Raw genomic sequence first — 44,777 nt, forward strand, 5'->3', positions numbered from 1 at the left:
GCCTTGGTGGAGGCAACGCCGATTTCCGGCCCCGCCTGCGTATGGAAGACGAAATCGCTTTCCCGGCCCATGGAGCTTTCTTCCACATTGACGATGGAGGCAATATGCTGCCCGTTCGCTTTTGCATATTTAAGCGCCGCGAGCGTATCCGCCGTCTCCCCCGATTGGGAGATAAAAAGCGCGAGCCCGCCTTTTTTAAGCGGCATCTGGCGATAGCGGAATTCGGAAGCGATATCCACCTCGACGTTGAGATCGGCAATCCCCTCGAACCAGTATTTCGCGATCATCCCCGCATAGAAGGAGGTGCCGCAGGCAACAATCGTCACTTTCGGCAGGTCGTTCCAGTCAAACGGCAGATCGGGCAGCGTGATCGTGCGGCTTTTGGGGTTGAAGAAGCTGTTCAGCGTCTCTCCCATCACCGCCGGCTGCTCAGCAATTTCCTTCATCATGAAATGGCGGTGATTGCCCTTGCCGATCATCGCGCCGGAGAGTTGGGTTTGTTTAATCGGTCGTTCGACCTCTTTGCCATCCTTGTCGTAAAAGGTCGCGCCATCGCGGGTCAGTACGGCCCAGTCGTCTTCCTCCAGATAGGAAATCCGCACGGTGAGCGGCGCGAGCGCCAGCGCGTCGGAGCCCAGAAACATCTCCCCATCGCCCCAACCGACGGCGAGCGGGGCGCCGCGCCGGGCACCAATCATCAGGTTGTCGTGGGTTTTAAAGATCACCGCGAGCGAGAATGCGCCATGCAGTTTTTTGAGCACGCTGGCCATCGCCTCTTCCGGGCTTTTGCCCGCGTCGATATAGCTGGTGATCAGCTGCGCCGCGATCTCCGTATCGGTCTCGGACTCAAAAGTGTATCCCTTTGCTGTCAGTTCATCGGCCAGCTCCCGGTAATTCTCAATAATGCCGTTATGGACGAGTGCGATCTGCTGGGTCATATGCGGATGGGCATTGACCTCGTTCGGCACGCCATGGGTCGCCCAGCGGGTATGGCCGATCCCGGCGAGGCCTTGAAGGTTATCGCCTTCCAGCACTCTTTCGAGATTTTCAAGCTTGCCTTCGGCGCGGCGGCGGTCGATCCCGCCCTCGGTCAGGGTCGCGATCCCGGCGCTGTCATAACCGCGATATTCCAGGCGCTTCAGCCCGCCAATCAGCGACGGCACTACATCCTTCTTGCCGAGAACCCCGATAATTCCACACATATTCCGCTTACCTTATAATAAAATCAATATACTGGCGCTATTTCTTGACTTTCTTCTTCAAGTCCCGAAACCGCTTGGCCCAGCCGGGCTTCTGTTTCTCATCGGCCCGCTCAATGCCGAGGGCATCGGCCGCCACATCCTTCGATATGGTGCTACCCGCCCCGATAATCGCGCCATCGCCGACCTTGACCGGAGCGACGAGTGCAGTGTTGGAGCCGATAAAAGCCCCGGCCCCGATATCGGTCTTGAACTTGTCATAGCCATCATAATTACAGGTGATGGTGCCCGCCCCGATATTGGCCTCCGCGCCGATGCGCGCATCGCCGATATAGGAAAGATGGCTGACTTTCGCGCCGGTCTCGATTTGCGATTTCTTCACTTCGACGAAATTTCCGATCTTCACGTCACGCGCGATGTCCGCCCCGGGGCGCAGCCTTGCAAAGGGGCCAATCTGAGCGGCCTCCCCAATGATGGTCCCTTCCAGATGGCTATAGGCCTTGATGCGGACATTGTCACCCACTGTCACGCCCGGCCCAAAAAAGACACCGGGCTCGACCACCACGTCCCGCCCGAGTTTTGTATCATGACTGAACCAGACGGTGTCGGGATCGATCAGCGTCGCGCCTTCCGTCATCGCTGCCGCGCGCCAGCGGTTTTGCGCGATTGCCTCGGCCTCGGCAAGCTGTGCCCTGTTATTAACCCCGAGCAGCTCCTGCTCCGCGCCCTTGACATAGGCGCAAGTGAGGCCGCGGCTGATGGCGATCTCGACGATATCGGTGAGATAATATTCGCCCTTGGCATTCTTGTTATCGACCGCCTTGATGAGATCCGCGAGATGTCCGCCATTGATCGCCATGACCCCGGAATTACAGAGGCCGACGGCGCGCTCTTCTGCATTGGCGTCGGCAAATTCGACAATGGCGGTGAGATTGCCCTTGGCGTCCGTGACCAGCCGACCATATTCCAGCGGGTCATCCGGTTCAAACCCCAGCACGACAACGGCGCAGGTCTTGCTCGCACGGCGTTTCTCGATCATCTTGCGAAGGGTGCCCGCCTCGATCAGCGGGGTATCGCCATAAAGGATCAGCACATCGCCCTCAAACCCGTGAAGCGCATCGAGCGCCGCCACCACCGCATGCCCGGTGCCAAGAGCCTCTTTCTGGATGGCAATCTCGGCGGGGGCGACCTCTTTCTGCACCGTCTCCATGGTCGGTGACGTCACCACCACGATTTTCTCGGGCTCAAGCGTCCCCACCGTGCCCAGCAGATGGGAAATCATGGGGCGACCGCCCACCTCATGCATGACTTTCGGCTTGGCCGATTTCATGCGGGTTCCGGCTCCGGCAGCGAGGACAACGGCGGCTATGGATGACATTTCATTACTCGTTCTCAGCAAACTTCATCAAACTTGACTAGACTTGGGCATAAATAACACCTAACCCTACAGGATAAACAAATAAAAAAATGTTACCGGATTTTACATAAATGCAAGATATCGCCGTAATTTTTGATCTCGACGGGACACTGGTGGATACCGCGCCGGACCTTCATGATGCGTTAAATCACACGCTTGCCCGCGCCGGGCGCGACACTATGGACATAGAGCATGTCCAGGGTCTCATCGGTCACGGCGCGCGCGCGCTCCTCCAGAAAGGGCTCACAGCGACGGGCGGCATGCCGGAAAATGAACGGTTTGAAGAGCTTGTGGCCATTTTCTTCGCCTATTACAAGGAACATCTCAGCGATAACAGCAAGCCCTTTGACGGCGTGGTTGACGCGCTTGAGGCACTCAGGGCCGAGGGGGCGAAGCTGGGCGTCTGTACCAACAAGTCGATCGGATTTGCCGAACCGCTGCTCAACGAGCTCGATTTGACCCGACATTTCACGGTCATAACCGGCGGTGACAGTTTTTCAGTCAAAAAGCCCGATGCCGGTCATATTACCGGCACTCTCGACCTGATGGGCCATAACGGCGGGCGGGCCTTTATGATCGGGGACAGCATCAACGATATCATGGCCGCGCGCAATGCCGGTATCCCCTCCGTCGCGGTGACCTTTGGCTATACGGAAACCCCCGTACAGGAACTCGGCCCCGATCATATCATCGATCATTTCAATGAACTGGTCCCGCTGATTAAATCCCTTTGACGGGCTGAAATCAGCCACCCTCATATCGCATTTCCTGAATCTCGCTCAAAGCCTGTTTTTCGGGAACAAGCACAGTGTAGTAGGTCAGAAGGTAGAAACCTTCCTGGAATACCTTAAGATAGTAGGTTTCTCCTTCAACGACTTCCAGGAGAAACTCCTGATCAACATACATTCCATCCGTATGAAATTTATGTATTCCGGGCTCCATCTGATGAGTGAGATATCCACCGGTATGGAGTTCTCCGACCAACTGACCGCCTGCCACGAATGGCGTCGTTCCCCCGCTCCCCTTCATCTGGGTGCTTATTCTGTATACATAAACGAGAGCTTTGCCCGGTTCCGGCTTCAGCCCCGCATTAAGTTCGGAAAATTTAGGTCCGGTTGCCGTGCAGCCGACGAGAATGAGGAAAGCAAAGGCAGAGATAAGAAAACGCATGAAGGCCCCATGGATGGATAAGTAAAGCCTTATCCACCTAGCGCGAAAACTAGAATATCACAACAAAAAATTGTTCCAATTATAGGATCTATTCGTCCTTAAAGAGCGGGAGGGAGGCGATTTTCTTGCCCGACGGGATTTCCCGCTTCTTGATCCATTCGGCGATATCGCGCCAGACGACGGGGCCTTGCAGATCGCGCATCAGCATATGCCAGCCGTTCTCATAGAGGACAATATCGCTGCCCGGTGCGAGCTCGGCGGCAATCTTCTCGATCGGTTCCTTCGGGACGAGCTGGTCATTCTCCCCGTAGAGCAGCAGGGTCGGCAGCTTGATATCCTTCACGGCGTCATAGGCGGCGTCCATGATATTGACGAGACCATAGACGCTGTCGATCCGGGTTTCCTTTATAAAGAGCGGATCGGCGGAGAGATTGCGCAGCATGGAGATATTGTCGGACGCCCGAATGCCAAGGCCCTGCCCGGTCATCTTGACCTCGGGCACGGTATGCGCCGCCGTCCAGAGAACCGCCTGATAGAAGGGGTTGAGCGCCTGCCAGCCCCAGACAGCCGGGGCAGAGAGGATAATGCCATCCACCTCCGGGAAGTCATCCGAGGTGACTGCCGTGATCAGGACCGCGCCGCCCATGCTCTCGCCTAACAGATAGATCGGCTTGCCGGGATATGTCGCCCGAGTCTCCTCCACCATGGTGGCAAGATCCTGTATCATCAATTCCTGCCCCGGCCAGATGCCGAAATTCGGCGCTTCCCCGAAGCCGCGCTGATCATAGGCGATGGTGGTCAGCTCCTCCCCGATCCACCAGCTGCCGGGAAAAGCATAGGTGTTGTTATAATCATTAAAACCGTGCACGGCGATAATAATGGCGGCGGGCTCCTCTGCAGCCCAGATTTTCACGGGGAGTTTTTCCCCGTCCCGTGTTTGCAGATAGCGATCCGTCAGTTCGGCGGGCGTTGTTTCGGGACCGGCCTGCTGCACCACCGGAGAGCAGGCGGCGAGGAAGAACAGTGCCATTGCCCAGGGTGTGAATTGCCGAAATAGCCTATCGAAATAATTCATCCGATCAGTTCCTGAACTCTTTTCCTCAAATACGGCACGACATCCGCCTCAAACCAGTCATTTTTCTTCATCCAGCCCTGCACCCGCCAGCTGGGATGCGGCAGCGGCAGGATATCCGGGCCATAGTCCCGAAATCGGGCTACCGTTTCTGTCAGGGTTTTCTTACGCGTCGATGACAGATAATATTTATGCGCATATTGCCCGACTGCCAGGGTCAGCCGGATATTTTTTAACTCCGGGATCAGCTTCGGATGCCAGCTTTTGGCGCATTCGGGGCGCGGCGGCGCGTCCCCGCCGCTCTTTTGCTTTCCGGGATAACAGAACCCTTGCGGCACGATGGCGAAATTCTTCGGATTATAGAAAGTATCCTTATCGACGCCGAGCCAGTCGCGCAAGCGATCCCCGGACGGGTCGTCCCAGGGAATGCCACTCGCATGGACCTTTGTGCCCGGTGCCTGCCCCGCGATCAGGACCGGCGCGGCTGTATCGGCGACCAGCACCGGCCGGGGGCCGAGCGGTAGATGCGCCTCGCAGATACGGCAGGCGCGAATTTCAGTGAGGAGAGTTGCCAGCGGATCAGATGTTTCCGTCATCAGGCCCCTTTCCGCCCGCGGTCAGTTTCCGGGCTGCATCAGGGCGTTGAGTTCAGTCATGTGGCGCGAACCGGGTCGGTGCAGGATAATACCGTTCGGCACCGATCTGTTCCAATCCTGATCTATTTTTTTGGTTATTTTATTGCCTGTTACGACACAAATATCATGATTTACTTTAAAAATACTTCCGCCCTCATCCTGATCATATCGTGCGGGGCTTGCGAGGCCGATTTTATGGCCCCGCATCGCCAGCCAGCTGGCCGCCCGCCGTCCTTCAAGGATGAGGAAAGGGTCATTCACCTTTGAAATTTCCCGGTCGTTTTTCAAAAAAGGCGGTAATCGCCTCGTCATGGTCCTTCGCGTGATGGGACAATGCCTGGAAGGCCGCCGACATCTCCAGCAGGCTGTCGAGGCGCATATGCTCGCCCTCCCGCAGGAGTTTCTTCGCCATACGCAGCGCATGGGGCGGATTTGCCGCGATGCGCTTGGCGAGATCCGTCGCCGCCGTCATCAGATCCGCATCCTCGACCACGCTGGAGACAAGGCCCCAGTCAAGGGCCGTCGGGGCATCGATCATATCACCGGTAAAGGTGAGTTCCGCCGCGCGACTCTTGCCGATCAGGCGCGGCAGGAACCAGGCCCCGCCATCCCCCGGAATGATGCCGAGCTTGACGAAACTTTCCGCGAAACGCGCGGATTTCCCGGCAATGCGGATATCGCACATGCAGGCAAGGTCGCAGCCCGCGCCGACCGCCGGGCCATTGACGGCGGCGATGGTTGGTACTTCCAGATCGTAGAAAGAGAGCGGGATCTTCTGAATGCCATGACGGTATCCCTGCCGCAGCTCCGCCGGGGAGCCCGCGAACAGCCCTTCCTTGTCGCGCATATGCTTGACATTGCCGCCGGCGGAGAAGGCCTTGCCCGCCCCCGTCAGGATCACGCAGCGTACGCTGTTGTCTTTGTTGATACGGTCCGCCGCATTCAGGAATGCGTCGAAGATGATATCATCGGAGAGGGCATTGCGCTCCTCCGGCCGATTGATCGTGAGGGTTACAATTCCCCCATCTTGTTCATATAAAAGAGCTTCAGTCATAGCGCCAAGCTACTCAATTGCCTGCGAAATAGAAAGCGGGAATCGCGCAGTTTATCGATTATTCCGGTGATGCTCAGGCGGTCCGCCCGTAAAATGTCATCTGCGCTTCCCTTGAAAGCGCAATCCCGGGCTCGGTATTATAGGCCAGGACGGCCAGCATCCGGGTTCGCGATCCCTCGTTCGGGGTCACCCGGTGCAGGGAGTTTCGTCCCCGAAAGAGCACGAGGGCGCCGGCATCCATGGAGAGGCCTTTCGCCGCCGTTCGCCCCTCCAGGACATCGGCGACACCCTCAAAATTCATGTCCCCCGCATCGGCATCGCGCAGCGCGCTGACATACTCGAATTCCCCGCCGCTAGTCGTGGGCTGCACCATCAATGTGATGGCGAAAGAGGAATTATCGAAATGCCAGCCCAGCTCCTGCCCCGTTTCCGCATAATGCAAATTGACCGAGGAGAGCGGATCGGCATAGTTATAAAGCCTCTCCTCTCCCAGTATATCGCAGAGAAATTCCCTGAATTCCGGCGCGTCATACAGGGTGCGGAGCGGCGAGCCTTCGGGCAACACATCATCGGTGATACAGCCCTTCGACGAGACAACCATGCGGTTGCGCGTATGATCGGCGGGAAAGGACGGATCGACCGCGCTGAGATAGACCGTATGTTCCTTCCGGCTGGCATAAACCTTGTCGCGATGGGCCTCCCCCTCCGCCTGTATCGCGTCAATTGCCGCTTTTGTTGCAAATTTCGGCATCACCAGAACGCCCTGCTCGTCCAGCGCCTCCCGGCAGGCGGCGCGAAAGGCGGGGTCATTGATCGGGTGACGGGTCAAATCCACAATTTCGTTCAGTTTCATTTTTACCTCCCTCACAATATCTTTGAAACTCAATCAGCGACGGTCGCTTAGCCGGGTTTTATCCAGTTCCTGACCCTATCAGCATCCATATGCTTGTCACTGGAAAACTTGACAATAAGCCGGATAGGGAGGATCGTTTAGGCAAGAGGGGTTCAACCTCAAAAAAATAAAAACGATCAAGGAACCCAATGTCAGCGCCTTCAACGCCCGCAGATTCCAGCTTTTCCTACAAGGGAATATTCCTGTTCTGTACCGCTATTTTCTTTTTTGCGGTCATGGACACGACTGTCAAATATGCGAACGAGAGCTATCCGCCGGTTCAGGTTGTCTGGGCGCGTTATTTTTTTCATACGGTATTGATGGCGGCCATTTTGCTGCCAAAACACGGCTTGCAGATCATCCGGACGAACCGCCTCAAGATGCAGCTCATCCGCTCTATTTTCCTGCTGCTCGCGACCGTCTGCTTCTTCACGGCGGTGAAATATGTCCCGCTCGCCGATGCGGCGGCCCTTGGGGCCACGGCGCCGCTCTTCGTGATTATCTTTTCGGTCGTGCTTCTTAAAGAGAAGGTCAACGCCCGAAGATGGGCGGCGGTGATCATCGGCTTTGGCGGGGCGATGATCGTCCTCCGGCCCGGCATGCTCGAAGTGCATCCCGCGCTTTTTCTGGTGATTGGAACGTCGATCTTCTACGCGCTCTATCAAATTGCCACGCGCTTTCTCTCCGGGATTGACAGTCCGGCGACCACCATTACCTATTCGGCGCTGATCGGCACCGTCGGCATGAGTTTTGTTGTTCCTTTCTTCTGGGTCATGCCGGATCTGAAGGGCTGGCTAATCTTGGGCGTCATCGGGTTTATTGGCGGATTCAGCCATTTCATCATTATCAAGGCGTTTGACTATACGGAGGCCTCCACCGTTGCGCCGTTCCAGTATACGCAGCTCATCTGGCTGGCCATTTTCGGCTATATTGTCTTCGGGAATTTCCCGGATAATTTCACGATACTCGGCGCGGCCATCATCGTCGCCAGCGGGCTTTACATCCTCTATCGGGAACGGCAGGTGAAAACCGGGGCCTAGGTATCGTCCGGTTTCTTGGATGGGAAAACTGAGACGAGCAGCCCCGCCGCTGTGATCAGGAGCATTCCGCACATGGTCAATATGTCCGGCGTCTCGGCAAAGAAGACGAAGCCCCATATGGCAGCGGAAACGAGATAGGCATAGTCGAATGTTGCAATAGTTGACGGCGGCGCAATCTGATAGGCGCGGGCGACGCCGACAAAGAAGGCCGCGGAGAGAACACCGAGGAGAAGCATCAAGCCCCATTCTTCCGCACCCATGGGCATCCAGTCACCGAACAGGAACGGAAACTGAGCGCGTGTATCTGCGCCGAGATTGAGCAGAAAAAGTACTCCGGTCGCAAGCAATCCCGTGATCAGAAATGATCCATGCAGGGCAATTGCCAGAGTAACCGGCGTTTCATCGCGGCATTTGCTCCGGGTCAGGATCATTGCCAGGGAATAAAAGACGGCGGCCAGCAAGGGAAGCAGGGTGAACCAGGAAAAGGCGTCGGTACCGGGCCGCAAAATGGCGATCACGCCCAGAAACCCGAGCATCACGCCACCCCATTGCCGTTTTGATACCGGCTCCCCTATCAGGATCGCAGAAAGCAAGGTGGTTATGATTGGATTGGTATAGACAGCGACCGCCGCCACGGAGAGGCTCAGCACGGGAAGCGATGCGTAAAAGGCAAGCCATGTCAGAACCAGGAACAAACTGCGGATCAGGGTCCATTTCGGGGTTTGAAAGGCAAGGCGCGCACGGGTTGCGCGGATGAAAAGCAGTAAAACAGGAATGGCAAAAAGTGAGCGGGCAAAGAACAGTTGCCATATTGTCAGGTCCGCGCTGACGCGCTTCACCAACGCATCCGCGAAAGCCATCAGCAGGACGGACAACAGGATGAGGATAATGCCCTGGCCTGTTTGGTCCGGCTTCACCGCGTCCTGCATATTTTTCTCACGGTGCGATCAGCGGAACTTTCAGCAGCATGCCGAATTCCACCGCGAAATTGACCGAGACACGGGCGTGGACCTTGCCCTGCCGGTCATAAAAACGCCCCTCGTTACCGATGGGGAAAACACCCTCATGCCAGATGTTCGGATGGATATAGAGGCCCTTCGTGCCATCGCAGTAAAAGGAGACGAAATCCTCCGGCTGCACATCATCGCCCGGCAGCGCGAGCGGCACCATGAACGGCGTGCCGTCGAGGGAATAGAAAAGCTGCCCGCCGTCGGGGTGATAATTCGCATGCCAAAGCAGCACCTGGTCCTGCTCCCGTGTGGCAACTTTGCTGTTCGCCTCTTCCGGATCGCGGGACCAGCCGAGGATGTAGGTATCCTCGACCGCGTTGTTTCGGCCCCAGAGCACATCGCCTTCCCACCAGAACTCAAAAATGCCCTCCGCCGTGCCGCCCTGATTACCCGTTCCCTCATCGACCTTTCGGGTGCCGGAGGTGGGCCAGGTGACAATCTCGATCGGGAAATTCTCATAATCCTCGACAAGACAGCCATATCCCTTCAGCGTCTCGTCCGAGGCGACAATGACCGGCATATCGAGCAGCGGGAGTTCGGCAGGAATATCCGGGTTGAGAAAATCCGGGGCCTCGGCGGTGGCGGATGTCAGCATCGACGCGTTCCTTATATGGTTTTTTGGTGACTTTAATCGCTTCCGCCGGTTCTGACAACCGCGCCTTCGGGGAAGGGCGGGACCGCCTCCCGAATTACACGACCCCCGCCCGCTCCACTATCGCCTGCAGCAGGACATTGCACCCCGCGGCGAGATCCTCCGGTGTGGCTTCCTCCGCCTCGTTATGGCTGATGCCGTTCTCGCAGGGCACGAAGATCATGCCCGTCGGCGCCACGCGGGAGATATAGCAGGCGTCATGCCCGGCGCCGGAGATAATATCCATATGGGAGAAACCGGCCCTCTTCGCTCCGGCGCGCACGGCCTCTACGCAATTTGCATCGAACTCGATCGGCGGGGAATACCAGATTTCCTCGAACTGCATCTCAAAGCCGCCCTCGCCCGCGATTTTTGTCGCAAAGGCGCGCAGTTCCGCGTCCATTTTGCTCAAAATCTCGTCTTTCGGATGGCGGAAATCGACCGTAAAGAACACCTCTCCCGGGATGGTGTTACGCGAGTTCGGGCGCGACTCAATCATGCCGACCGTCGCGCAGGCAAAGGGCTGGTTTTCAAGGCCGATACGGTTGACTTCCGCAATGATTTTCGATGCCGCCACAAGAGCGTCTTTCCGCCGCGCCATCGGGGTCGGGCCGGCATGGGCCTCCTGCCCGGTGATAGTCACCTCATACCAGCGTTGGCCTTGTGCGCCCATCACGACGCCGATTGTTTTTTCCTCATGCTCCAGGATCGGGCCCTGCTCGATATGGGCCTCGAAAAAGGCCTTGATCTCGCGGCCCCCGACCTCCTCGGTTCCCGCATAGCCGATGCGTTTAAGTTCTTCCCCCATCGTCTTGCCGTCAACATCGGTGCGGCTGAGGCCGTAGTCGAGATCGAACGCGCCCGCAAACACACCGGAGGCAACCATGGCCGGGGCAAAGCGCGATCCTTCCTCATTCGTCCAGACGGCGACCTCTACCGGATGCTCTGTTTGCACGTCGAAATCATTGAGGGTGCGCAGCACCTCCAGACCGGCCAGCACGCCATAAACCCCGTCATATTTCCCGCCCGTCGGCTGGGTATCGAGATGCGATCCCATCATCACCGGCGGCAGGTCAGCGCGCGCGCCCTCGCGGCGGGCGAAGATGTTGCCCATCTTGTCCACCTTTATGGTGCAACCAACCTCGTTGCACCATAATGAGAACAGGTCCCGGCCTTGCCTGTCGAGATCGGTCAGCGCAAGGCGGCAGCAGCCCCCCTTCTCCGTCGCCCCGATCTTCGCCATCTCCATCAGGCTGTCCCACAGGCGGTCGCTTTTGACAGTCATATTCTGCATGATTCATTCCCTTTGCCCGGCCCGGTTTTGGCAAGGATGATTACAGGTGGGATAAATCTTGTCTAGTGTTTCTTCAAGCTAACTCCCTGCGATTTCCTCCTGCAGAATTTCGAGTTCCAGCCAGCGGGTTTCCGCCTCATCCTTGTCGGATTGCGCCTTGGCGAGGGCGTCGGCCTTTTCCTTGAACTTTTCCGGGGTCTTGTTGAACAGGTCCGGGTTGGCAAGATCCGTTTCCAGCGACTTGATGGCCTTTTCCAGCTCTTCGATCACGTCGGGGAGGCGCTCATAATCGCGCTGGTCCTTGTAGGTGAGTTTTTTACGCGGGCCGGAGGATTTCTGCGCCGTCTCTTTTGATTTGGCGGCTTTGGCGGGCGCTTTTTCTGCGTCCCTTTTCATGCGCATGTAATCGCTGTAACCGCCGACATATTCCGCCGCGCGTCCGCCCTCCTCTATCACGATGGTGGAGGTCACGAGTTGATCGAGGAATTCGCGGTCATGGCTGACGACCATCAGGGTCCCGTCATAGTTTGAGAGCATATCCTGCAACAGATCGAGGGTTTCCATATCGAGATCGTTGGTCGGCTCGTCAAGCACCAGAAGATTGCTCTCCCTTGCGAGCAGTTTCGCAAGCAACAGACGGTTCTTCTCCCCGCCCGAAAGCGCGCTGACCGGGCTTTTCGCCTGCCGGTCCTCAAACAGGAAATCGCGCAAGTAAGCCACCACATGGCGCACTTCGCCGCGCACCAGAAGCTGGCCACTGCCCGGATCGGCGAGCGTATCCCAAAGGCTCATCTCGGGATCGAGGCTATCGCGGTGCTGGTCGAAAATGGCGGGCGTCAGGTTGGTGCCGAGCTTGACCTCACCGGTTGTCGGCTCCAGCTTCCCCATCAGGATTTTAAGGAGCGTCGTCTTCCCCGCCCCGTTCGGGCCGATAATGCCGACCCGGTCACCGCGCATGATGCGCGTCGAGAATTTCTGGAGCACTTCATGCATCCTGCCGTCCGCATCTTCATAGGTCATGGAGATATCGGTGGCCTCGACGACGACCTTGCCGCTTTTCGCGCCGCTGCTCACATTAAGCTTGGCGCTGCCCACGGGCGCCGTCCGCTCGGCCCGCTCGGCGCGGAGGCGATGCAGCGCGCGGATGCGCCCCTCGTTACGGGCACGGCGCGCGGTAATGCCCTTCCGTGACCAGTCGGTTTCCTCGGCGATTTTCTTGTCCAGCTTTTTGGCTTCCACCTCCTCGCGGCGGAGGATTTCCTCCGACCATTCATCGAAGGCCGAAAACCCCTTGCCATGGGTGCGGAGCTTTCCCCGGTCGAGCCAGAACAGCCGGTTGGTGAGATTTCTCAGGAATTGCCGGTCATGGCTGATGATCAGCAGCGCGCCCTTGAAACTTTTCAGCTCCTCTTCCAGCCAGAGGATCGTCTTGATATCGAGATGGTTGGTCGGCTCATCAAGCAAGAGCACGTCGGGATCGGAGACAAGCGCCTCCGCGAGGCTGACCCGCCGCGCCTCCCCGCCCGAAAGCGTTTCAAGCTGGCGTGTGCCGTCGATGCCGACCCCATGAAGCACCTGATCGACGAGATAGCCCGTCTCGCTGGCCTCTCCCTCCGCGGGCAGGCCCGACTGCACCTGCTCGAACACAGAGCGGCCGGGGGTGATGACAGGCTGCTGTCGCAGATAACTGACGCGAATGCCGCTCTGCAAAAACCGCTCCCCGCCGTCGAGGTCGATATCCCCCGCGAGCGCCTTCAGAAGCGTTGACTTGCCCGAGCCGTTCCGCCCCATCAGGGCGACGCGCATTCCCGGCTCGATCCCGAGTGAGATGTCGTTGAACAGATCGCCGCCGCCAAAAGTAACGCGGGCGTTTTGCAGGGCCAGAATAGGTGCCGCCATGGAAATTTCGCCAAAAAGAGTATGAGGTCTGCGGCCTTTTAACACTGAATTGGCGGATGGGGCAATTTTATACCGCTAATTATCCGTTCCAATTGAGAATAGAACCGCAAGAACTACCACCGAACCGCCCAGAATTGTTGTGGTGCCAGGGACTTCCGCCAGTAATATAAAGGCAAGGATCGGCGCAAGAGGGGTTTCCAGGGAGCTTAAAAGGGCCGTCTGGCCAGAGGGAACACGTTTGGCGCCCTCCGCCAATGTGACCGATGCAATGGCAAATAACAGGCCGAATGCACAAAGAATATAGATTTCCGTCAGGTCAACGTTAAACGGTTGGCCAAAGACTGCCGCGAAAGGCAATAACAGAAGAGACGATAGCGCGGCGGGACCCGCTCCCGGTGTATTTGGATACTTCCGGTAAATAACCATTATCACGGCCATGGCGGTGGTCATGCACAAGGCCAGAAAATCTCCGTCGAGGCTGATCTGGCCAAGGGACCCCGAAACAATAATCGCAACCCCCAGCAGCGCCCCCTCACATCCTGCCATCATCCGGGAGGTTATTCTCTCGTTCATCACAAACCAGGCGATTACTGCAGCGATAAGGGGTGACGTCGCATAGATAAGGGAAACATTGGCAATGGAGGTTAGCTTAAAGGACGTGATAAAAGCCACCGTTCCCAATGCGCCGATCACCGCGACCGCCAGGCCACTGTATCCCATACCCAAAAAATTATGCCGGATCGTTCCCCTGTTTAGCATCCAGAGAGTCGTGAAGGCCGCGGCGAAAAAGCCTCTCCAGAAAATGACCTCCCACGATCCGGCGTCAACACCCTTGGTGAACAATCCCGCCGTGCTGAATGTTATCGCTGAAACAACAACAAGGCAGACGCCAACATAATATTCTGTGTGGGTATTTTGTTGCAATTTTTCCTCGTTTGCGAACTCGGATCCATGGGAATTTCAGGGAAACCGTTGGAACTTGTTTATCTGCCCGCGCTATATTTTGTCCTTGCTTCCCTCTCGATCCGCTCCTCGATCGAAGACGCGATCTCGGCGCTGTCGAGCCCGATGTCTTTCAGGGCACGATAATCCAGGGCCCTAAGTTTATGGTGCTCGGCGCGATTTCGGAGCGAGCGGGCGACCGCCGAAAGCAGGAAGTTAAACAACCGTCGGCTCCTGGAGATTGGATGGACGGTCCGTTCGGGCTGCTGTGCCTGAAGGCTTGGATCGGGATCGCGTTGCAACTGTAATAAGTCCATGGAATCCTCCATCAGTTTACGTTTCGGCCGACAACAAACAGAGTTTAATTGAGAAAATTTAAACTGTTATTGTCTATATTATCTCCATATGAAGATAATTTATCCTTGATTTATAGTGTAATATATGGAGAATTATGACCTTCAACAAACGAGAAGATATCGAGTTATATGTTAGATTATCTCAGGTATAAAAAATGAGTCGCCCGCTCCCGCCCCTGAATGCTCTGCGCGCCTTTGAAGCGGCGGCGCGGCATCTCAGCTTCACCAAGGCAGCGGAAGAATTGAACGTTACGCCGGGCGCGGTCAGTCATCAGGTCAAGGCGCTTGAGGACATGCTCAACGTGCCCCTGTTCCATCGCCTGACCCGGGCGCTGCGCCTGACTGTTGCCGGCCAGGCCGCCCTGCCGACACTCGTTCAGGGGTTTGACAAGCTGGCCCAAGGGGTCGAGCAGATGCGCACTTATTGCGAAAGCGGGGTGCTGATCATCAGCGTCAGCCCGTCGTTCGGCGCCATGTGGTTGATGCCCCGGCTTGAAAAATTCCGCAGTCGGCATCCTGATATTGAAATCCGTATCGACGGCACGGATCGTCTGGTCGATCTCGCCCGCGACGGCGCCGATGTGGCAATTCGCTTTGGTCCCGGCGGTTATAGCGGTGTGCGTGTCGATCATTTGCTGACCCCGGTGAACACCCCGGTTTGCAGCCCTGCCCTTTTAAACGGGGAACATCCCTTGCGGGAGCCTGATGATCTCCGCCATCACACCCTGCTGCATATTGACTGGAGTAACGCGGAGGCAAGCTGGCGCATGTGGTTGCTGGCGGCGGGCCTGCATGACATAGAGCCAACCCGGGGGCCGCATTTCAATCTGGAGAATATGGCGGTGCAGGCCGCAATCGATGGTCAGGGTGTCGCTCTGGTGGCCGATGTTCTGGTGGCCGATGACGTGGCCGCAGGCCGACTTGTGCATCCTTTCGATCCGGGCTTCAGCACACCGCTCAAATTCTGCTACTACCTGCTGAGCGCAAAAGACAGGGCCGAGCAGCCAAAGATTGCCGCATTTCGCGACTGGCTGCTGGCGGAGACACGCTCTGCGGAGCCGGGTGACAGTTAAATCCAGATCTGTCGTCCCGCTCCGCAGGTCTCTGGGATGCCATACGCATCTATTTCACATGGCGAATGACATTGAAGCCTTCGCCCGGCATCGGCGGGATAAAGAAACGGCTGAACATGTCGAACTCGGCGTCGCTGGCCTTGTAGGGATGATCGCCCGTCTTGTTCCGGGCGCGCAGCCGGGATTTGCAGATCGTGTTCGGGATGTCGAGGAAATGCAATTCATGCGGCACCTTTGCGGTCTCGAACAGCTCCCGTCCCCAGCGGCGACTGTCGGGTGTATTGGCGGGAAAGTCGAGCACAACGGAAAAGCCGGATTTCAAAAGCCGGGCGATATGGTCCTTCAGCGCATATTTCAGCCGGATAGAGGAACGGATATAGTCGCTGATATCATCGATCTCGCCGGGATAGAGCTCGTTCAGAAGCACATCCTCTGAAAAGAGAAAGGTCTTGGGCCGCTCCGCGAGCTTGGCGGCGAGTGTCGATTTGCCCGCGCCGATCTTGCCCGCAAGCAGATAGAGAACCGGTTCGGTCGGACGACTGTCCGGTTCCTTGCTGGGCGGCGTTTCTTCCTGAGGGGTTTCTTGTAACATTTTTCATCTCCTGGTTTAGGGGGCCTTCGGAGACGGGGCATTAAAAAACCGCCTCAGAGGGCGGTTGGATCGTAGCCGTTAAGGCATACAGACTTCCGCCATTCGGGGAATGGAGAGAATCTTCACCACAATAATGTTTGCGTTGTATGCCATGCGCGTATTTAAACGGCAGTTTGGGCCCGTTTGTCAAGGATTGGATGCGATAAAAAGTCGCGGATCCGGAAAATTCCCTTCCCTTGTTTAGAACTCCTCTATACAAGACCAATTCCGTCTGTTATAAAATGCTTGAAATAAGACTGAATTGGTACGATATAAATAACATCATGATCAAACTCAGCAAAATGACCGATTACGGCGTGGTGATCATGTCCGAGATGGCGCGGTTGCCGGAACGGACATTGACGGCGCCGGACGTATCGCTGCATACGGGCCTTCCCGTGCCGACGGCCGCCAAAATCCTGCGCATCCTCGCAAAAAGCCGGTTCCTGAATTCGCAGCGCGGGGCCCATGGCGGGTATTCGCTCATGCGCAAGCCTGCAGATATCTCCATCGCCGAGATTGTCCGCGCGATGGAAGGGCCGGTTGCCGTCACCTCCTGCGTTGATGACAGCGTGGAGGATTGCTCGGTGCAGTCCTGCTGCCCCATGCGCGGCGGTTGGGAAAAGATCAACCGGGCGCTCAATACGGCGCTTGAGGAGGTGACGCTGGCCGATATGTGTCACGATACCCTGAATATATACACGAACCGGAGACTGGGCGACGCAGAGGCGCCCGCCTCCCAACTTCCAGCGGAGTAAGACATGGCTATTGCCAGAGAAACCGTCGAGCAGGTTAATTCTGTTTCCGACAAGTATAAATACGGATTTTTCAGCGATATCGAGTCTGATACCGCGCCGATTGGCTTGTCGGAGGATATCGTCCGCTTTATTTCCGCGAAAAAGGAGGAGCCTTCATGGCTGCTCGAATGGCGCTTGAAGGCCTATCGCCACTGGCTGACCATGATCGAGCCGGAATGGGCAAATGTGCATTATCCGAAGATTGATTTTCAGGATATCTACTATTATTCCGCTCCGAAGCAGAAGGACAAGCCGAAAAGCCTCGATGAGGTCGATCCGGAGCTTCTCGAAGTCTACAAAAAGCTCGGCATCCCCTTGAAAGAGCAGGAAGTGCTGGCCGGGGTCGAGGGCGCGCATAATGTCGCCGTCGATGCGGTGTTCGACAGTGTCTCCGTCGCCACAACCTTCCGGGAGCGGCTCGAAAAAGAGGGTGTGATCTTCTGCCCGATCTCGGAGGCCGTGCGCGACCATCCCGAGCTGGTGCAGAAATTCATGGGCTCCGTGGTGCCCTATACGGATAACTATTACGCGGCGCTCAATTCGGCGGTCTTTACCGACGGCTCGTTTTGCTACATCCCGAAGGGCGTGCGCTGCCCGATGGAGCTTTCGACCTATTTCCGCATCAACGCCGCCCAGACCGGGCAATTCGAGCGGACCCTGATCATCGCCGAGGAAGAAAGCTATGTGAGCTATCTTGAGGGCTGCACCGCGCCCATGCGCGACGAGAACCAGTTGCATGCGGCTGTCGTCGAGCTGATCATCATGAAGGATGCCGAGATCAAATACTCGACCGTGCAGAACTGGTATCCGGGCGATGAAAACGGCGTTGGTGGCATCTATAATTTCGTCACCAAGCGCGCCGCCTGCCGGGGTGATAACGCCAAAGTCTCCTGGACGCAGGTGGAGACCGGCTCGGCGATTACCTGGAAATACCCTTCCTGCATCCTGCAAGGCGATAATTCGGTCGGGGAATTCTATTCCATCGCCATCGCGAACAATATGCAGCAGGCCGATACCGGCACCAAGATGATCCATCTGGGCAAAAACACCTCCAGCACGATCATCTCCAAGGGGATCTCGGCGGGTAAAGCCCAGAACACCTATCGCGGCCTCGTCCGCATGGGACGCAAAGCGGCGAATGCGCGTAACCATACGGTCTGCGATAGTCTCTTGATCGGCGATAAATGCGGCGCCCATACGGTGCCCTATATCGAGAACCAGAGCCGCACCGCGACGGTTGAGCATGAGGCGACGACGTCTAAAGTGAGCGAGGAGCAGCTCTTTTACTGTCAGCAGCGCGGCCTCTCGGAAGAGGAAAGCATGGCGCTCATCGTCAATGGTTTCTGCAAGGAAGTGCTGCAGAAACTCCCCATGGAATTCGCGGTGGAAGCCCAGAAACTCGTCGGCATCAGCCTTGAAGGCAGCGTCGGCTAAGGAAAGATAAAGTTATGTTGGAAATCAAAGATTTACATGCCACAGTTGGGGATAAGGAAATCCTGAAAGGCATCAATCTCACCATCAAGGCAGGCGAGATTCATGCGGTCATGGGGCCGAACGGCGCCGGCAAGTCAACGCTATCTTACGTTCTCGCGGGCCGCGAGGGCTATGAGGTGACTTCAGGCGACGTCCTCTACAAGGGCGAGAACCTGCTCGACCTCTCTCCCGATGAGCGGGCTTGCCGCGGCATTTTCCTCGCCTTTCAGTATCCGGTGGAAATTCCGGGCGTTGCCTCGGCGACTTTTCTCAAGACCGCCTATAACGCGCAGCGGAAATTTCGCGGCGAGAGCGAGGTTGACGCGATGGAGTTCCTGAAACTCGTGCGCGAGAAAACGAAAGAGCTCGACATCAAGGACGATATGCTGAAACGCGCCGTCAATGTCGGTTTTTCGGGTGGCGAGAAGAAGCGCAACGAAGTGTTGCAAATGTCGCTCTTGGAACCTGATTTAATGCTGCTCGACGAGACCGACAGCGGCCTTGATATCGATGCGCTTAAAATCGCGGCGGACGGTGTCAATCGCCTGCGCAGCCCCGAACGCGCCGGGCTGATCATCACCCATTACCAGCGGCTCCTCGATTATATCGTGCCCGATTTCGTGCATGTGCTGGCCGATGGCAAGATCGTCAAATCCGGCGACAAGAGCCTCGCACTGGAACTCGAAGAAAAAGGCTACGCCGCCCTCAGTGCGGCGTGATCGGGAATTGATGAGGAACATGAAGAACTTGACGCCTTTAGCTCAGACATACCTTGACCGCTTCGACGCGGCGCGGCGCTCCCTGCCCGGCCATGCGAGCCCGGCGGTGACGGCGTTGCGCGAGTCCGGCCTTGCGCGCTTCAAGGCGCTCGATTTTCCGGGCCGCAAGGTCGAGGAATGGCGCTTCACCAACCTCTCCCCGCTGACCAAGGGGATTGAGGCGATGGAAGCACCCGCGACCTCCCTTCCCGTGGCGGAATTCAAAACGCCGCATGTGATGACCTTTATCAATGGCCGGTTCTCTCATGCAAACAGCGCACTTGGTGAACTCCCCAAAGGGCTCACGCTGACATCCTTCGCAAGCGAACTCGATGCGGGGAATAGTACTCTGCTGGAAAGCGATGCCGAGGACAGCCGCGCCGTGGTTGCGCTCAACACTGCTTTTATGGAAGACGGCTTTGTGCTGACGGCGGCGGAAAATACCACGCTCGATACGTCGATCCTGATCCGCTTTGTCAGTCTTGACGGAACCGCCGACAATGCCCGCCATATGCGCAATATTATCCGCCTTGGAAAAAATGCCACGGTGACCCTGCTGGAAGAGCATGCGGGCGCCGACGGCCATGCCTATTTCGCCAATCCGGTCACCGATATCGCGCTTGAAGAGGGCGCGCGGCTCAACCACTATAAATTCCAGGCGGAAAGCAACACGGCCTTTCATCTCGCCACGACGGATTGCGAGGTTCCGGCAGGCGCTCATTACGAGAATTTCAGCCTCTCCACCGGTGCGCGGCTGTCGCGCAACGAGATCACCACCCGGATTACCGGCGACAAGGCCTTGAGCAGTCTTAACGGCGCCTACCTGATCCGGGGGCACCAGCATTGCGACACCACCACGATCACCCGCCATCTGGTGCCGGAAAATGAAAGCAAGCAGGTCTACAAGGGCATCCTCGATGACGACGCGCAAGGCGTCTTTCAGGGCAAGATCCAGATTGTGCCGGATGCGCAGAAGGTTTCCGGCGATCAGTTGAGCCGGGCACTTCTCTTGTCTGACCGGGCGTCCGTCGCGGTCAAGCCGGAGCTTGAAATCCATGCCGACGATGTCAAATGCAGCCACGGCGCTTCAAGCGGCGAGCTGGATGAGGACGCACTCTTTTACCTGCAGTCGCGCGGGATCGACGGGAAGACGGCGCGCAAGATGCTGATCGACGCCTTCCTCGCCGATGTGCTCGACGAAATCACCGATGAGGCCGTGCGCAGCTTTTTTGCCGCCATCACCGCCCGCTGGATGGAGGAGGTCTAGGCCATGAATGACATGACAACCTTCGATGTCGAGAAAATCCGCCGCGATTTCCCGATTTTTGCGCGCGAAGTGCATGGCAAGCCCCTCGCCTTCCTCGATAGCGGCGCCTCGGCGCAGAAGCCGCAGGTGGTGATCGACACCATGCGACGCGCCTATCTGGAGACTTATGCCAATGTCCATCGCGGCGTGCATTACCTGAGCCAGGTCTCGACCGAGCTTTATGAGGGCGCGCGGGAGACGATCCGCGCCCATATGAATGCGGCGAGCGTCGAAGAAATCATTTTCACCAAGAACGCCACCGAGAGCATCAATCTGGTGGCCAACAGCTATGGCTGGGCGAATTTGAAGCCGGGCGACGAGATTATCCTCTCCACGCTAGAGCATCATTCGAACATTGTGCCCTGGCAGCTGATCGCCGAGAAAACCGGCGCGGTGGTCAAGGCCGTGCCCATCGATGCGCATGGCGAGTTTATGCTCGATAAATATCTCGATATGCTGGGGCCCAAGACGAAGATCGTCGCCGTCACCCATATCTCCAACGCCATCGGCACGATCACGCCGGTGAAAGAGATCATCGACGCCGCCCATGACGCAGGCGCGGTGGTGCTGATCGACGGATCACAGGCCGCGCCGCATATGAAGCTCGACATGCAGGCGCTGGATGCGGATTTCTATGTTTTCACCGGCCATAAGGTCTTCGGCCCCACGGGCATCGGCGTGCTCTATGGCAAGGCGGAGATGTTGGAGGCCTTGCCGCCCTTCCTCGGTGGCGGCGACATGATCGAGCGCGTGACCTTCGCGAAAACGACCTACGCCAAGGGCCATAGCAAGTTCGAGGCAGGCACGCCGCCGATCGTACAGGCCATCGGGCTTGGCGCGGCAATCGATTATGTGAACGCCATCGGCTTCGAGAAGATTGGTGCCCATGAACAGGCCCTGCTCGCCTATGCCACCGAACAGCTTCAGTCTATCAACAGCCTGCGCATTATCGGACAGGCCAAGCATAAGGCGGCGATCATTTCTTTCACCCTCGATGGCGTGCATCCCCATGATATCGGCACCATCGTCGATCGCGGCGGCGTCGCCATCCGGGTCGGCCATCATTGCGCCCAGCCCTTGATGGATCATTTCGACGTGGCCGCGACGGCCCGCGCCTCAATGGCGCTTTACAACAACCGCGCCGATGTCGACGCCCTTGTCGCCTCGGTGAAATCGGTACAGGAGATTTTCGGCTGATGATGGATGACTTGAGAGAATTATATCAGGAAGTGATCCTCGATCATTCGAAGAACCCGCGCAACTTCCGGCACCCTGCGGATGCGAACCATGAGGCGCATGGCTATAACCCGCTCTGCGGCGATACGGTGAATGTCTATCTCAAGATGGGTCATAACGGCCTGATCGAGGATGCCGCGTTCGAGGGCAAGGGCTGCGCCATCTCCCTCGCCTCCGCCTCGATGATGACGGATATCATCAAGGGCAAGACGGAAACGCAGGCGAAAGAGATTTTCGCGGGCTTTCAGAAGCTCGTCAAGGGCGAGGAAAACGAGTTTGACGCGGGCGAGGATACGGAACGGCTGATGATGCTGGCCGGGGTGAAGGAATTCCCCATGCGCGTCAAATGCGCGACGCTTGCCTGGCATGCCATGAGTTCGGCCATGGACGACAAGCCGGAAATTTCGACGGAGTAAGCGATGACTGCGATTGATAAAATTGAACGCCCCGTTGCCACCGGCCCCTTTGAGGAAGGCACGACGGGTTCCCCACTTGAAGAGCCCGTCGTTGCGGCCCTGCGGGAGGTGTATGACCCGGAAATTCCGGTCAATATCTTCGATCTCGGCCTGATCTATGTGGTTGATATCGCGGAGGATGGCGATGTTTTCGTCGGCATGACCCTGACCGCGCCGGGCTGTCCTGTCGCCGGGGAAATCCCGATCTGGGTCCGCGATGCGGTCCTCCCCGTTGAGGGCGTGAAGAATGTCGAGGTTGAAATCCTGTGGGATCCGCCGTGGAATCCTGATAATATGTCGGATGCGGCGAAGCTTGACCTTGGAATGTTTTAAGGGCGTTACTATATTAATAGTACAGGTGATATATGACTGATACGCAAATTATGACAATGACAGATCGTGCCGCCGCGCGGGTTAAGTCGCTGCTCGGCAAGGCATCTGAAAAGCCTCTCGGCCTTCGCATCGGGATTACCAATACCGGTTGCAATGGCCTCAGCTATACCATGGACTATGCCTCCGACCAGAAACCGGACGATGCCATCGTGGATACGGGCGATATTACCCTGCTGATCGACCATGACGCCGTGCAGTTTGTTGCAGGCACGGAGATGGACTGGCTCGAAGAAGGCATGCAATCGCGCTTCACCTTCGAGAATCCCAACGAAAAAGGCCGCTGCGGCTGCGGATCGTCCTTCCACGTCTGATTGTTTGGCTATGGCCCCGATTCTTCTCCGGGCATGCCTTGTGGCTCTCTTTTGGGGGTTGCTCCCTCATATTTCTTGAAAACTCTCCGTCAGAGGCGGCAGAAGTACACGATCAGTATGGTTATCACCATATGGATGCGCCGAAGGTCTCTTAAATAATCGAAGCTTCACCCTAAGTAATCATTCTGGATATCCGCACGCGCTCCGAATTTAACGAAGGTCATCTCAAGAACGCCATCAATATCGACTATTACGTGCCCGGTTTTGACGCGCAGATTGCCGCGCTTGATACTCACTCAAGCTATGTCCTGCATTGCCGTTCAGGTGGAAGAAGCGCCAAGACCCTATCCGCTTTACGGGAAAATAATCTTAGCCGTGCGATCCATTTCAAGGGCGGCATCATCACCTGGACTGAGGCCGATCTTCCCCTGTTTCGGAACTAGAGTGCATCTCGAAAATTTGCTTTTATTTGACAATAATAAGCAGTAATTAATAATATTAAAGGTCGGCCTAAAACCCAAAATAAATCAATAAAATCATTGATTTGAATCAAATTAGAGCCCTTAATTTCCCCTAAGTTTATGACGGCTATTGAAAATTGACGACCAACAACAAGAATGATTTTCGGGGCCAGGATAAGGGGGTAACAGGGTGGATAAGTTTGATTGGCTCGAAAGCTTTGAATTGGGAATAGAGGAGGTCGATGAAGATCATCGCGGTATGCTGGCGCTTATGAAAAAAATTGAAGGTGCCGCAGATAATGAATCCTACGATCTCTGCAATGAACTCCTTGAGGAACTGCTTGCCTTCACGATCGCCCATTTCAAGCGGGAAGAGCAAATGCTGGAGGACGTGGGATATCCGAATGTCGACCTTCACAAGGACTATCACCAGGAGTTGCTGGCGCGGGCGAAATCCGTCATGTCGGTCTGTCAGGATATCAAATCAAAGGATAATCTGAAGGAATGCTGCTATGAGATGTTCAGCTTTCTGGTCGACGACGTCGTGACCGGTGATTTGAAGTTCAAATCCTATCTGGAGGATAAGGGCCTGATCAAGCGCCCTTGACCGCAAATACCCACATTTTGCCCCAATATCAGAGCATTCGTGACACAACTGCTATATATTGCTACCCTTTTTGTTGAGATAACGACGAAGGAAAGCAGGAATATGCAGGATCATTATGGCAACGAGGTGAGTACCGGATCACGCGCGGCACTTGATGCCTATGTTGAGGGGGTGGATCTTTTTCTGGCGGCTGAGGCCGGTGCCGGCACGGCGTTTGAGCGCGCGATTGCCCATGATCCGTCTTTTGCGCTTGCCCATGCCGCCCTCGCCCGCCATCACCAGATGTATGCGGAACCGATGGAGGCGGTGAAATCGATGATCTCCGCGCGGGAGCTTGGGGCGGGATATACGGTGCGAGAGCAGTCCCATGTCGCCATTATCGGGCATCTGATCGATGGCAACGGCGCGCGCGCCTATCGGGACATCAAAACGCATATTCAGGATTACCCCCGCGATATGCTCACCCTGCAACCCTGCGCCGGCGTATTCAGCCTGATCGCCTTCAGCGGTCGGGCGTCACGCGAAGCGGAGACGTTCGCCTTTTTCGATCACCTCAAGGGCGCTTTCGATCAGGACTGGTGGTTCGATTGCGTCTATGGCTTTGCCCTGACCGAACTCGGTCGCCTGAGCGAGGCCGAACCGATTGTGGAGCGGGCCTACAACGCCAATCCGGCCAACGCCAATGCCGCGCATTACAAGGCGCATTACCTCTACGAGGCGGGGGAGCATGCGGCGGGCCGGGACTTCGTGCACGACTGGCTAACGGGTTATGACCGGGCGGGCCTGATGCATTGCCATATCAGTTGGCATGATGCGCTCTGGGCGGTGGAGCTGGGGGAGATAGACGCCGCCTGGTCCGTGATTGAAGAGGCCGTCCGGCCCGGCGCCGCCTGGGGTCCGCCGATCAATGTCCTGACCGATATGGTGTCCTTCCTGTTCCGCGCGGAACTGGCAGGCCTCCCCCGGAAGGAGGCGCTGTGGCGCGAAATAAGCGACTATGCCTGCATTCACTTCCCCGAGCCCGGCGTGAGCTTTGCCGATGCCCATGCGGCGCTCGCCCATGCCATGGCGGGCCATGATATGGCGCTCCAGAAACTGCGTGAGACAACATCCGGCTATGCGGCGGATCAGGTGCGCGCCCTTGCCCGTGTTTTCAGCGCCGCCGCCGACGACGACTGGCAGGCCGCGATTGACGGCCTTCTCCCGCTGATGAGCCGTCATGAACGGCTGGGTGGCAGCAATGCGCAGCGCGATCTGATCGAATTCACGCTTCTCCATGCGCTTCTTAAGCTCGGCAAGACGGAGGAAGCAACCCGCCTTTTCGCCATGCGCCGCCCGCTCCTCGCAAAAGACGGTCTGCCCGCTTCGGTCTTTTCAAAGGCGGCGGCCTGAGAAACGGGATCAGGTCGTCGGGCTTTCCTCTGTCACCACGATGGAGAGATCGATCTCGCCATTGCCTCCCTTCACCGCATCGGATATCCGGATAAGCTGTGCCCGGAACTGATCGGCGGAGAGATGGCTCGCCATGGCGACGGCAATTTCCACATGATCGTTACGGCCCGACTGGCGGCTGCGGACGGCTTTGATATCGACGGCAAGGTCGCAGGCGCCTTTCGCGGTTTCAATGATTTTTTCAAGCTTCTGGCTTGGCAGCGGCGTATCGAGCAACTGCGGAACGCTGCGCGCCGTCATCCGCACGCCGTTAAAGGTCATGAAGCAACTGACAAATCCGGCGCCGGCTGTATCCATGACCAGCGCAATCAACGGGTCGGTCGCAAGGGCCGCAATGGTCAGGGTAATCTGGAGCACCAGCGAATTGATGAGCTTGATGGAGCGGGATTTTACCTGTGCGCGATAGATATCCGACTCATTTTTTTCCTCATTTTGGAGCATGGCATAGAGTGCGAAGAGATTGATCATGAAGTTGATGCCATTGACGATCGCCGCCGCCGCGAGCCCCAAGGGAGACGGCGCCACGTCAGTGTTGAACAGCCGCGTAACCGTAGTGTTCAGGAACCACAGCCCGACAAGGGTGATCATCACCCCGACGATCATCACGATGAATTGTTCAAGCTTGCCAATCCCGAATTCATAACGGTGGAACCTGTTCCGGTGGATGCCCCGCAAGATCCACAACGAATAATATTCCACTATCAGCATAAAAGAGGCGCGGACGGAATCGCCCAGCATCGTCAGGGAACCGGACGTCAACCCGACAGTCACCTGAGCCGTCACAATCAGGCTGTCAGCTATACTGGCATAGATGATGGTCCGCTCCTGAGACATCTGCTCCGGCGTGGGGTTCCGAAATTTCACGCTTTCACCCATCAGATGCGCAGCCTCGCGCGGATAATGTCAAGGAGGCCGATGCCGGGAAAATTAACATAGGCCGCCCGACCCACCGGGCAGTCATCGAAGTTCCCGCGCTCGGCGGAAAACTCGATCAGCGCCTGCCCGACGCCCGCCCCCCGGCCCTTGGCGAGCGCGGCAAGGTCATCGTTGCCAAGCGTAAAGGCGGACCCGCGTGTCATGATAACGGTTCCGTTGCGCATCTCATAATCCCCTTCCAGCACCACCTCGGCTGTCATGCCCGGCTTCAGGAGCGGGACTTCCGCATCAGCGAGCGGGACATCGACCATCAGGATCGAGCAATCGAGCCAGGCGGCGACCGGATCACCGGCCTTAACCGTTGCGCCCGGCGCGGCGCGGCGGCTCCAGACCACGCTCCCCGGTGGGGCTGTCACCCGGGCCGCCGCCTGCCGCGCATAGTCTTCCTCTGCCTTGGCCTTGGCGATTTTCGCGGAGATAACATCCGCCTCCGCCTCCCGCAGTTGAAGCTGTGTGGCCTTTTTCGCGAGTTTCAGCTCGATCCGCGCCCCGCGCACCCAGGTGGGATCATCCCCGTCTTCGGTAATGAAGACCCCTTTGTCCGCCGCCGCGCGCTGAACCTTCATCTTTTCGAGTGTTTCGCGCAGATGCGCGATCTGTTGCTCAGCTTCCAGGACATCCAGCCAGGCCTCGTCATTTGCGATCTGGGATATGTTCTTGCGCGCGAGCAGCTTGTCATAGCGGTCCGCAATCTCGCGCTTGAGTTTCAGGCCGCGCTCATTCGTCTGAATTTCAGTTTCCAGATTTTCAATGCGCACATCCAGCAGAGTGCGAAACGCTACTGCATAGCTTGATTTCTGCTCCCGCCGCTCATCGTCCAGCGTTTCGATATCGTCAAGGAAACGCCGCGCTTCCGAAACCTTAACCGTTGTATGATCCAGATGCGCCTGGGCCGAGATCAGGTCCGTTCGGCTTAAAAGATCATTCTCGATTATCGCAATCACTCCGTCGGGACCGACCGTTCCGGCGACATAGAGCCGCGCTTCCTGTAGCTTCCCTTCAATCGGCGCGGTCGCGACATTCAGCCAGGAGGTAATCGCCGCATCGCGCACGATGATGGAACGGATATAGGGTCCGATAATCCAGCCGACATAAATCAGAAAGCCCAGAATAGTGATGATATAGAACCGCCGGGACCGCTTCTTTCGGTGCGGCGGAATAGTCTCTTCCATACAGCTTTCCCCTAAAGCAGGTTTCTACGCATTCACCGAACAACACAGCATCACGCGATGGTTGCGACGGAGGCCGCGCAATCGATCCCGGAACGATCCGGTGTAATCGATTGTGATGATAGTATATAGAGCATTGCAATTCTATCGGGAAATCAGCAAAGGGCGCGTTTGCTTTATCCTGTCGAGGCGAGCTTGAGGAAGGTCCGGTCCTCACGCAGGAGGAATTTTTCTTTTTGGGCGAACTCGTAATTCTCCCGGCCCAGCGGATCGGCGGCAAGGCGCGTGCGATAGGCTTCATAGGCCGCGAGGCTTTCGATATTATAGACGCCATAGGCCAGCGTGCTCGATCCCTCATGCGGCGCGTAATAGCCAATGAGATCGGCGCCGCAGCGCGGGATCGCCTCGCCCCAGTTCCGCGCATATTGCGTGAACTGGTCTTTTTTCGTCGGGTCGATATGGTAACGGATAAAGCAGGTAAGCATCATTCTCTCCTTCTGTGAAAGGCGATATTACCGCTTGCATGTCGTAGATGATTCGTTTACCATCGAACTATGAAAGAAGGACCGGACATAGCGTTTCTCGGCTCCCTGATCGGCGATCCGGCGCGGGCGAATATGCTGACGGCGCTGCTCTCGGGCAAGGCGCTGACGGCGAGCGAGCTTGCCACCGAGGCGGGGATAACCCCGCAGACAGCAAGCGCGCATCTGGGCAAGATGGAAGCCGCGGGTCTGCTTGCACTGCGCAAGCAGGGGCGGCACCGCTATTTCGCCCTCGCCGATGACGATGTCGGCAGCCTGCTGGAGGCGATGATGGGCCTCGCCGCAAAAAAAGGTCATCTCCGCACCCGGACCGGCCCGAAGGATCCGGCACTCCGCCATGCGCGGGTCTGCTATAACCATCTCGCGGGCGACCTTGGCGTGCGGATGATGGACAGCCTGCTCGCGAAGAATTTCCTGACCCCGGAGAATGAGGGGCTGGGCCTCACGGCGGACGGCAAGGCCTTTTTCGGGGAGTTCCAGATCGATTTTGAGCCGCTGGAAAAACTCCGCCGCCCGCTTTGCAAATCCTGCCTCGACTGGAGCAACCGGCGCAGCCATCTCGCGGGCTCTTTGGGCAGCGCCCTGCTCACCCGCTTCTATGATCTCGGCTGGGCCAGGCGGATCGACAATTCCCGCGTTGTTGCGTTCAGTGCGCGCGGCGAAAAAGAATTCCTCAACATCTTCCCGATCTGACCAACCCGGATCGACAGGAGTTTCGTCCCGGCAAGGAACTTTTTCGCGGCTCCGGGCGTTGGTTTCAATCAATCAACTGATCGGCCAAAGGGGAAAGGAGCCACATAATGTCATCTGCTGAAAAGACAGACCTCGTTCGCGAAGCCGTTGCCATTTTCGATGATCTGGAAACGATGCAGGGCGCCATCGATGAGCTGGAGAATTCCGGCTTCAATCTGGCGGATTTCAGCTTCGTCGCAAAGGAAAAGGCCGTTGAGGAAAAACTCGGCCATATCTACAACCGGGTTGAGGACCTTGCCGATGACCCGAAGGTGCCGACGACGATCTTTGTACCCAATGAAATGATGGCCGAGACCAAGGGCGCCCTGATTGGTGCGCCGCTCTATATTGCGGCAGCCACGGCGACCGGTGTCATGGTGGCGGCCGGAGGCCCGCTCACGCTGACCATCGGCGCGGCAGTGGCGGCAGGCGGTGCCGGCGCGGCGCTTGGCGGCATCCTCGCCAGGATTGTCGGGGATCGTCACGCGGAACATCTGCAGGAACAGCTCGATCGCGGGGGGCTGCTTCTCTGGGTGCGCGCCCGGGACGAGACGCAGGGACAGCGGGCCGTAAAAATCCTCTCCAAATACTCTCCGCAGGATGTCTGGCTGCAAGGGGAGGACAGCTAGCGCCCGCCATCTGGCTGTCGTTATCTGCGGGGCGGCGTAATCTTGTCCCTGAGACAATTATTTGCTCGCCATCGATTTAAAGCGCCGATATCCTGCGCCCATGAAACAGGGATTTTACAGCATTCTGCCCTTTGCCATCGGGGCGGCGGCCTATGGCTTTGCCTTTGGCATCCTCGCGGCACAGGCGGGCTATCCGTGGTGGGGCGTCGCGCTGATGAGTTTTTCCGTGCATGCGGGCTCGTCGCAGATTGTCGCGGTAGAGCGCTTCGGCGTGGACGGGCTGGTGATCGGCGCGGCGCTCGCCGGGATTGCGCTCAACCTGCGTTATCTCGGGATTGTCGCCTCCCTCTCGGCGATCCTGCGGGGCGTGCCGCTCTGGCAGAAGCTGATCGCCATTCATATCACCGGTGATGAGAACTGGGCCCTGACCATGGCGCGCCACGCCAAAGACCCGCAAATCGGCGCGGCCTTCCTGATCGGCTCCGGCCTGACGATGATCACGGTCTGGACCAGCTCGACGGCGCTTGGCGCGCTTTTGGGCCAGCAAATGCCCGATCTCGCGAGCTACGGCCTCGGCTTTGCCTTCACCGCCGCCTTTATCGCCATGGCGCGGGCGATGTGGCGGGGCAAGCGGAATATCGCGCCCTGGGCCGCGACCTTTGCCATTACCGTCCTGCTGATGAAGCTCGGCATGCAGAGCGCCTATGCCATCCTGCTCGGCAGCCTCGCCGGGGTCGGCGTCGCGGCGTTCTTGCGTCGCGGGACCGGAGGGAGCATCACATGACCCTCGATCACTGGTTGCTCATCGCCCTCCTCGCCGTTGGCGCCTATGGGTTGCGGCTCGCCGGGCTCATCGGCGGGCAGGCCATCCTTCATAACGCGAAGCTGAAAACCCTGCTCGACGATCTGCCGGGCTGCCTGATCGTCGCCCTTGTCGCCACGTCGCTGGCCGATGCAGCCCCCCTCACCTGGATCGCCGCCGCCTTCGCGCTTGTTGTGGCGATTGTGAGCAATAACGTCGTGATCACCATGGCGCTCGGCTTTGCCGCGATGTTCGGATTGCAGTATTTTGGCGTGGGGGTTTAGGGGAGCCTAATCACCCCGCGCAAATCATTACCTTTTGCCGTTCACAGGCCGCCACCCGATGTTTGAAGCAGTCGCGATAATCCTGGTCCGCATAGAGCGCGACGAACGCGTTCAAATCCGGAAAGGCGCCGATTGCAATGATGTCCCAGTCTTCGCTGTCGCCGAGGAACATCCCGCCATAAGGGCCGACGTGAAGAAAGCTCCCCCCGGCCTTTTCCATGGCGGGCACGCTGACGGCCGCGTAGTTGTTAAACGCCTCCATGCCGGAAATGACGGCCCCGGCGTCTGACGGCGACTGCGCATATCCAGCTTTCACCGATAGCTTGAAAAAATTAACGAGCTTCAGTGGATTTTCCGGAGGAAGGGTCAGGATAGCCTTCCATTGGGCGTTCGTCGGGCTGGAGCCGTCGCTGCCATCGCCATACCAGTCGCAGAACTGCAGAACCTGCCTGTCAATATCGTGATTGACTTCCATTTGAAATTCTCCCTATTCTATACACATGTAAACAATACTGTTGAGCCGCTAAATAGGAATTATATTTACACGTGTCAAGAAAAAAGGCGACGGGCGTGACCCGAAACGAGATACTGGATGTTGCCTGGGACCTGATTTCGGAACAGGGCGCGGATGTCTCCATGCTGGATATTGCAAAGGCCGCGAATGTGAGCCGCCAATCCGTGTATCTGCATTTTAAATCGCGGGGCGGATTGCTGATGGGGCTGGTGAAGCGCGCCGATGACCGGTTTGCCATTCGCGAGGAGTTTTTCGCGGCCATGAAAATAGCGTCCCCCGACAAGAGGCTTGATGCCTGCCTGGGCGCCTGGTTCAAATTCGCGAAAAACATTCAGCCCGTGGCCAATGACCTCATTCGCCTGCGCAAAACGGATGCCGATGCCGCCGCCGCGTGGGAGGATAGAATGACCGAATTGCGCCTGTGGGAGAAAAAGCTGATAGACTCCCTCGCCGCGGACTCCGCCCTCAAGGAGGGCTGGACCGTCACAAGCGCAACAGACTTTCTCTGGGCGTCTTCTTCCGTACAGATTTGGGACCTGCTGACCGGAGATCGCGGCTGGAGCGCCCGAAAATGCTCGCAGGTTCTAAGATCGACGATCGCGAACGCCTTGTTACGGGACTAAAACAACGGCAGTTGGAAGCGCCCAAAGGATATCGGCGGGGGATCCTTTCGAACATCTGCTGTGCACCATTATTTCATGCGCCCTTGCTTAAGACCCAAGCGGTTCATCCAGACCATTTGGCAAGGAAATCCAGAGAACGAGTTGAGAGTCTGGAGAATGACGCGAGAGATGGCCTTTGCCATGTGTGTCTTCGACGAGAACGAAGCTACCAGCGGGAACTGCTCGGATTTCACCATCACTTGTCTCGTACTCTACTGAGCCATCTAGTCGCACTGTTAGCACTCGATCAGGTACTGTGTGCCAATCAACCTGACGCATGCCCGCCGGGATGTGGGTAAAGCGGACGCGTGATGCCGGATAACTGTCGGTAACATCGAACGGTGTGGCGTCGGGGTGGACCGCCACTTTTTTCGTCGGTATTTCGACCTCACCGAAATGCGATTCCCCATCCGGCGTGGCATAGATGCGCAGGCACTTCATCGGAACAATCCCCTTCAAATTTACAATAACGAAATGATGTGACTATACCGTGGAAGAGGAACAGTGCAATCCCATCGGATCGGTGAGAGAGCCGCTTATCTGGATCGCCGCCGCCTTCGCCCTTGTTATGGCGATCGTGAGCAACAACGTCGTCATCACCATGGCGCTCGGCTTTGCCGCGATGTTCGGATTGCAGTATGTTGGGGTCGGCATTTAGGGATTGACCAAACCCGCCGGTTGTTCTTTAGAATAGGCGCCGACAACAACGGAGCGAGAAAATGCCAACGAGGGAACGGGTCGAGGAATTCATCGAAATGGTCGTCAGCGGCGCGCATGTCCGGGCGATCACCGATTTCTATCATGCGGACGCGTCGATGCAGGAGAACCTGAAGGCGCCGCGCCGGGGCCGCGAGACCCTCGAAGCCCATGAGGCGGCGGCGCTCGCGCGGGTTCAGAAAGTCCATACCCACCCCGACCCGGTCTTCCTTGTCGACGGCGACCATGTGGCCATCAACTGGACCTTCGATTTCACCGACAAAAGCGGCAACACCCGCCGCCTTGAGGAACTTGCGTTGCAGCACTGGGACGGCGACCGGATACGAAAGGAACAATTCTTCTATGACACGGCCAGCGCGTGGGCTGAAGTTTAGGGGGCTCTCTGCCGTCATATGAAGAAACTTTTGATCTAAATACAGATATCGGATAGTTTTCTACTAAAAGTATTATGTTTTGGGAGCACACCATGAGTGACGAGAAACCGATTTACGAAATTGACGAAGATTTTGATGATCCCGATCCAGATCAAACACCATTGCGGGACCGGAAAGTTGTTACTCAACCATATGATCTAGCTGTTGCTGCTCTTGTTGATCAAATTAAGTCAGAGCAAATTTTTCTTCGACCATTAAATGATCGACCCAATTTTCAGCGTAAATACGTTTGGACAAATACGTTGGCGTCACGATTAGTGGAGTCGATCCTTTTAAACGTTCCAATCCCACCGTGCTACCTTTCACAAAACGAAGAATATGAATTTGATGTTATAGACGGGCAGCAAAGGCTGTATTCATTATACCGATATTTGGATAATCAGTTTCCACTTACCGATCTAGAAGTACTTTCGGAATTCAGGAAATTACGATTCCACGAATTACCATCCAAAGATCAGCGGAAATTAAAAACCTACACCCTTAGATGTATAGTAATTACGAATGAATCGCATCCCGAAATTAAATTTGATGTATTTCAGAGACTAAATTCAAATACCGTTCCTTTAAATGCGCAGGAGCTAAGAAATTGTATTCATCGCGGCGAATTCAATAATTTGCTCGGAGAATTGGCATCCGGCGATATTTTACTAAAGGTACTCAAAAAGAAAATGCCTGATAAGAGATTACGCGATGAAGAGCTCATATTGCGTTTCTTTGCGTTTCACAATCTTGGGTTAGAAAAATACAGAACTCCGCTTAAGCATTGGTTTAATGAAGCCGCTAAAATAGGAAGAAGTTATACTCCTGAAAAAATCCAAGAACTAAAAAGCATATGGAACGACGCATTAGAAGTTGCTACGATTCTGTTTCACCCGGAAGAGTGTTTTAGAAGGGATGAATCAAGAGCAATAAATCGAGCCTTGTTTGATCTAATAATGTATACCGCTAAAAATTTGACAGTAGCTGATGCTTTGAAAATAAAAGTGGATTTTAAAAAGAAATATAATGAACTTAACAGGAACGAGGAATTTCAAGATTTAATTAGCAGATCTGTAGACCATAAAAAAAGAACACTTCGTCGTTTCGAAATTTGGAACGGAGCTATGAAAGGAATACAATAAAAATGGCGAAATTTACCGTCGTTTACAGTGATTTCCTGGCTCGCTTAGATGAAGTCGAAATACTTAGAAAGAAGGCCGAATATCTGGAGAAGAACGCGCATATTGAAATCAAATTTAAAAATGAAATTAATGCCCTTTGCCGTGGCTCTGTTGTATTGCTTTTAAGCCATGTGGAAGCGTACATAAAAGAATTGGGCGAGCATGCTTTAGAGATATTCTATAAAAAAAAACTTAATAGAGACAAATTCGCCCCACAGTTTTTTTATCATATTTCGAAGGATATCGTTGACGAGATAAAAAACACTTCAGACCATAAGGGGCTGTCGATCAAACTCCTAAATTTTGTGGAAACTGATGGTGAATTTTGGAAACAAGGAGTCTGTTTGCCGAAACAAATACCTGTAGAAAGATTTAATAAAGGATTTTCAAACCCAAGTTTCAAGAAAATTAAAGCCTATCTTGGCCGATTTGGGTATTCTAGCTATCAGGGTGATCTTAAAAGTATCTTAAAACGAGATTCTGAAATAACAATAAATATGATCGATCAATTAGTTAATATGAGAAACAAAATAGCGCATGGAGATAGCAACGAAACTTCTACACCAGAAGAAATTAAAATTATTATCGAATTTGTACGCAGATTTTGTAGAGCTACGGATGTAGCGTTCAGTAACTGGTGTAAAAATGAATTATGTTCAATTCGCTAGATAAGATTTCATTAAATATTTCAGCCAATTCTCTTGCATTCCACGCAATAGTATCGTATAATACACCCTCACGTTGAGCCATACATAAGTCTCATGGATACGTGACAAGGGGTGGCTGCCCCTTTCAGCTATTTTCCATATATATGCGAATAAATGTACCCGGCGTTGGGCTCTATGCCTGGCGGGTATTTGTAAGCCGGTAAGCCGGGCGACGTTTGCTGGGGGTTAGGTCGGCCCCAAAGGGTAATGTTCCTTCAGAGGCAGCGGTTCAGGATGGCTCCGGTGGTATCGGCGGTAAACTCGCCGAGGCGGTTCATGGTACCGATCTTCTGCAGACGATCAGCAGAGATCATGGCCACCATATCAACAGAACCGCTTTTCAGGACCAGGCCGTAGCGCTGGCCGGTCTGCCAGACGGAGGTCAACGGTGATGGGTCTCCCTCCACGCTGTGCGAAAGATCCCGCTCGCCGAGGACAACTTTATCCCCGTCTGTATTGCAAGCCGTGCTCCAGGGCCCGCGAAGGCGCAGGGGCACGCTATCGAAGTTCCAGACCTTGTCGTACGGGACCTTGATAACCTCGGTGAAACGTGCACGTAAATTGACGGGCTTGACAATGGGGGCGATCGGGGTCGGTCGATTGATTTCGGCCAGCTCCGGTCCCTTCCCATCGTCCGCCATCGACGACATGGGCGCCACAATACTATAGGCAAAGAGGAAGATGGCGAGCATCGCCCCGCCAAGGGCCATGCTGCCAACCGCAAATTTCGAATTTTTATAGGCGCGGGTATCGCGAAAGCGCACCCGTTCGGCCACCTCTATACAATGATAGATGTTGCGATCCTTTTCGCGGGAGAAATAGCCGCCGAGGATGCGCACGCGCTGACCGCCCCATTCCGCGATGAGCTGGCGGGCGATGTCCTGCGCCGGTTTTTCCGCCTCATAGCGGCCGAAGCTGCGCCATTTGGTGTCGAACAGCGTTTGCACGACAAATTGCGAGTAATTATTTGTATCCGTTGACATTTTTATCCTTCAGACCCGCTCAGAAAATGGACTGAGCCTGAAGATTAGGCAATCAGGATAAAGAAACCGTTAATTTCCGCCTATTTTTCGGCGGTTTTGAGCAGAAAAAAAGGCGCCCGATGGGGTGCCTTTTTTGTCGTGGCTGGAGAATTTGTTGGCCCGGCTCAGGCGATCTTTTCCTCGCTATGGGTGACGATCACCGGCTCCATGGCGTTCAGCACGTCATCCTCCAGATGGCAGAGGATATTATGACCGCTGGAAAGCTCCTTCACCGGCGGCATTTCCGTCTCGCAGATACTGCCGATTTTACGCGGGCAGCGGGTCTGGAACGGGCAGCCGGGCGGCGGGTTCACCGCGGAGGGAATATCGCCCTTCAGGATGATCTGTTTCTGCTCGACCGAGGTATCGGCGATCGGCACGGCGGAGAGAAGCGCCTCCGTATAGGGATGATAGGGCGGCGAGAAAACCTCGTCTGTCGTCCCCTGCTCCACGATATGGCCAAGATACATAACCACAACACGATCAGAGAGATAGCGGACAACGCTCAGGTCATGGCTGATGAACAGCAGCGTTGAGCGGAGATCGTTCTGGATTTCGGTCAGCAGCCCCGTCACCGCCGCCTGGACCGACACATCAAGCGCCGAGACAGGCTCATCCGCGACCACCACCGCCGGGTTCCCGGCAAAGGCGCGGGCGATGCCGATGCGCTGTTTCTGCCCGCCCGAAAGCTGGCGCGGCCGACGATGGGCAAAATCGCGCGGAAGTTTTACAAGATCAAGCAGGTCATTGACCTTCTCGCGGACCTTGTTCGGGTCCTTCTCAACCCCGAATTTCCGGATCACACGGGCGATCTGGCTACCCACGGAATGGGAGGGGTTGAGGGTGTCGAACGGGTTCTGGAACACCATCTGCAAATGCCCGACCGTGCGCGCCTTGCGCTTTTGCACGGAGACATGGGCGAGATCCTCCCCATTCAGGATAACCGCGCCGTCCGTCGCCTCCTCCAGCCCCATCAGGACCTTCGCGAAGGTGGACTTGCCGCAGCCGGACTCGCCGACGATGGCGACCGTTTCCGCCTCGCGCGCGTTGAAGTTGATATCCTCATTCGCCTTCACGGTCTTCACGGCGTCGCCGCGGATCATGGCAAGGACAGAGCTGGACCGGAGCTCGTAATATTTCTTCATATTCCGGACTTCCAGCACGACCTTGCCGGATTTCACGGATTTCACCGTCACGGCCTCATGATCGCCCTCGGCCCAGTCAATTTCCTCAAACCGGGCGCAGCGGACCGTATGCCCCTCTTCCCCGGGAACGGCGCGCATGGGGATCTTCTCCTGATCGCAGGTGCCCGCCTTGAAGAAGGCGCAGCGCGGCCCGAAGAAGCAGCCTTGCGGGCGCTGATGCGGGAGCGGCAGTTGCCCCGGAATGGGCACCAGCGGCCGTTCGTTCTTGTCCGCGCCGGGCAGCGGGATGGAGGCGAACAGCCCGCTCGTATAGGGGTGGCACATCTCGTCAAAGACTTCATTGACCGTGCCGTCCTCGACCGCCTCGCCGGAATACATGACCGTCACCCGGTCGCAGGTATCCAAAATCAGCCCGAGGTTATGGGAGATATAGATCATGGCGGTGCCGAACTCGGCGGAGATTTCCTTCACCAGCTCGACAATGCCCCGCTCCACCGTCACGTCAAGCGCAGTGGTGGGCTCGTCGAGCAGCAGCAGATCGGGTTTCGAGAGGAGCGCCATGGCAATCACCACGCGCTGCTGCTGGCCGCCGGAAATCTGGTGCGGATAGGCGTCCATGATCCGCTTCGGATCGGGCAGCTTCACCGCCTCCAGCAGTTCAAGGGCGCGGGCCTTGGCCTCCGTCACCGTGACATCCTCATGAAAGAGCGGCACTTCGGCCAGCTGGTCCCCGATCTTCATGGAGGGGTTGAGGGACGCCATCGGCTCCTGATAGATCATGGCGATCTTGGAACCGCGCAGGGCCCGCAGTTCTTCCTCCGACATGGTGCGCATATCGCGGCCATGGAAGAAGATTTCCCCGCTCTTGATATAACCGTTGGAGCCGAGATACTGCATGATCGCAAGCGCAACCGTGGACTTGCCGCAGCCGGATTCCCCGACGATGCCGACGCCCTGCCCCGGCATCACTTTCATGTTGAAGTCGATCACCGCCGGGATTTCCCCGCCGCGCGTATCGTAGGAGATGCAAAGATTGCGGCATTCCAGAATAGGTGTCTGTTCTTCCATAATTTTAGGGTCAGGACTCATTAATTTGCTCCATTCTGCGCATCGCCTTTGGTTGCTGGCCAGGCACGGCTTCGCAGGAAACCCGGCGGGTTTTCAAGAAGGCGTAACGCCGCCAGCGGCCATAGGCGACGCGCCCGAAGGGTTTGAAGAGGAGGCGAAATCTGCCACGGAAACCGTCCTTGAATATGTGCAGACATGTCCTGCGTCCGGTTACCTTGCATCTTTCACCTCCTCTTCAAACAGAATTGCAGTAAATTAATGGGTCCTGACCCTAATCCTTCATCGATATTTCGCGCAGGCCATCGGCCAGCAGGTTGAACCCGAGGACCAGCGACGAGATTGCCGCGGCCGGGACAACGGCCATATGTCCTGCGAAACTGCCGAGGGGCTGGGTTTCGGCGATCATCTTGCCCCAGTCCGGATCTGGTGGCGGCAGACCGAGCCCGAGATAGCCGAGCATGGCGATGGTGATCGTCGTATAACCAAGCCGCAGGCAGGCATCAACGATAAGCGGCCCGCGCGCGTTGGGGAGCAGCTCGACCAGCATGATATACATGGCGCTCTCGCCCCGGGTCTGGGCGGCGAAGATATAGTCCCGCGTTCGAAGATCGAGCACGAGGCCACGCACGATACGCATGATGCCGGGCGCCGAGGCGAAGGTCACCGCGAGCACGATGTTAAAGCCCGTCGCGCCGAGATAGGTAATGATGATGATGTAAAGCACGATCACCGGGAACGACAGCAGGACGTTGGAGATAAAGGAAATCACCTCATCCCACCAGCCACCGAGATAGCCCGCGACAACGCCCATCAGCATGCCGACGATATAGGCGACCGCCGTTGCCGTCGTCGCCCAGATCAGCACCTGCTGCGCGCCGAAGATGACGCGCGAGAGGATATCCCGGCCCTTGTGATCGGTGCCGAGCCAGTAAAGCCCGCCGTCTCTTGCGTCTGACAGCGGCATTTTGAAGGGTTCCAACGGCGCGTTCGGATCATAGAGCGGGAGGATCGGCGCGAGGATCGCGAGGATCACCCAGAACAGGATCAGCGACAGGCCGAAAATCGCGATCGGGCTTTCCCGAAGCAATCCGAGCGATTTAAATATCTTGGCGATCGCCGAGGGCGACGTATCGTTTGATTGAATTTCTGCGGTCATATCAACGCCCTCCCTTATGTGAACCGAATGCGCGGATTAAGCAGCGTATAGCCGATATCCGAGATGAATTGTGAGAACACGGCGACGAACACCGCGACCAGGGTACAAGCCTCGATCACGAAGATATCGCCGAACAAAGCGGCATCGAGAAGCAATTTCCCGAAGCCCTTATAGGCAAAGAAAACCTCCACCACGATCACGCCCGAGAGCAGCCAGTTAAGCTGCAATATGATCACCGTGAAGGGCGCGATCAGCGCGTTACGGAGCGCATGTTTCATGATGACGCGTCGGTAAGGTATCCCCTTCAACACCGCCGTCCGGATGTAATGGGACGTCATAACCTCCGCCATGGAGGCGCGGGTCATGCGCGTGGTATAGCCAAAGCCATACATCACCAGCACAAAGACAGGCAAGAATATCTCCGCCCAGCTGAAGCCGCTGGTCATCGCCGAGGTGCCGGGCAGCCAGCCCAGCCAGAAGACGAAGATGGCGGAAAAGAAGGTGGCGCTCGCGAATTCCGGCACCGAGGTGGTGAGGACCGATCCGACCGAGACCACCCGGTCCTGTATCGATCCCTCCTTCATGCCCGCGATCACGCCCAATGTTAAGGAGAGCGGGATCATGAAGAGCATATAGAGCCCCGCAAGAATGGCGGTATTCCCGAGCCGGGGCCAGAGCACGTCGGCGACCGGGGATTTATACTGGATGGAATAACCGAAATCACCGGTCAGGGCATTGCCGACCCAACTGACATAGCGTTCCAGAAAAGGTTCGTTATAGCCATTGTTTTCAAGCCACAACTCCCGCTGTTCATTGCTGGAATAGGGCCCGAGGACCTTTCCGGCGACGGCCAGCTTGTCGGATTCGAAAATGGCAAAAAGCGTAAAGGAGACGATGACCATAATCAGGGCCATTGAGAGAAATCGACGGAATGCCAGTATCAGCATGTTATTGCTCCCCCCGGGGCAAAATGGCGCTAAAAACAGATAAGGGCGATATCATATCGCCCTTATCGTCATTTCCAGATTTTAGCTGTCGATCCAGACCTTATAGAACTGGTGGTACTGGGTCGGATGCGCCTCTACATCCATGACCTTCTCGCTGGCCAGGAAGAATTTCGGCTGCCAGATCGGCTGGATGATAATGGCATCATCCTGGAGGATTTTCTCGACTTCCTCCATGGCGGCTTTACGTTTTTCCGCATCAACCAGGGATTCCGCCTTGTCGAGTGCTTTTTCGAAATCGGGATTGTTGTACCCGGTTTCATTCCACGGAACGCCGTTACGATAGGCCAGGCTGAGCACCATGGTGCCGAGCGGACGATGGGTCCAGGCCGTGATGCCGAACGGCGTCGTTGCCCAGATTTCCCAGTATTTGGAAGCGGGCATCAGGTTGAGGTTGAGGGTAATCCCCGCTTCTGCCGCCTGGTCCTTCATGATTTCGCAAACCTGCTGCTGCCACGGGCCGTTGGTGTTACCCACATCGATGGTCAACTCGATCCCGTCCGGATATCCCGCTTCAGCGAGCAGGAGCTTGGCTTTGTCGATATCCCGCTCCTGCCGGTTCAGCGCGTAATATTCCGGATGGATCGGGGAAACATGGTGATGCTCACCGACATCCCCGCGTCCCTGATAGACAAGCTCGTTATATTTTTCCGCATCGACGCAGGCCATCAGGGCCTGACGCACCCGCTTGTCGTCAAACGGCTTCTGCGTGATATTCATGCGCATCACGCCGGTTTGCGCGGTCCGTGCCTCCAGGATCTTCATGCCCGGAATGGACTGCGCCATGCCGAGGGAGGCGATATCGAACTCATAGTTCATATCCACCTGACCGGAGGCAACGGCAGCCAGCTGCGCGGCGGAACCCGCGCCATGGTCAAAGTAATGAATCTCGTCGAGATAGACTTCCCCGCCCCAGTAAGGCTGGTCAACCCGTTTCAGGATCGCTTTTTCACCAACCGCGAAATCAACGAGGGTGAACGGGCCCGTGCCGTTCGGCTGCTCGACAAGATTGCCCTTGAAATCGCGATGAACGATCATCGTCGGATAGTTGTAAAGATTCTCCGGGATGGAGAGAACCGGTGTGTTCAGGTTCAGCCGGATCGTATAGTCATCGACTTTTTCGAGCGCGCCTTCGGTCATGACCTTCTTGGCATCGTCCCCCTCGCCGACGCTGGTCAGCATGGAATCGAACAGGCCGACATTGGACGAGCCGGTCGCCGGGTCGAGCCAGCGGGTGAAGTTGAACATCACGTCATCGGCGTTGAAGTCATCGCCATTGTGCCATTTAATGCCCTCGCGGAGCTTAAATGTCCATGTCTTGAGGTCGTCGGAGGCAGACCAGCTTTCCGCAAGATACGGGCGGGTCACATTGTCGGCGCCGGTAATCACAAGATATTCGCACATCTGGCGGGCGACGTTGGATGGCGGCGTCCAGCTGTAGACGGCCGGGTCGTTCATTTCCTGAACTTCCATGGAGACCTTCAGGATGCCGCCCTTCTTGGGCTCGGCGGCTTTCGCCTCAATCGTGGGGTCCGCCATGCCGACGATGGAATAGGCGGCAGCGGCCGACAGACCGAGCAAGGTTGAGGTTCTCAGGAACTCCCGGCGGTCCATCTTGCCGCTGCGGTATTGTTCCGTAACGTCTTCGATCATGGGATGGATGCGCCCTGGCGCTTCATGATCCATCTTTTTCACTGACATATTAGATAACTCCCTATCCAATTAAATTTTCGATTTGCGGTTACTTGATTAATCTTGATTTAATAATATGACTGTCACATTTTTTTGACGGCCTTTTTGTTCATTTTGCGACCATAATTTTCCTGTTCAACGCAAATTATGCCGCAATTTCAACCATTTTCCTCTCAGTTGATGCACAGCATAGTGAAACGGAGTGCGGCTCGTCAATGGAGATAGCAAAAAATATTATTTGATTACATAAATGTGATAAAAAAATGAAAAATCAGACTACTAGAAGTAATTATTCATATAAAAACAGCATACTTATAATTATTTACTTTACTAAAAATTCTCTGCCTTAAATATTTTTTGTTGACAAGTTTACCTTAAAGCAACGTTCGGGTTTTTATATAAATTATATCTATTCTATATTTCATTTCCACTTTGATGTTACGCAATATTAAGACGGCCCGCCCTGAAAATCCACCCCTCGGCGACAACCCGTTCCACCCTTCCACGTTTGGTAAAGGATAAGAACCGGCAGGGGAAAGTCAAATGCAGCGACAGGAAATAGTCGCCTCGCGCCTCATGAACATAATAAAACCGGCACAGAAATAGGTCCATTTTCCCCCATGGCCGAGGCAAGGCAACAGCATGAATTTACATTGCGTGAACAGGGCTGTATAACGAGGTGAACAAAAACAATAACAAGATGGAACCATCATGCAGCGCGAACTTTTCAGTGAAGAACATGAACTTTTCCGGGCCTCCGCCCGCCGCTTTGTCGAGGAGCGGATTGTCCCCTTCCATGCCCAGTGGGAAAAAGATGGCCAGGTGAGCCGCGACGTCTGGCGCGAAGCGGGCGAAGGCGGCTTTCTCTGTTGCTCGGTGCCGGAGGAATATGGCGGCGTGGGCGGCGACTTTCTGTTCGGCGCGATCTTTCTGGAAGAACTCGCGCGCGCCGGGACCAGCGGCCCCTCTTTCCATCTGCATTCGGAGATTGTCGCGCCCTACATCACCGCCTACGGCACGGAAGAGCAGAAAAAGCACTGGCTGCCCAAGCTGGTGAAGGGCGAGGCCATCGCCGCCGTCGCCATGAGCGAGCCCGGCGCCGGATCGGACTTGCAGAATATCCGCACCACCGCCCTCGCCGATGGTGATGATTATGTGATGAACGGCCAGAAGGTCTTTATCAGTAATGGCCAGCTCGCCGACCTGATTGTCGTCGCCTGCAAGACCGATCCGTCTGCGGGCGGCAAGGGCGTTTCCCTCGTGCTGGTGGAGGGCGACCGGGAAGGATTTTCGCGCGGCCGCAATCTGGAGAAAGCCGGATATAAGGCGCAGGACACCTCGGAGCTGTTCTTTAATGACGTGCGGGTGCCGAAATCCAACCTGCTCGGTGAGGAAGGGCGGGGCTTCAAGCAGCTCATGCAGCAGCTCCCGCAGGAACGGCTGGTTATCGCCGTACGCTCCGCCACCAGTATCGAGACCGCGCTCGACTGGACTGTCGAATACACAAAGGAGCGCAAGGCCTTCGGCCAGAGCATCGCTGAGTTCCAGAATACCCGCTTCAAGCTTGCGGAGATCAAGTCGAAAGCCGTTATGATGCGTGCCTTCGTTGATCGCTGCATCGCCGCGCATCTTAAAGGAGAGCTCGATTCCGTCACCGCCGCCATGGCCAAGATGCAATCGACGGAAGTTCTCTGGCAGGTTCTCGATGACTGCGTGCAGCTTCACGGCGGCTATGGCTATATGTGGGAATATCCCATCTGCCGCGCCTGGGCCGATAATCGCATGGCCCGCATTGCCGGCGGCACCACCGAGATCATGAAGGAAATCATCAGCCGCGACCTTCTGGCGGACTAGGCTCCTACCGGTCCTGACCGGCGGGGCCTCGGCCTCGCTCTTTCCCGCATAATCTGATTGATTATACATAACTAGTTATATATCTTGTTATGATATTAATTAAACGGGAAATGCGATGGTTGAAGATTTTGTCCGCCGGAAGGGATATCTCACCCTCGGCACGCGCCTTAAACGCATCGGCGATCGCCTGCAGGCGGATGTGCAACAGTTGATCGACGCCGAGGGAGTCGCCGTGCAGACGGGGCAATACCCCCTCCTCGCCGCCATTGACGAGCAAGGCCCCATGACCGTGGGCGATCTCGCCGAGGCGCTTGGCGTCAGCCAGCCCGGTATCACCCGCAGCGTTGGGCAGCTTGCAAAGCAGGGCGTCGTGACGGTGGCCCGCGGCCCCAAGGATCAGCGCACCAAGGTCGTCACCCTCACCCGGCAGGGGCAGGATATAGTGGACCAGGGCAAGCGCGATCTCTGGCCATTGATCGATGAAAGCCTCGCGGCCATTTGCGAAAAGGAGCGCGGCAATATCCTCGACCAGCTCGATCGCCTTGAACGCGCTCTGCAGGAAAATTCCCTGTTCCAGCGGATAAAACAAAATGAAAAGGCGAATATCGATGGCTGAACATATCCTCAACCGGCCGATCTGGAACTCCCTGAACACCCGCCATGCCCCCTTTGCCGTGGGAGAAGACGGCGCCCGCCGCTTCCGGGAGAATGTGAGTATCTTTGCCGGTCTCAAGGATGAAAGCGCGGAGAGTCTTTCCGCCCTCGCCCGGCTGATGCCGAAGCAGGGCAATCTTTTCCTGATCCAGGTTGCGCCGATTGCGCTGCCGGACGGAATTCGCGTCGCCATCGCCGGAGAGGGATATCAGATGATCCTTGAAAATCTGAATGGCCCGAAAACGAAAGTCCCCCAAATCGAACGGCTGACCGAGGCGGATGCGGAGGATATGTTCGCCCTCGCCACACTCACCAAGCCGGGGCCTTATC

The 44,777-nt window shown here is 56.3% G+C and carries 50 protein-coding genes and 1 pseudogene; 26 read left to right on the plus strand and 25 right to left on the minus strand.

Translation table 11 applies throughout. The features are described 5' to 3' along the window. Positions 1-1,202: glutamine--fructose-6-phosphate transaminase (isomerizing) (gene glmS / locus P1U71_RS11120; protein ID WP_301105680.1), on the minus strand; the 1,202-nt coding region annotated here is incomplete at its 3' end. A gap of 37 nt (positions 1,203-1,239) precedes the next feature. Further along, positions 1,240-2,577, minus strand: coding sequence for a bifunctional UDP-N-acetylglucosamine diphosphorylase/glucosamine-1-phosphate N-acetyltransferase GlmU (gene glmU / locus P1U71_RS11125; RefSeq protein WP_301105681.1), 1,338 nt, complete (start codon positions 2,575-2,577; stop codon positions 1,240-1,242). 110 nt (positions 2,578-2,687) lie between these two features. Here glmU and gph point away from each other — a divergent pair, with 110 nt between their 5' ends. Next, positions 2,688-3,350: a phosphoglycolate phosphatase gene (gene gph, locus P1U71_RS11130; protein WP_301105682.1), complete on the plus strand. Its 663-nt coding sequence runs from the start codon at positions 2,688-2,690 to the stop codon at positions 3,348-3,350. A 10-nt stretch (positions 3,351-3,360) separates the two neighbouring features. Here gph and P1U71_RS11135 read toward each other — a convergent pair whose 3' ends face one another. The 5 genes from P1U71_RS11135 to P1U71_RS11155 all read right to left on the minus strand — a co-directional run bounded on the left by P1U71_RS11135 (position 3,361) and on the right by P1U71_RS11155 (position 7,400). Then, positions 3,361-3,786 carry a DUF2846 domain-containing protein gene (locus tag P1U71_RS11135; RefSeq protein WP_301105683.1) on the minus strand — a complete coding sequence of 142 codons (426 nt, stop codon included), beginning with the start codon at positions 3,784-3,786 and terminating at the stop codon, positions 3,361-3,363. An 88-nt stretch (positions 3,787-3,874) separates the two neighbouring features. After that, complete coding sequence (locus P1U71_RS11140; protein ID WP_301105685.1) at positions 3,875-4,861, minus strand: alpha/beta hydrolase; 987 nt, start codon at positions 4,859-4,861, stop codon at positions 3,875-3,877. Beyond that, positions 4,858-5,454 (minus strand): uracil-DNA glycosylase family protein, encoded by a 597-nt coding sequence (locus P1U71_RS11145; RefSeq protein WP_301105686.1) that lies wholly within the window; start codon positions 5,452-5,454, stop codon positions 4,858-4,860. The genes P1U71_RS11140 and P1U71_RS11145 overlap by 4 nt, the downstream gene beginning before the upstream one ends. 292 nt (positions 5,455-5,746) lie before the next feature. Continuing rightward, the gene (locus P1U71_RS11150) at positions 5,747-6,547 is read right to left on the minus strand and encodes a crotonase/enoyl-CoA hydratase family protein (RefSeq protein ID WP_301105687.1); all 801 of its coding nucleotides are present in this window, start codon (positions 6,545-6,547) and stop codon (positions 5,747-5,749) included. A gap of 73 nt (positions 6,548-6,620) precedes the next feature. Next, entirely contained in the window at positions 6,621-7,400 is a 780-nt protein-coding gene (locus tag P1U71_RS11155; RefSeq protein ID WP_301105688.1) for a hypothetical protein, read from the minus strand. Between the two features lie 188 nt (positions 7,401-7,588). Here P1U71_RS11155 and P1U71_RS11160 point away from each other — a divergent pair, with 188 nt between their 5' ends. After that, positions 7,589-8,479, plus strand: a complete 891-nt coding sequence (locus tag P1U71_RS11160; protein WP_301105689.1) for a DMT family transporter — start codon at positions 7,589-7,591, stop codon at positions 8,477-8,479. Here P1U71_RS11160 and P1U71_RS11165 read toward each other — a convergent pair. The 6 genes from P1U71_RS11165 to P1U71_RS11190 form a co-directional block, all read right to left on the minus strand. Further along, on the minus strand, positions 8,476-9,408 hold the full coding sequence (locus tag P1U71_RS11165; RefSeq protein WP_301105690.1) for a DMT family transporter: 933 nt from the start codon (positions 9,406-9,408) through the stop codon (positions 8,476-8,478). The two genes, P1U71_RS11160 and P1U71_RS11165, sit on opposite strands and share 4 nt — an antisense overlap. 7 nt (positions 9,409-9,415) lie before the next feature. Further along, positions 9,416-10,084 carry an ureidoglycolate lyase gene (locus tag P1U71_RS11170; RefSeq protein WP_301105691.1) on the minus strand — a complete coding sequence of 223 codons (669 nt, stop codon included), beginning with the start codon at positions 10,082-10,084 and terminating at the stop codon, positions 9,416-9,418. 94 nt (positions 10,085-10,178) lie between these two features. Then, a complete protein-coding gene (locus P1U71_RS11175) occupies positions 10,179-11,414 on the minus strand; it encodes a Zn-dependent hydrolase (protein WP_301105692.1) in 1,236 nt (411 codons plus the stop codon). Between the two features lie 78 nt (positions 11,415-11,492). Continuing rightward, on the minus strand, positions 11,493-13,313 hold the full coding sequence (locus tag P1U71_RS11180; protein WP_301105693.1) for an ABC-F family ATP-binding cassette domain-containing protein: 1,821 nt from the start codon (positions 13,311-13,313) through the stop codon (positions 11,493-11,495). Positions 13,314-13,388: 75 nt separating this feature from the next. Further along, positions 13,389-14,237 (minus strand): DMT family transporter, encoded by an 849-nt coding sequence (locus P1U71_RS11185; protein WP_301105694.1) that lies wholly within the window; start codon positions 14,235-14,237, stop codon positions 13,389-13,391. A 59-nt stretch (positions 14,238-14,296) separates the two neighbouring features. Further along, entirely contained in the window at positions 14,297-14,572 is a 276-nt protein-coding gene (locus P1U71_RS11190; protein ID WP_301105695.1) for a hypothetical protein, read from the minus strand. 194 nt (positions 14,573-14,766) lie between these two features. Between P1U71_RS11190 and P1U71_RS11195 the strand changes: the two genes are divergently transcribed. Next, a complete protein-coding gene (locus P1U71_RS11195; protein WP_301105696.1) occupies positions 14,767-15,684 on the plus strand; it encodes a transcriptional regulator GcvA in 918 nt (305 codons plus the stop codon). 49 nt (positions 15,685-15,733) lie between these two features. On the opposite strand, the gene P1U71_RS11200 is transcribed toward P1U71_RS11195, so the two are convergent. Next, complete coding sequence (locus tag P1U71_RS11200; protein ID WP_301105697.1) at positions 15,734-16,276, minus strand: ATP-binding protein; 543 nt, start codon at positions 16,274-16,276, stop codon at positions 15,734-15,736. 323 nt (positions 16,277-16,599) lie between these two features. Here P1U71_RS11200 and P1U71_RS11205 point away from each other — a divergent pair, with 323 nt between their 5' ends. The 8 genes from P1U71_RS11205 to P1U71_RS11240 are packed head-to-tail and all read left to right on the plus strand — an operon-like array spanning position 16,600 to position 23,044. Continuing rightward, on the plus strand, positions 16,600-17,073 hold the full coding sequence (locus P1U71_RS11205; RefSeq protein WP_301105698.1) for an SUF system Fe-S cluster assembly regulator: 474 nt from the start codon (positions 16,600-16,602) through the stop codon (positions 17,071-17,073). 3 nt (positions 17,074-17,076) lie between these two features. After that, complete coding sequence (gene sufB / locus P1U71_RS11210; RefSeq protein WP_301105699.1) at positions 17,077-18,546, plus strand: Fe-S cluster assembly protein SufB; 1,470 nt, start codon at positions 17,077-17,079, stop codon at positions 18,544-18,546. Positions 18,547-18,560: 14 nt separating this feature from the next. Further along, positions 18,561-19,304 (plus strand): Fe-S cluster assembly ATPase SufC, encoded by a 744-nt coding sequence (sufC, locus tag P1U71_RS11215; RefSeq protein WP_301105700.1) that lies wholly within the window; start codon positions 18,561-18,563, stop codon positions 19,302-19,304. 19 nt (positions 19,305-19,323) lie between these two features. Continuing rightward, entirely contained in the window at positions 19,324-20,610 is a 1,287-nt protein-coding gene (gene sufD / locus P1U71_RS11220) for a Fe-S cluster assembly protein SufD (protein ID WP_301105701.1), read from the plus strand. A gap of 12 nt (positions 20,611-20,622) precedes the next feature. Beyond that, entirely contained in the window at positions 20,623-21,846 is a 1,224-nt protein-coding gene (locus tag P1U71_RS11225) for a cysteine desulfurase (protein WP_301105732.1), read from the plus strand. Further along, complete coding sequence (gene sufU / locus P1U71_RS11230; protein WP_301105702.1) at positions 21,846-22,301, plus strand: Fe-S cluster assembly sulfur transfer protein SufU; 456 nt, start codon at positions 21,846-21,848, stop codon at positions 22,299-22,301. Before P1U71_RS11225 ends, sufU begins: the two co-directional genes overlap by 1 nt. Before the next feature lie 3 nt (positions 22,302-22,304). Further along, positions 22,305-22,673 carry an SUF system Fe-S cluster assembly protein gene (locus P1U71_RS11235; RefSeq protein ID WP_301105704.1) on the plus strand — a complete coding sequence of 123 codons (369 nt, stop codon included), beginning with the start codon at positions 22,305-22,307 and terminating at the stop codon, positions 22,671-22,673. 32 nt (positions 22,674-22,705) lie between these two features. Beyond that, on the plus strand, positions 22,706-23,044 hold the full coding sequence (locus tag P1U71_RS11240; protein ID WP_301105705.1) for an iron-sulfur cluster assembly accessory protein: 339 nt from the start codon (positions 22,706-22,708) through the stop codon (positions 23,042-23,044). A gap of 167 nt (positions 23,045-23,211) precedes the next feature. Here the strand turns inward: P1U71_RS11240 and P1U71_RS11245 are convergent, their stop codons facing one another. After that, positions 23,212-23,340, minus strand: a complete 129-nt coding sequence (locus P1U71_RS11245; protein ID WP_301105706.1) for a hypothetical protein — start codon at positions 23,338-23,340, stop codon at positions 23,212-23,214. On the opposite strand from P1U71_RS11245, the gene P1U71_RS18030 reads away from it, so the two are divergent. From P1U71_RS18030 to P1U71_RS11255, 3 genes are all read left to right on the plus strand, one after another. Beyond that, on the plus strand, positions 23,281-23,487 hold the full coding sequence (locus tag P1U71_RS18030; RefSeq protein WP_367281178.1) for a rhodanese-like domain-containing protein: 207 nt from the start codon (positions 23,281-23,283) through the stop codon (positions 23,485-23,487). The two genes, P1U71_RS11245 and P1U71_RS18030, sit on opposite strands and share 60 nt — an antisense overlap. Positions 23,488-23,695: 208 nt before the next feature. Continuing rightward, positions 23,696-24,112 (plus strand): hemerythrin domain-containing protein, encoded by a 417-nt coding sequence (locus P1U71_RS11250; RefSeq protein ID WP_301105707.1) that lies wholly within the window; start codon positions 23,696-23,698, stop codon positions 24,110-24,112. Positions 24,113-24,214: 102 nt separating this feature from the next. Further along, positions 24,215-25,504: a hypothetical protein gene (locus P1U71_RS11255; RefSeq protein ID WP_301105708.1), complete on the plus strand. Its 1,290-nt coding sequence runs from the start codon at positions 24,215-24,217 to the stop codon at positions 25,502-25,504. 9 nt (positions 25,505-25,513) lie between these two features. Here P1U71_RS11255 and P1U71_RS11260 read toward each other — a convergent pair whose 3' ends face one another. The 3 genes from P1U71_RS11260 to P1U71_RS11270 all read right to left on the minus strand — a co-directional run bounded on the left by P1U71_RS11260 (position 25,514) and on the right by P1U71_RS11270 (position 28,154). Then, the gene (locus P1U71_RS11260) at positions 25,514-26,440 is read right to left on the minus strand and encodes a cation transporter (protein ID WP_301105709.1); all 927 of its coding nucleotides are present in this window, start codon (positions 26,438-26,440) and stop codon (positions 25,514-25,516) included. Then, a complete protein-coding gene (locus P1U71_RS11265) occupies positions 26,440-27,672 on the minus strand; it encodes an HlyD family efflux transporter periplasmic adaptor subunit (protein ID WP_301105710.1) in 1,233 nt (410 codons plus the stop codon). Before P1U71_RS11265 ends, P1U71_RS11260 begins: the two co-directional genes overlap by 1 nt. A 173-nt stretch (positions 27,673-27,845) precedes the next feature. Continuing rightward, the gene (locus P1U71_RS11270) at positions 27,846-28,154 is read right to left on the minus strand and encodes an NIPSNAP family protein (protein WP_301105711.1); all 309 of its coding nucleotides are present in this window, start codon (positions 28,152-28,154) and stop codon (positions 27,846-27,848) included. 69 nt (positions 28,155-28,223) lie between these two features. Between P1U71_RS11270 and P1U71_RS11275 the strand changes: the two genes are divergently transcribed. The 4 genes from P1U71_RS11275 to P1U71_RS11290 all read left to right on the plus strand — a co-directional run bounded on the left by P1U71_RS11275 (position 28,224) and on the right by P1U71_RS11290 (position 30,658). Next, complete coding sequence (locus P1U71_RS11275; protein WP_301105712.1) at positions 28,224-28,904, plus strand: helix-turn-helix transcriptional regulator; 681 nt, start codon at positions 28,224-28,226, stop codon at positions 28,902-28,904. A 107-nt stretch (positions 28,905-29,011) separates the two neighbouring features. Then, the gene (locus tag P1U71_RS11280) at positions 29,012-29,572 is read left to right on the plus strand and encodes a hypothetical protein (RefSeq protein WP_301105713.1); all 561 of its coding nucleotides are present in this window, start codon (positions 29,012-29,014) and stop codon (positions 29,570-29,572) included. A 100-nt stretch (positions 29,573-29,672) separates the two neighbouring features. After that, positions 29,673-30,356: an AzlC family ABC transporter permease gene (locus tag P1U71_RS11285; RefSeq protein ID WP_301105714.1), complete on the plus strand. Its 684-nt coding sequence runs from the start codon at positions 29,673-29,675 to the stop codon at positions 30,354-30,356. After that, positions 30,353-30,658, plus strand: coding sequence for an AzlD domain-containing protein (locus tag P1U71_RS11290; RefSeq protein ID WP_301105715.1), 306 nt, complete (start codon positions 30,353-30,355; stop codon positions 30,656-30,658). The genes P1U71_RS11285 and P1U71_RS11290 overlap by 4 nt, the downstream gene beginning before the upstream one ends. Positions 30,659-30,668: 10 nt before the next feature. Here the strand turns inward: P1U71_RS11290 and P1U71_RS11295 are convergent, their stop codons facing one another. Continuing rightward, positions 30,669-31,133: a DUF1330 domain-containing protein gene (locus tag P1U71_RS11295; RefSeq protein ID WP_301105716.1), complete on the minus strand. Its 465-nt coding sequence runs from the start codon at positions 31,131-31,133 to the stop codon at positions 30,669-30,671. A gap of 71 nt (positions 31,134-31,204) precedes the next feature. On the opposite strand from P1U71_RS11295, the gene P1U71_RS11300 reads away from it, so the two are divergent. Then, positions 31,205-31,795 carry a TetR/AcrR family transcriptional regulator gene (locus tag P1U71_RS11300; RefSeq protein ID WP_301105717.1) on the plus strand — a complete coding sequence of 197 codons (591 nt, stop codon included), beginning with the start codon at positions 31,205-31,207 and terminating at the stop codon, positions 31,793-31,795. Between the two features lie 87 nt (positions 31,796-31,882). On the opposite strand, the gene P1U71_RS11305 is transcribed toward P1U71_RS11300, so the two are convergent. Beyond that, on the minus strand, positions 31,883-32,275 hold the full coding sequence (locus P1U71_RS11305; protein ID WP_301105718.1) for a hypothetical protein: 393 nt from the start codon (positions 32,273-32,275) through the stop codon (positions 31,883-31,885). Between the two features lie 49 nt (positions 32,276-32,324). Here P1U71_RS11305 and P1U71_RS11310 point away from each other — a divergent pair, with 49 nt between their 5' ends. The 4 genes from P1U71_RS11310 to P1U71_RS11325 all read left to right on the plus strand — a co-directional run bounded on the left by P1U71_RS11310 (position 32,325) and on the right by P1U71_RS11325 (position 34,813). Continuing rightward, on the plus strand, positions 32,325-32,492 hold the full coding sequence (locus tag P1U71_RS11310; protein WP_301105719.1) for a hypothetical protein: 168 nt from the start codon (positions 32,325-32,327) through the stop codon (positions 32,490-32,492). Positions 32,493-32,553: 61 nt separating this feature from the next. Further along, positions 32,554-32,925, plus strand: coding sequence for a nuclear transport factor 2 family protein (locus P1U71_RS11315; protein ID WP_301105720.1), 372 nt, complete (start codon positions 32,554-32,556; stop codon positions 32,923-32,925). Between the two features lie 92 nt (positions 32,926-33,017). After that, entirely contained in the window at positions 33,018-34,106 is a 1,089-nt protein-coding gene (locus tag P1U71_RS11320) for a DUF262 domain-containing protein (protein ID WP_301105721.1), read from the plus strand. A gap of 2 nt (positions 34,107-34,108) precedes the next feature. Beyond that, complete coding sequence (locus P1U71_RS11325; RefSeq protein WP_301105722.1) at positions 34,109-34,813, plus strand: MAE_28990/MAE_18760 family HEPN-like nuclease; 705 nt, start codon at positions 34,109-34,111, stop codon at positions 34,811-34,813. 254 nt (positions 34,814-35,067) lie between these two features. Here P1U71_RS11325 and P1U71_RS11330 read toward each other — a convergent pair whose 3' ends face one another. From P1U71_RS11330 to P1U71_RS11350, 5 genes are all read right to left on the minus strand, one after another. Continuing rightward, positions 35,068-35,835 carry a hypothetical protein gene (locus P1U71_RS11330; RefSeq protein ID WP_301105723.1) on the minus strand — a complete coding sequence of 256 codons (768 nt, stop codon included), beginning with the start codon at positions 35,833-35,835 and terminating at the stop codon, positions 35,068-35,070. 164 nt (positions 35,836-35,999) lie between these two features. Further along, a complete protein-coding gene (locus tag P1U71_RS11335) occupies positions 36,000-38,108 on the minus strand; it encodes an ABC transporter ATP-binding protein (RefSeq protein WP_301105724.1) in 2,109 nt (702 codons plus the stop codon). A gap of 250 nt (positions 38,109-38,358) precedes the next feature. Further along, positions 38,359-39,243 (minus strand): ABC transporter permease, encoded by an 885-nt coding sequence (locus P1U71_RS11340; RefSeq protein ID WP_301105725.1) that lies wholly within the window; start codon positions 39,241-39,243, stop codon positions 38,359-38,361. 14 nt (positions 39,244-39,257) lie between these two features. Beyond that, the gene (locus P1U71_RS11345; protein ID WP_301105726.1) at positions 39,258-40,190 is read right to left on the minus strand and encodes an ABC transporter permease; all 933 of its coding nucleotides are present in this window, start codon (positions 40,188-40,190) and stop codon (positions 39,258-39,260) included. Between the two features lie 81 nt (positions 40,191-40,271). Then, positions 40,272-41,948 carry an ABC transporter substrate-binding protein gene (locus P1U71_RS11350; protein WP_301105727.1) on the minus strand — a complete coding sequence of 559 codons (1,677 nt, stop codon included), beginning with the start codon at positions 41,946-41,948 and terminating at the stop codon, positions 40,272-40,274. A gap of 699 nt (positions 41,949-42,647) precedes the next feature. Here P1U71_RS11350 and P1U71_RS11355 point away from each other — a divergent pair. The 3 genes and pseudogenes from P1U71_RS11355 to P1U71_RS11365 all read left to right on the plus strand — a co-directional run. Further along, positions 42,648-43,793: an acyl-CoA dehydrogenase family protein gene (locus tag P1U71_RS11355; RefSeq protein ID WP_367281179.1), complete on the plus strand. Its 1,146-nt coding sequence runs from the start codon at positions 42,648-42,650 to the stop codon at positions 43,791-43,793. Between the two features lie 115 nt (positions 43,794-43,908). Then, positions 43,909-44,409 (plus strand): MarR family transcriptional regulator, encoded by a 501-nt coding sequence (locus tag P1U71_RS11360; RefSeq protein WP_301105729.1) that lies wholly within the window; start codon positions 43,909-43,911, stop codon positions 44,407-44,409. Continuing rightward, positions 44,402-44,777, plus strand: a pseudogene (locus P1U71_RS11365) (GNAT family N-acetyltransferase); the annotation flags it as partial. The gene P1U71_RS11360 and the pseudogene P1U71_RS11365, both read left to right, overlap by 8 nt.

It is taken from the genome of Sneathiella sp., from assembly GCF_029233945.1.
In the GTDB taxonomy this organism is placed as follows: Bacteria; Pseudomonadota; Alphaproteobacteria; order Sneathiellales; family Sneathiellaceae; genus Sneathiella.

Coding starts and splice junctions, on each gene's coding strand:
- P1U71_RS11240 (WP_301105705.1), top strand. CDS start 22,706: ATGACTGATACGCAAATTATGACAATGACAGATCGTGCCGCCGCGCGG.
- gph (WP_301105682.1), top strand. CDS start 2,688: ATGCAAGATATCGCCGTAATTTTTGATCTCGACGGGACACTGGTGGAT.
- P1U71_RS11225 (WP_301105732.1), top strand. CDS start 20,623: ATGACAACCTTCGATGTCGAGAAAATCCGCCGCGATTTCCCGATTTTT.
- P1U71_RS11165 (WP_301105690.1), bottom strand. CDS start 9,408: ATGCAGGACGCGGTGAAGCCGGACCAAACAGGCCAGGGCATTATCCTC.
- sufD (WP_301105701.1), top strand. CDS start 19,324: ATGAAGAACTTGACGCCTTTAGCTCAGACATACCTTGACCGCTTCGAC.
- P1U71_RS11265 (WP_301105710.1), bottom strand. CDS start 27,672: ATGGAAGAGACTATTCCGCCGCACCGAAAGAAGCGGTCCCGGCGGTTC.
- P1U71_RS11340 (WP_301105725.1), bottom strand. CDS start 39,243: ATGACCGCAGAAATTCAATCAAACGATACGTCGCCCTCGGCGATCGCC.
- sufC (WP_301105700.1), top strand. CDS start 18,561: ATGTTGGAAATCAAAGATTTACATGCCACAGTTGGGGATAAGGAAATC.
- P1U71_RS11150 (WP_301105687.1), bottom strand. CDS start 6,547: ATGACTGAAGCTCTTTTATATGAACAAGATGGGGGAATTGTAACCCTC.
- P1U71_RS11305 (WP_301105718.1), bottom strand. CDS start 32,275: ATGAAGTGCCTGCGCATCTATGCCACGCCGGATGGGGAATCGCATTTC.
- P1U71_RS11275 (WP_301105712.1), top strand. CDS start 28,224: ATGAAAGAAGGACCGGACATAGCGTTTCTCGGCTCCCTGATCGGCGAT.
- P1U71_RS11320 (WP_301105721.1), top strand. CDS start 33,018: ATGAGTGACGAGAAACCGATTTACGAAATTGACGAAGATTTTGATGAT.
- sufU (WP_301105702.1), top strand. CDS start 21,846: ATGATGGATGACTTGAGAGAATTATATCAGGAAGTGATCCTCGATCAT.
- P1U71_RS11315 (WP_301105720.1), top strand. CDS start 32,554: ATGCCAACGAGGGAACGGGTCGAGGAATTCATCGAAATGGTCGTCAGC.
- glmU (WP_301105681.1), bottom strand. CDS start 2,577: ATGTCATCCATAGCCGCCGTTGTCCTCGCTGCCGGAGCCGGAACCCGC.
- P1U71_RS11235 (WP_301105704.1), top strand. CDS start 22,305: ATGACTGCGATTGATAAAATTGAACGCCCCGTTGCCACCGGCCCCTTT.
- P1U71_RS11155 (WP_301105688.1), bottom strand. CDS start 7,400: ATGAAACTGAACGAAATTGTGGATTTGACCCGTCACCCGATCAATGAC.
- P1U71_RS11205 (WP_301105698.1), top strand. CDS start 16,600: ATGATCAAACTCAGCAAAATGACCGATTACGGCGTGGTGATCATGTCC.
- sufB (WP_301105699.1), top strand. CDS start 17,077: ATGGCTATTGCCAGAGAAACCGTCGAGCAGGTTAATTCTGTTTCCGAC.
- P1U71_RS11160 (WP_301105689.1), top strand. CDS start 7,589: ATGTCAGCGCCTTCAACGCCCGCAGATTCCAGCTTTTCCTACAAGGGA.
- P1U71_RS11200 (WP_301105697.1), bottom strand. CDS start 16,276: ATGTTACAAGAAACCCCTCAGGAAGAAACGCCGCCCAGCAAGGAACCG.
- P1U71_RS11140 (WP_301105685.1), bottom strand. CDS start 4,861: ATGAATTATTTCGATAGGCTATTTCGGCAATTCACACCCTGGGCAATG.
- P1U71_RS11270 (WP_301105711.1), bottom strand. CDS start 28,154: ATGCTTACCTGCTTTATCCGTTACCATATCGACCCGACGAAAAAAGAC.
- P1U71_RS11330 (WP_301105723.1), bottom strand. CDS start 35,835: ATGTCAACGGATACAAATAATTACTCGCAATTTGTCGTGCAAACGCTG.
- P1U71_RS11285 (WP_301105714.1), top strand. CDS start 29,673: ATGAAACAGGGATTTTACAGCATTCTGCCCTTTGCCATCGGGGCGGCG.
- P1U71_RS11280 (WP_301105713.1), top strand. CDS start 29,012: ATGTCATCTGCTGAAAAGACAGACCTCGTTCGCGAAGCCGTTGCCATT.
- P1U71_RS11195 (WP_301105696.1), top strand. CDS start 14,767: ATGAGTCGCCCGCTCCCGCCCCTGAATGCTCTGCGCGCCTTTGAAGCG.
- P1U71_RS11335 (WP_301105724.1), bottom strand. CDS start 38,108: ATGAGTCCTGACCCTAAAATTATGGAAGAACAGACACCTATTCTGGAA.
- P1U71_RS11135 (WP_301105683.1), bottom strand. CDS start 3,786: ATGCGTTTTCTTATCTCTGCCTTTGCTTTCCTCATTCTCGTCGGCTGC.
- P1U71_RS11255 (WP_301105708.1), top strand. CDS start 24,215: ATGCAGGATCATTATGGCAACGAGGTGAGTACCGGATCACGCGCGGCA.
- P1U71_RS11260 (WP_301105709.1), bottom strand. CDS start 26,440: ATGGGTGAAAGCGTGAAATTTCGGAACCCCACGCCGGAGCAGATGTCT.
- P1U71_RS11295 (WP_301105716.1), bottom strand. CDS start 31,133: ATGGAAGTCAATCACGATATTGACAGGCAGGTTCTGCAGTTCTGCGAC.
- P1U71_RS11350 (WP_301105727.1), bottom strand. CDS start 41,948: ATGTCAGTGAAAAAGATGGATCATGAAGCGCCAGGGCGCATCCATCCC.
- P1U71_RS11290 (WP_301105715.1), top strand. CDS start 30,353: ATGACCCTCGATCACTGGTTGCTCATCGCCCTCCTCGCCGTTGGCGCC.
- P1U71_RS11170 (WP_301105691.1), bottom strand. CDS start 10,084: ATGCTGACATCCGCCACCGCCGAGGCCCCGGATTTTCTCAACCCGGAT.
- P1U71_RS11325 (WP_301105722.1), top strand. CDS start 34,109: ATGGCGAAATTTACCGTCGTTTACAGTGATTTCCTGGCTCGCTTAGAT.
- P1U71_RS11345 (WP_301105726.1), bottom strand. CDS start 40,190: ATGCTGATACTGGCATTCCGTCGATTTCTCTCAATGGCCCTGATTATG.
- P1U71_RS11180 (WP_301105693.1), bottom strand. CDS start 13,313: ATGGCGGCACCTATTCTGGCCCTGCAAAACGCCCGCGTTACTTTTGGC.
- P1U71_RS11145 (WP_301105686.1), bottom strand. CDS start 5,454: ATGACGGAAACATCTGATCCGCTGGCAACTCTCCTCACTGAAATTCGC.
- P1U71_RS11360 (WP_301105729.1), top strand. CDS start 43,909: ATGGTTGAAGATTTTGTCCGCCGGAAGGGATATCTCACCCTCGGCACG.
- P1U71_RS11190 (WP_301105695.1), bottom strand. CDS start 14,572: ATGGACTTATTACAGTTGCAACGCGATCCCGATCCAAGCCTTCAGGCA.
- P1U71_RS11175 (WP_301105692.1), bottom strand. CDS start 11,414: ATGCAGAATATGACTGTCAAAAGCGACCGCCTGTGGGACAGCCTGATG.